At 74.0% G+C, this 50,332-nt stretch carries 38 protein-coding genes; 15 read left to right on the top strand and 23 right to left on the bottom strand.

Going from position 1 to position 50,332, the window contains the following annotated elements; all coding sequences use genetic code 11:
- Positions 1 to 182: 182 nt before the first annotated feature.
- From ACIG3E_RS38090 to ACIG3E_RS38075, 4 genes are all read right to left on the bottom strand, one after another.
- Complete coding sequence (locus ACIG3E_RS38090; RefSeq protein WP_399625190.1) at positions 183 to 1,181, bottom strand: DUF2510 domain-containing protein; 999 nt, start codon at positions 1,179 to 1,181, stop codon at positions 183 to 185.
- A 231-nt stretch (positions 1,182 to 1,412) separates the two neighbouring features.
- Entirely contained in the window at positions 1,413 to 2,597 is a 1,185-nt protein-coding gene (locus ACIG3E_RS38085) for an anhydro-N-acetylmuramic acid kinase (protein ID WP_399625188.1), read from the bottom strand.
- Between the two features lie 353 nt (positions 2,598 to 2,950).
- Positions 2,951 to 3,949, bottom strand: coding sequence for an acyl-CoA dehydrogenase family protein (locus ACIG3E_RS38080; RefSeq protein ID WP_399625185.1), 999 nt, complete (start codon positions 3,947 to 3,949; stop codon positions 2,951 to 2,953).
- Positions 3,949 to 5,151: an acyl-CoA dehydrogenase family protein gene (locus tag ACIG3E_RS38075; RefSeq protein WP_399625183.1), complete on the bottom strand. Its 1,203-nt coding sequence runs from the start codon at positions 5,149 to 5,151 to the stop codon at positions 3,949 to 3,951. The genes ACIG3E_RS38080 and ACIG3E_RS38075 overlap by 1 nt, the downstream gene beginning before the upstream one ends.
- Positions 5,152 to 5,258: 107 nt before the next feature.
- On the opposite strand from ACIG3E_RS38075, the gene ACIG3E_RS38070 reads away from it, so the two are divergent.
- The 4 genes from ACIG3E_RS38070 to ACIG3E_RS38055 all read left to right on the top strand — a co-directional run bounded on the left by ACIG3E_RS38070 (position 5,259) and on the right by ACIG3E_RS38055 (position 10,756).
- Positions 5,259 to 6,041, top strand: a complete 783-nt coding sequence (locus tag ACIG3E_RS38070) for an SDR family oxidoreductase (RefSeq protein WP_399625181.1) — start codon at positions 5,259 to 5,261, stop codon at positions 6,039 to 6,041.
- Positions 6,042 to 6,101: 60 nt separating this feature from the next.
- Positions 6,102 to 6,716, top strand: a complete 615-nt coding sequence (locus ACIG3E_RS38065) for a TetR/AcrR family transcriptional regulator (RefSeq protein WP_399625205.1) — start codon at positions 6,102 to 6,104, stop codon at positions 6,714 to 6,716.
- A 45-nt stretch (positions 6,717 to 6,761) separates the two neighbouring features.
- The gene (locus ACIG3E_RS38060; RefSeq protein ID WP_399625179.1) at positions 6,762 to 7,919 is read left to right on the top strand and encodes an acetyl-CoA C-acetyltransferase; all 1,158 of its coding nucleotides are present in this window, start codon (positions 6,762 to 6,764) and stop codon (positions 7,917 to 7,919) included.
- Positions 7,920 to 8,110: 191 nt separating this feature from the next.
- Positions 8,111 to 10,756, top strand: coding sequence for an ATP-binding protein (locus ACIG3E_RS38055; RefSeq protein WP_399625176.1), 2,646 nt, complete (start codon positions 8,111 to 8,113; stop codon positions 10,754 to 10,756).
- Positions 10,757 to 10,891: 135 nt separating this feature from the next.
- Here ACIG3E_RS38055 and ACIG3E_RS38050 read toward each other — a convergent pair whose 3' ends face one another.
- Genes ACIG3E_RS38050 through ACIG3E_RS38035 form a run of 4 tightly spaced genes read right to left on the bottom strand, consistent with a single transcriptional unit; the run spans position 10,892 to position 14,461 of the window.
- Positions 10,892 to 11,956 (bottom strand): NAD(P)H-dependent flavin oxidoreductase, encoded by a 1,065-nt coding sequence (locus ACIG3E_RS38050; RefSeq protein ID WP_399625173.1) that lies wholly within the window; start codon positions 11,954 to 11,956, stop codon positions 10,892 to 10,894.
- Positions 11,953 to 12,720 carry a CoA-transferase subunit beta gene (locus tag ACIG3E_RS38045; protein ID WP_399625171.1) on the bottom strand — a complete coding sequence of 256 codons (768 nt, stop codon included), beginning with the start codon at positions 12,718 to 12,720 and terminating at the stop codon, positions 11,953 to 11,955. Before ACIG3E_RS38045 ends, ACIG3E_RS38050 begins: the two co-directional genes overlap by 4 nt.
- Positions 12,717 to 13,679 (bottom strand): CoA transferase subunit A, encoded by a 963-nt coding sequence (locus ACIG3E_RS38040; RefSeq protein WP_399625169.1) that lies wholly within the window; start codon positions 13,677 to 13,679, stop codon positions 12,717 to 12,719. Before ACIG3E_RS38040 ends, ACIG3E_RS38045 begins: the two co-directional genes overlap by 4 nt.
- Complete coding sequence (locus ACIG3E_RS38035) at positions 13,676 to 14,461, bottom strand: enoyl-CoA hydratase family protein (protein WP_399625167.1); 786 nt, start codon at positions 14,459 to 14,461, stop codon at positions 13,676 to 13,678. The genes ACIG3E_RS38040 and ACIG3E_RS38035 overlap by 4 nt, the downstream gene beginning before the upstream one ends.
- 71 nt (positions 14,462 to 14,532) lie before the next feature.
- On the opposite strand from ACIG3E_RS38035, the gene ACIG3E_RS38030 reads away from it, so the two are divergent.
- Both ACIG3E_RS38030 and ACIG3E_RS38025 read left to right on the top strand, forming a co-directional pair.
- Positions 14,533 to 15,297: an SDR family oxidoreductase gene (locus ACIG3E_RS38030; RefSeq protein WP_399625165.1), complete on the top strand. Its 765-nt coding sequence runs from the start codon at positions 14,533 to 14,535 to the stop codon at positions 15,295 to 15,297.
- A gap of 55 nt (positions 15,298 to 15,352) precedes the next feature.
- Positions 15,353 to 16,279 carry an SDR family oxidoreductase gene (locus ACIG3E_RS38025; protein ID WP_399625162.1) on the top strand — a complete coding sequence of 309 codons (927 nt, stop codon included), beginning with the start codon at positions 15,353 to 15,355 and terminating at the stop codon, positions 16,277 to 16,279.
- A 28-nt stretch (positions 16,280 to 16,307) separates the two neighbouring features.
- Here the strand turns inward: ACIG3E_RS38025 and pcaG are convergent, their stop codons facing one another.
- Genes pcaG through ACIG3E_RS38005 form a run of 4 tightly spaced genes read right to left on the bottom strand, consistent with a single transcriptional unit; the run spans position 16,308 to position 19,063 of the window.
- Positions 16,308 to 16,874 carry a protocatechuate 3,4-dioxygenase subunit alpha gene (gene pcaG, locus ACIG3E_RS38020; RefSeq protein ID WP_399625159.1) on the bottom strand — a complete coding sequence of 189 codons (567 nt, stop codon included), beginning with the start codon at positions 16,872 to 16,874 and terminating at the stop codon, positions 16,308 to 16,310.
- The gene (pcaH, locus tag ACIG3E_RS38015; RefSeq protein ID WP_399625157.1) at positions 16,871 to 17,629 is read right to left on the bottom strand and encodes a protocatechuate 3,4-dioxygenase subunit beta; all 759 of its coding nucleotides are present in this window, start codon (positions 17,627 to 17,629) and stop codon (positions 16,871 to 16,873) included. The genes pcaG and pcaH overlap by 4 nt, the downstream gene beginning before the upstream one ends.
- 40 nt (positions 17,630 to 17,669) lie before the next feature.
- Positions 17,670 to 18,308, bottom strand: a complete 639-nt coding sequence (locus ACIG3E_RS38010) for a 3-oxoacid CoA-transferase subunit B (RefSeq protein WP_399625155.1) — start codon at positions 18,306 to 18,308, stop codon at positions 17,670 to 17,672.
- Positions 18,308 to 19,063, bottom strand: coding sequence for a CoA transferase subunit A (locus ACIG3E_RS38005; protein ID WP_399625152.1), 756 nt, complete (start codon positions 19,061 to 19,063; stop codon positions 18,308 to 18,310). Before ACIG3E_RS38005 ends, ACIG3E_RS38010 begins: the two co-directional genes overlap by 1 nt.
- A gap of 162 nt (positions 19,064 to 19,225) precedes the next feature.
- On the opposite strand from ACIG3E_RS38005, the gene ACIG3E_RS38000 reads away from it, so the two are divergent.
- Complete coding sequence (locus ACIG3E_RS38000; RefSeq protein WP_399625150.1) at positions 19,226 to 19,690, top strand: MarR family winged helix-turn-helix transcriptional regulator; 465 nt, start codon at positions 19,226 to 19,228, stop codon at positions 19,688 to 19,690.
- Here ACIG3E_RS38000 and ACIG3E_RS37995 read toward each other — a convergent pair.
- The 3 genes from ACIG3E_RS37995 to ACIG3E_RS37985 form a co-directional block, all read right to left on the bottom strand.
- A complete protein-coding gene (locus ACIG3E_RS37995) occupies positions 19,677 to 20,642 on the bottom strand; it encodes a DUF3048 domain-containing protein (RefSeq protein ID WP_399625147.1) in 966 nt (321 codons plus the stop codon). The two genes, ACIG3E_RS38000 and ACIG3E_RS37995, sit on opposite strands and share 14 nt — an antisense overlap.
- A 29-nt stretch (positions 20,643 to 20,671) precedes the next feature.
- On the bottom strand, positions 20,672 to 22,456 hold the full coding sequence (locus tag ACIG3E_RS37990; protein ID WP_399625145.1) for an FAD-dependent oxidoreductase: 1,785 nt from the start codon (positions 22,454 to 22,456) through the stop codon (positions 20,672 to 20,674).
- A gap of 165 nt (positions 22,457 to 22,621) precedes the next feature.
- Positions 22,622 to 23,695, bottom strand: coding sequence for an ATP-dependent DNA ligase (locus ACIG3E_RS37985; protein WP_399625143.1), 1,074 nt, complete (start codon positions 23,693 to 23,695; stop codon positions 22,622 to 22,624).
- A 75-nt stretch (positions 23,696 to 23,770) separates the two neighbouring features.
- On the opposite strand from ACIG3E_RS37985, the gene ligD reads away from it, so the two are divergent.
- Complete coding sequence (gene ligD, locus ACIG3E_RS37980) at positions 23,771 to 24,793, top strand: non-homologous end-joining DNA ligase (protein ID WP_399625142.1); 1,023 nt, start codon at positions 23,771 to 23,773, stop codon at positions 24,791 to 24,793.
- Positions 24,794 to 24,815: 22 nt separating this feature from the next.
- On the opposite strand, the gene ACIG3E_RS37975 is transcribed toward ligD, so the two are convergent.
- Together ACIG3E_RS37975 and ACIG3E_RS37970 are read right to left on the bottom strand one after the other, a co-directional pair.
- Positions 24,816 to 27,044, bottom strand: a complete 2,229-nt coding sequence (locus tag ACIG3E_RS37975) for an OmpL47-type beta-barrel domain-containing protein (RefSeq protein WP_399625140.1) — start codon at positions 27,042 to 27,044, stop codon at positions 24,816 to 24,818.
- Entirely contained in the window at positions 27,041 to 29,497 is a 2,457-nt protein-coding gene (locus ACIG3E_RS37970) for a ThuA domain-containing protein (RefSeq protein ID WP_399625137.1), read from the bottom strand. Before ACIG3E_RS37970 ends, ACIG3E_RS37975 begins: the two co-directional genes overlap by 4 nt.
- A 324-nt stretch (positions 29,498 to 29,821) precedes the next feature.
- Here ACIG3E_RS37970 and ACIG3E_RS37965 point away from each other — a divergent pair, with 324 nt between their 5' ends.
- Positions 29,822 to 30,817, top strand: coding sequence for a multicopper oxidase domain-containing protein (locus ACIG3E_RS37965; protein WP_399625135.1), 996 nt, complete (start codon positions 29,822 to 29,824; stop codon positions 30,815 to 30,817).
- A gap of 361 nt (positions 30,818 to 31,178) precedes the next feature.
- On the opposite strand, the gene ACIG3E_RS37960 is transcribed toward ACIG3E_RS37965, so the two are convergent.
- Entirely contained in the window at positions 31,179 to 31,517 is a 339-nt protein-coding gene (locus ACIG3E_RS37960) for an ANTAR domain-containing protein (RefSeq protein WP_399625133.1), read from the bottom strand.
- Positions 31,518 to 31,747: 230 nt separating this feature from the next.
- Between ACIG3E_RS37960 and ACIG3E_RS37955 the strand changes: the two genes are divergently transcribed.
- From ACIG3E_RS37955 to ACIG3E_RS37940, 4 genes are all read left to right on the top strand, one after another.
- Positions 31,748 to 32,824 (top strand): LacI family DNA-binding transcriptional regulator, encoded by a 1,077-nt coding sequence (locus ACIG3E_RS37955; protein WP_399625131.1) that lies wholly within the window; start codon positions 31,748 to 31,750, stop codon positions 32,822 to 32,824.
- A 200-nt stretch (positions 32,825 to 33,024) separates the two neighbouring features.
- Positions 33,025 to 33,786 carry an SDR family oxidoreductase gene (locus ACIG3E_RS37950; RefSeq protein WP_399625129.1) on the top strand — a complete coding sequence of 254 codons (762 nt, stop codon included), beginning with the start codon at positions 33,025 to 33,027 and terminating at the stop codon, positions 33,784 to 33,786.
- A 253-nt stretch (positions 33,787 to 34,039) separates the two neighbouring features.
- Positions 34,040 to 35,191 carry an acyltransferase family protein gene (locus ACIG3E_RS37945; RefSeq protein WP_399625127.1) on the top strand — a complete coding sequence of 384 codons (1,152 nt, stop codon included), beginning with the start codon at positions 34,040 to 34,042 and terminating at the stop codon, positions 35,189 to 35,191.
- A 164-nt stretch (positions 35,192 to 35,355) separates the two neighbouring features.
- Positions 35,356 to 35,616: a WhiB family transcriptional regulator gene (locus ACIG3E_RS37940; RefSeq protein ID WP_030668194.1), complete on the top strand. Its 261-nt coding sequence runs from the start codon at positions 35,356 to 35,358 to the stop codon at positions 35,614 to 35,616.
- Between the two features lie 39 nt (positions 35,617 to 35,655).
- Here ACIG3E_RS37940 and ACIG3E_RS37935 read toward each other — a convergent pair whose 3' ends face one another.
- Positions 35,656 to 38,127, bottom strand: coding sequence for a hypothetical protein (locus ACIG3E_RS37935; RefSeq protein ID WP_399625125.1), 2,472 nt, complete (start codon positions 38,125 to 38,127; stop codon positions 35,656 to 35,658).
- A gap of 277 nt (positions 38,128 to 38,404) precedes the next feature.
- On the opposite strand from ACIG3E_RS37935, the gene ACIG3E_RS37930 reads away from it, so the two are divergent.
- Positions 38,405 to 41,827 (top strand): hypothetical protein, encoded by a 3,423-nt coding sequence (locus ACIG3E_RS37930; protein ID WP_399625122.1) that lies wholly within the window; start codon positions 38,405 to 38,407, stop codon positions 41,825 to 41,827.
- Positions 41,828 to 42,467: 640 nt separating this feature from the next.
- On the opposite strand, the gene ACIG3E_RS37925 is transcribed toward ACIG3E_RS37930, so the two are convergent.
- Both ACIG3E_RS37925 and ACIG3E_RS37920 read right to left on the bottom strand, forming a co-directional pair.
- Positions 42,468 to 43,454: an acyl-ACP desaturase gene (locus tag ACIG3E_RS37925; protein ID WP_399625120.1), complete on the bottom strand. Its 987-nt coding sequence runs from the start codon at positions 43,452 to 43,454 to the stop codon at positions 42,468 to 42,470.
- A 128-nt stretch (positions 43,455 to 43,582) separates the two neighbouring features.
- Entirely contained in the window at positions 43,583 to 44,833 is a 1,251-nt protein-coding gene (locus ACIG3E_RS37920; protein ID WP_399625117.1) for a PucR family transcriptional regulator, read from the bottom strand.
- Between the two features lie 279 nt (positions 44,834 to 45,112).
- Between ACIG3E_RS37920 and ACIG3E_RS37915 the strand changes: the two genes are divergently transcribed.
- Positions 45,113 to 46,006, top strand: a complete 894-nt coding sequence (locus ACIG3E_RS37915; protein ID WP_399625115.1) for a DUF4394 domain-containing protein — start codon at positions 45,113 to 45,115, stop codon at positions 46,004 to 46,006.
- 42 nt (positions 46,007 to 46,048) lie between these two features.
- On the opposite strand, the gene ACIG3E_RS37910 is transcribed toward ACIG3E_RS37915, so the two are convergent.
- Both ACIG3E_RS37910 and ACIG3E_RS37905 read right to left on the bottom strand, forming a co-directional pair.
- Positions 46,049 to 48,337, bottom strand: a complete 2,289-nt coding sequence (locus tag ACIG3E_RS37910) for an ATP-binding cassette domain-containing protein (protein WP_399625112.1) — start codon at positions 48,335 to 48,337, stop codon at positions 46,049 to 46,051.
- A gap of 10 nt (positions 48,338 to 48,347) precedes the next feature.
- Complete coding sequence (locus ACIG3E_RS37905; protein WP_399625110.1) at positions 48,348 to 50,012, bottom strand: ABC-F family ATP-binding cassette domain-containing protein; 1,665 nt, start codon at positions 50,010 to 50,012, stop codon at positions 48,348 to 48,350.
- Positions 50,013 to 50,332: the final 320 nt, after the last annotated feature.

Below are 50,332 nucleotides of genomic sequence, written 5' to 3'. Positions count from 1 at the left end.
CGTGCGGAAGTAGCCCCTTTACGGGAGCAACGGGACCGCTGCGAGGCGGTCGGGGGGGGGGGGGGGGGGGCCCCCCCCCCCCCCCCGGGCGGGGGCCCCCCCCCCCCCCCCCCCCCCCCGGCGGTGGTTCTGGCCACCCGGCGCGAGGGCTTTCGCCGTCGGCCCGCCCGGCGGGTCGGCTGCTACCGCTCCCGGCCGCTCGTGGGGGCGTGGACCTGCTGTCCGTCGCCGCCGCCCCCGCCGCGGGCCTTCTTGATGCCCTTGGTGATCTCGTCCATGGACGACAGGGGCGGTGCGTCGTCGTGGACGTCGATGCCGAAGCGGACGAGGACCATCGTCATCCCGTCGGCCGGGGACTTGAACGCGAGCGACTGGACGTAGCCGTCGGGGCCCTTGCGCGCGTCGACCTTCCAACGGACCAGATAGCCCTTCTGCCCGGCCACCGTGACCGCCTTCGAGGCGAGCTGGTCGTGCGACTTCGGGGCGCCGCCGTAGATCGCGCCGCCGTAGGACTCCGCCGCGTTCTTCTTGATGTCGGCCTTGGCCGCGGCCTCCGGCGTCGACGCGGTGACCTTCAGCCGGACCGCGGGCGCGGAGAAGGCGCCGCCGCGCACGCACTGCTTGGCGGAGTCGCCGGGGCAGGGGTACTTGCCGGTCGTCACGCCCGCGCCGACGCCGCTCGACTGGCCCTCCCAGCCGTCGGGGACGGGCATGCTGATGCCGCTCGCGCCGTCGGTGGCGTACCCCTCCTCGGTCCGGGGGCCCTCGGACGGCCCGGACGGTCCTGGCGACGGCGAGCCCTCGGGCCCCTTGCCCTTGCCGTCGTCCTCCGGGCCGGGCTTCGAGGACGCCGACGGGGCCGGGGATTTGGCGCCGTCCTTGTCGTCGTCGCCGTCGGCGGTCAGCGCGTAGACCCCGCCGCCGATGCCCGCGAGCACCGCGAGGGCGATGACCACGCCTATCGCCGTGCGTATGCGGCGCCGCGGCGGGCCCTGCGGCTGCTGGGGGTAGCCGGGGGCCGGGGGGCCGGGGGCGGAGTAGCCGGGGGTGGGGAAGCCGCCCCCGCCCGGCGCACGGACGTGATCCGTCCACGTGTTCCCGTCCCACCACCGCTCGGACGGCGGGGCGCCAGGGGTCTGCCCGGGGTCCGGATACCAGCCGGGAGGAGTCGCGTGCGTCATGGGCGTCAGCGTATGGGCCCCGCCTGAAAGCCCGATGAGAGGGGTCCGCCGGATCAGGCCAACTCCGGCCGGGCGACGGGGTTTCGCCCCTGTCGCGCGGGTTTGCCCGGGCCGGGCGGGCTCCCTCGGGCTCAAGCCGGGGTTCCCGGGATGGGCGTACGAGCGGCCGCCGCGGGTGTCCGGCTGCCGCCGGGCCCGCGCCCTGCCTCTGTGTTCAGGGCGCGGGCCCGGTCAGTGCGCGTGTCCGTTCACCACGAGCCGGGTCGGTGCGCCCGCCTGCGTGGGGGTCGGCAGGCGGAAGCCCGCGCGGCCCGGGGTGAGGGAGCCGAGCACGCTCGGGTGCCGGGCTCCGGTGCTCGTCGCCACCGTGCCGGGCAGGCCGTGGGCCGTCAGGAAACCCAGGACGGCGAAGGCGTACGCCTCCTTGGCCGCCGACGGGAGGCCCAGGTCGTCGGAGCCGCGGACCGGCACGGCCGTGCCCAGCTCGGACCGCAGCATCGCCATGAGCGTGGGGTTGCGGACCCCGCCGCCGGAGGCGATGACCTCCGTGGCCCCGGTCGTGCGCACCGCGTCGGCGACCGTCACGGCCGTGAGCCGCGTCAGCGTCGCCACCACGTCCTCGGCGCCCAGCGGCCCGAGGCCCGCCAGGGCCTCGCGCAGATACGCCGGGTGGAACAGCTCCTTGCCGGTCGTCTTGGGCGCGGGCAGCGCGTAGTACGGCTCGGCGAGGAGCCGGGCGAGGAGGCCCTCGTGCACGGTGCCGCGCGCGGCGAGCTCCCCGTCCCTGTCGAACGGCAGATGGGCCGCGCGGCCCTGCGGCGTGAGCTCGCGCACCGCCGCGTCGATCAGCGCGTTGGCCGGGCCCGTGTCGAAGGCGGTGCCGTCGGGGGCGGTGATGTTGGCGATGCCGCCCAGGTTCAGCGCCACGGGCGTGCCCGGCCTGCCGCGCAGCCACATCTGGTCGACCAGGCTCACCAGGGGGGCGCCCTGGCCGCCCGCGGCCACGTCGCGCGAGCGGAAGTCCGCGACCACGCAGAGCCCCGTGGCCTCGGCGATCCATGCGGGCTGCCCGATCTGCAGGGTGCCGCGCACCTGGCCGTCCGCCACCCAGTGGTAGACGGTCTGGCCGTGCGAGGCCACCAACTCGGCGCGGCCGTCGCACAGCTCCCGGTCCGCCTCCACGGCCGCCGCGGCGAAGGCCTGCCCGATGAGCGTGTCGAGGCGGCAGACGTCGGCCAGGCTGGTGCTCGCCGGGGGCAGGGCGGTGGCCAGGGCCGAGCGGAGCGCGTCGTCGTAGCCGCGGCTGATGAGGCCCAGGGGGGTCATGACGAGGCGGTCGCCGTCGAGGGCGAGGTCGACGGCGCCGGCGTCGATGGCGTCGTAGGAGGTGCCGGACATCAGGCCGATCACACGCACGCGAAGTCTCCTCTTTCCGGTTCGGCCAGCCCGTGCGCCGGGCCCGGGTCCCTCCCACTATGCCCGCACCTCACCGGGCCCCATCGAGCTGTCCTGGCCCGCCAGGCTCAATTCCCCCCACTCACCCGCCCCTTCCGCCTGCCTCCGTGCCCGCGCACAACCTCAGGGCAGCCATGCCTTCCCTGACCGCCCGCCCGTTTCGCGGCGCCGCCGCGCCCGCCCCGCCGCGGTGCCACCGCGCTGGTCCCGCGTCGTCGGACCGGCTTGATTTCCCCCGCGCGTCCGGGACCGCCCCGCGCCGCCGCGTGCCCCCTTTCGCCGCGCCGGTGCGCCGGTCGGAAGCTGCGGGGGAGTCAGGGCGGCGGGGGCACGACCCGGGCGCGCCACTGGCTCGGGCCGCCCCAAGCCCCCCGCAGGGCGCGGGCCTTGAGGAGCCAGAGGGATATGTCGTACTCCGCGGTGTACCCGATGGCGCCGTGCAGTTGGAGCGCGGCCCGCGCCGAGCGGTACGCGGACTCGGCCGCGCAGACCTTGGCGGCGGCCACGTCCCCCCAGGTCTCCTCCGCGCCGAGCGACACCGCGGCGCCGAACACCAGGGGCCGCGCGAACTCGAGCCCCACGAGCACCTCCGCCAGGCGGTGCTTGACGGCCTGGAAGGACCCGACCGGCACCCCGAACTGCGTCCGCTGCCTCACCTGCGCCACCGTGCGGTCGAGCAGCGCGCACCCCACGCCGAGGCACTGCGCCGCGGTGGCGAGCGCCGCCCAGCGCAGGGCCCACCGCGCCGCCTCGTCCACCGCGGGCCCGGACGCGAGCACCTCCCCGCCGGGCAGCGGCCGCGCGAGCCGCCGCGCCGGGTCGAGGGAGGCCCGCACGCGCGCGTGGCCGGGGGCGAGCCGCAGCCGCCCGGCGTCGACGGCCAGGACGAGCCGGGCGGCGTCCGCGTCGAGGACGTACGGCCCGGTGTCGGCGAGGGCGAGGGTCGCCCGCGCCCCGCCCGTCACCAGGGACGGCAGGAATCGCTTCGCGGGCCCCGGCACTCCGAGTTCGGCGAGGCGGGAAAGGAGCGCGGCCGCGGCCACCGTCTCGACCAGCGGCCCGGGGACGGCGTGCCGCCCCAGCTCCACGAAGGCCACGGCCGTGTCGACGGGCAACTGCCCCACGCCCTCGAACTCCTCGGCCGCCGCGAGGGCGAACACCCCGGCGTCCGCGAGGCGTCGCCACACCGCGGCCCCGGGCGCGTGGTCCCCGGCGGCCCAGGCCCGCGCCACCGCGGGCGTGTCCGCGGCCCGCAGCGCGCCGTCGAGCGTCCGGGCGAACGCCCGCTGCTCGTCGTCCAGAAGGAACCTCATCAGCGCCGCCCCTTGGGGAGGCCGAGCAGGCGCTCGGCGATGATGTCGCGCTGGATCTCGTTCGTCCCCGCGTAGATGGGACCGGCGAGGGAGAAGATGTACCCCTCCGTCCAGGGCGCGGGGTCCGGGGCGGCGGGGTCGGGGGCGGCAGGGCCGGGGGCGGGGTGCTCGCCGGGGTCCGTCAACTCGCCGTCCGCGCCCAGGAGGTCGAGGGCGGCCTCGTGCACCGCGATGTCGTACTCCGACCAGAAGACCTTGTTCAGGCTGGAGCGGGCGCCCAACTTCTCGCCCGCTTCCGCCCGCGAGGCGTGGGCCCAGGTGAAGAGCTGGTACGCGCGGGCGCCGATCACCGCGTCCGCCACCCGGTCGCGCAGCGCCGTGTCGGTGGGGTCGCCGTGGGCGTGCCAGAGCCGGACGAGGCGGTCGGCGGTGGCGAGGAAGCGACCGGGGGAGCGCAGGGTCAGGCCGCGCTCGTCGCCGGTGGCCGCCATGGCGATGCGCCAGCCGTCGCCGGGGGCGCCTATCACGTCCTCGTCGGGGATGAACACGTCGTCCAGGAAGACCTCGGCGAAGGCGGGCTTGCCGTCGAGGCGGCCGATGGGGCGGATGGTGACGCCGGGCGCGTCGAGCGGGAACATGACGTACGTGAGCCCCTGGTGCGGCCGCTCCGCGCGCGGGTCGCTGCGGAACAGGCCGAAGGCGCGGTCGGCGAACGCCGCCCGCGACGACCAGGTCTTCTGCCCGCTGAGGCGCCAGCCGCCGTCCGCGGGCCGGGCCGTGGAGCGCAGCGCCGCGAGGTCGGACCCGGCCTCCGGCTCCGACCAGGCCTGGGCCCAGATGACCTCGCCGCGCGCCATCGGCGGAAGGACCCGGGCGCGCTGCTCAGGGGTGCCGTGGTCGAAGAGGGTGGGGGCGAGGAGGCTGATGCCGTTCTGCGAGACGCGGCCGGGGGCGCCCGCCGCGTAGTACTCCTCCTCGAAGAGGAGCCACTTGACGAGGTCGGCCCCCTGTCCGCCGAACTCCTCGGGCCAGGACACCACCGACCAGCGGTCCGCCGCCAGTGTGCCCTCCCAGGCGCGATGGGCGGCGAAGCCCTCCGCGGTCTCCAGGGAGGGCAGCGGAGCGCGCGGGACGTGCGCGGCGAGCCAGGCGCGGGCCCGCAGTCTGAACTCCTCTTCCTCCGGGGTGAAGTCGAGGTCCATCGCCCTGCTCCCGTCTCTGGCCCGCCCGTCCACTCTTCCCTAACAAGTGTTTGGTAGATTATCGTGGGAGCGGTCAGCCGTCGAGCACTCGATCGGGGGAATCGCCCATGGCAGCGCCGCCGTACGTGCCGGGGCACGGTCTGCTCACCGGCCGCGCCGCCGTCGTCACCGCCGCGGCCGGGGCGGGCATCGGCGCGGCCACCGCCCGCCGCTTCCTGGAGGAGGGGGCCCGCGTCGTCATCGGCGACGCGCACGCCCGCCGCACCGAGGAGGCGGTGGCCGCGCTCGCGGGCGAGTTCGGCCCCGACCGCGTCGACGGCGTCCGCTGCGACGTGACCGACGAGTCCGACGTGACCGCCCTCCTCGACCTCGCCGAGCGGCGCCACGGAGCCCTGGACATCGTGGTGAACAACGCGGGCCTGGGAGGCACCGCAGCCCTCACGGACATGACCGACGACCTGTGGCACAAGGTCGTCGACACCACCCTGACCGGCACGTTCCGCTGCACCCGCGCCGCCCTGCGCCGCCTGCGCGCCACCGCCACGGGCGGCGTCGTGGTGAACAACGCCTCGGTGCTCGGCTGGCGCGCCCAGGAGGGCCAGGCGCACTACGCCGCGGCCAAGGCGGGCGTCATGGCCCTCACCCGCTGCGCGGCCCTGGAAGCCGCCCCGCACGGCATCCGGGTCAACGCGGTCGCGCCGAGCCTCGCCCTGCACCCCCACCTCGCCAAGGTCACCACCCCCGACGTGCTCGACGAGCTCACCGCGCGCGAGGCCTTCGGACGGCCCGCCGAGCCCTGGGAGATAGCCAACGTGATCGTCTTCCTCGCCAGCGGCTACTCCTCGTACATGACGGGCGAGACGGTCTCCGTCAGCAGCCAGCACCCCTAGGCGGAGAATGAGCCCGTGCCGACCCAGAAACAGCCGACCCAGAGCCCCACCACGCCCCCAGTGGCCCGGAAGCAGAAGAAGCCCCCGGCGCCGCCCTCGCCCGAGCGCCGCGCCGAACTCCTCGGCATCGCCGCGGAGGTCTTCGCCGAGCAGGGGTACAACGCCACGACCGTCCGCAAGATCGCGGACGCCGCGGGCATGCTCGCGGGCAGCCTCTACTACCACTTCGACTCCAAGGAGTCGATGCTCGAAGAGATCCTGCGGACGTTCCTGACGGAGCTGTGGGACGGGTACGACGCGGTCCTCGCCGCGCCGCTCGGCCCGCGCGAGACCCTGGAGGCCCTCGTCACCGAGTCCTTCCGGGAGATCGACCGGCACCGCGCGGCCGTCGCGATCTACCAGAAGGAGTCCCGCCACCTGGTCACCCAGACCCGCTTCGAGTACCTCCTCCAGTCCCAGCGGCGCTTCGAGAAGACCTGGCTCACCACGCTCGAACGGGGCGTCGCCGACGGCGCCTTCCGCGCCGACCTGGACGTCCGCCTCACCTACCGGTTCGTGCGCGACACCGTCTGGGTCGCCGCGTCCTGGTACCGGCCGGGCGGCGGCCACAGCCCCGAGGAGATCGCCCGCCAGTACCTGTCGATGGTCCTGGACGGCATCGCCGTCCGCGCCTAGCCCCGCGCCGCCGCGCGGCGCCCGTCACGCGAGGAGTACGCAGCCATGGCCGAGGCCTTCATCGTCGAGGCGGTCCGCACGCCCGTCGGCAAGCGCGGCGGCGGCCTCGCCGCCGCGCACCCCGCCGACCTCGGGGCCCACGTGCTCACCGCGCTCATGGAGCGCGGCGGCGTCGACCCCGCCGCCGTCGACGACGTCGTCTTCGGCTGTCTCGACGCGGTCGGGCCGCAGGCCGGGGACATCGCCCGCACCAGCTGGCTCGCGGCCGGGCTCCCCGAGGAGGTGCCCGGAGTGACCGTCGACCGGCAGTGCGGATCGTCCCAGCAGGCCCTGCACTTCGCCGCGCAGGCCGTCCTCTCCGGCACCCAGGACCTCGTCGTCGCGGGCGGCACGCAGAACATGTCGATGATCCCCATCGCCTTCGCGTCCCGGCGGGCGGCCGAGCCCCTCGGGCTCACCGAGGGCCCCTTCGCGGGCAGCGAGGGCTGGCGCGCCCGCTACGGCGACCGGCCCGTCAACCAGTTCCACGGCGCCCAGCTGATCGCCGACAAGTGGGGCATATCCCGACAGGACATGGAGGAGTTCGCGCTCCGCTCCCACCAGCGCGCCCTGCGCGCCCTCGACGAAGGCCGCTTCGACCGCGAGACCGTGGCCTATGCGGACGTCGTCGCCGACGAGGGCCCGCGCCGCGACACGACCCTGGAGAAGATGGCGTCCCTCGCCCCCGTCGTGGACGGCGGCAGCATCACCGCCGCCTGCTCCTCCCAGGTCTCCGACGGCGCCGCCGCCCTGCTCATCGCCGGTGAACGGGCGGTGCGCGACCATGGATTGACCCCCCGCGCCCGCGTCCACCACCTCTCCGTGCGGGGCGAGGACCCGATCCGCATGCTCTCCGCCCCCATACCGGCCACCGCGCACGCCCTGAAGAAGACCGGCATGACGCTCGACGCCATCGATCTCGTCGAGATCAACGAAGCGTTCGCGCCCGTCGTGCTCGCCTGGCTGCGGGAGACCGGCGCCGACCCGGAAAGGGTCAACGTCAACGGCGGTGCCCTCGCCCTGGGTCACCCCCTCGGTGCCACCGGTGCCCGGCTGATGACGACGCTCCTGCACGAACTGGAGCGCACCGGCGGCCGGTTCGGCCTCCAGACGATGTGCGAAGGAGGTGGCCAGGCCAACGTCACCGTCATCGAACGGCTCTGACCGCGTGGCCCGCCGACGCACGCCGTCCCGGGTGCCGCCCGGCGCGCCGCACCCGTACCCCGCAGGTGGCCTGGCATATGACCGTCTGTCACCCGTGCGGGAGGAGCTGTCCGGACCTCGCTCCGCGGCGGCCCCGGCCCGGCTAGTCTCAAGTCCTGTACGTCGATTGAGCGACCCCGGGAGGTAGCGCGATGACGCAGGGACGGCCCGGAGGTGGCACCTGGGCCCCGCTGTGGGAGCGCGACGAGGAAATCGGCGCGGCCGAGCGGGCCGTGTCCGGACTGTGCTCGGACATGACGACCGAGGGCGGCCTGCTCGTCTTCAGCGGTGACGCCGGACTCGGCAAGACCGCGCTCATGGCCGAAGTGCGTCGCATCGCCCACGGCCGGGCCACCGTATGGGCGGCACGCGGCGGGCCCACCCTCAAAACCGTGCCCTTCAATGTCGTACGACAGCTCCTCCAGCCCGCCCTCGTGGCCCTCACCCCCGACGAGACCCGTGAGTACCTCGGCGACTGGTACGACATCGCGGGCCCCGCCCTCGGCATAGCCGAGCCCGGTGGCGGCAGGCCCGAGCCGCAGGCCGTGTCCGACGGCCTGATCGCGGTGGTCTCCCGCCTCGCCCACGTCCACTGGCCGCTGGTGCTGCTCGTCGACGACGCGCACTGGGCGGACCAGGAGACGCTGCACTGGCTCGCCGCGTTCGTCGAGCGCCTGGACGACCTGCCGGTGCTCGTCGTGGTCGCCTACCGCCCCGACGGGGCCGAGGGCGACAGCGCCCGTCACCTCGCGCGCATCGGCGCCGCTGCCCGTCCGGCGACCCGGCTGCGCAAGCTCACCCCGGACGCCACCGCCGGGCTCACCCGCGCCACGCTCGGCGAGCACGCGGACGGCGCGTTCTGCCGCGAGGTCTGGGCCGTCACCGACGGCAACCCGTACGAATCCGTGGAGCTCCTCGCCAAGGTGCAGGACTGCGAGCTCGAACCGGTGGAGGGCTCCGCCGCCGAACTGCGCGCCCTGAACCGCTCCGCCCGCGGCCGCGGCCTCGTCGCCCGCCTCGAAGAGCTCGGCACCGACGCCACCCGCTTCGCCTGGGCCGCCGCGATCCTCGGCTCCGCGATCTCCGTCGACCTCGCCGCGTCCCTCGCCGGACTGCGCAGGGACGCGGCCGAGCGGTGCGCCGAGCGGCTGCGCGCCGCCCGGATCGTGACCGGCGGCGAAGAGGGCCTGGAGTTCGTGCACCCGCTGATCGCCCACGCCGTGTACCACTCCATCCCGCCCGCCACCCGCACCGCGATGCACGGCCAGGCCGCCTGGGCGGTCACCCGCTCCGGGCGCGGCGCCGCCGCGGCCTCCCGGCACCTGCTCCAAGTCATCCCGGACGACGATCCCGAACTCGTCGAGCAGCTGCGCGAGGCCGCCACCGAACACCTCGCGGTCGGCGCGCCCGAGGCCGCCCGGCGCTGCCTGGAGCGGGCCCTGAGCGAGCCGCCCCGGCCCGACGTGCACGCCCGCGTGCTCTACGAACTCGGCTGCGCCACCCTGCTCACCTCGCCCGTCACCACCATCGGGCATCTGCGCGAGGCCCTGTCGATGAGCGGCCTGAGCCAGGAGCTGCGCGTCGACGCCGTGTGCTGCCTCTCCCAGGCCCTCGTGCACAACGACCAGCTCACCGAGGGCCTGCGCGCCATCACCGAGGAGGCGGCCCGGCTGCCCGCGGGCCCGGACCGGCTCCGCCTCCAGGCCGTGCACTTCATGTGGGAGGGCATCCACGCGGGCGAGGAGGACGCACCGGGGCGCTCGCGCAGGCTCGCCGCCCTCGCCGGACCCCTCGCCGGGCGTGACAACGCCGAGCGCGCCCTGCTCATCCTGCGCGCCTTCGACGCGATGACCCGCGGTGAGAACGCCGAAGAGGTCGTCGAGCTCTGCGACCGCGCCCTCGTCAACGGCCGCCTCGCACCCGGGCTCGGCTGGACCGACGCCGAGTGGAGCTTCGAACTGCGCCTGATGCTCGGCGGTTCGTACGCCTTCGCGGACCGGCTCGACCGCGCCGAGAGCCTGTTCACCGAGGCCGTCAAGGCGTACGAGACGGCGGGCTGGAGCGGCGGCCACCTCGCCCTCGCGCACGCCTTCCTCGGCTATGTGTACCGCAGGCGCGGGCGGCTCAGGGACGCCGAGAAGTCGCTGCGCGAGAGCCTGCGGCTCGCCGACCGCGTGGGCCAGGGCGGGCTGCCGATGCACTGGGAGGCGGCCAGCATGCTCATCGACACGCTGCTCGCCCGCGGCCACGCCGAGCAGGCCAGCGCCGTCGCCGACCGCTACGGCTTCGCGCCGCCCAACGCCTCCACGATCTACGTCCCCGACGCGATGTCCGTCCGCGGCAGGCTCCTGCTCGCCCTCGGCCGCCGGGAGGAGGGCCTCAACGAACTGGAGGCCACCGCCAAGGCGTTGACCGCGCGCGGCCAGTACAACACGGTGCTCGCGCCGTGGGCGTACGACCTGGCGCGGGCCCTCGCCGACGAGGATCCGCGGCGCGCCGCCGACGTGGTCACCGACGCGCGCGTGCAGGCCGAGCGGTTCGGCACGGACACGGCGATCGGCGAGGCCCTCCGGTGCGAGGCCGCGCTCGCCTCGGGACCGCGCTCCGTGGCGCTCTACGCGAAGGCCGTCGCGTATCTGGAGGCTTCGCCCTGCGCGTACGAACACGCGGTCGCGCGCGTAGAGTACGGGGTTGCCTCGGGCAGCGTGGCGGAGCTTGAGCGCGGGCTTGCGCTGGCGCGCAGCTGTGGGGCCGATGGGCTGGCCGGTCGGGCCGAGCGGTTCCTTGCGGGGGTCTAGCGTTTCGCCGGGGCCGGGGCCGGGGCCGGGGTTGATCGGCCTCCGGCCTCGTCCTCAAACGCCGGACGGGCTCGAAATCCCACCGTTCGTACGCGCGGAACAGTCCGCCGGGGTGCGCTTCGATCACCGCGCCGGTCAGGACCCCTCCAGGCGCTTCAGGGTCTCCTCGGCCTCCCGCATGATTCTGCCGATCAGCTCCTCGCAGGTCGGGACGTCGTCCAGGACACCTGCCACCTGGCCCGCGGCCATGATGCCGCGGGCCGGATCGCCGTCCACCATGGCCGACTTGAGGAGCATGGGAGTGTTCGCCGCCAGCAGGGCCTGGGGCCAGCTGAGCTGCTTGGCGCGCTTCAGGGCCCGCCCGTCGCGAGCCAGGGCGGACCAGCTCAGGCCCGACATCCGGCGGAACGCCGCCGCGTGGCGCAGCGCGCGCAGGAGGGTCGCGACGCGGCCCGAGCGCTCCAGGGACGCCACCAGGTCCGTGCGGAGCATCCGGTGCGGGAGGCCGTCCACGCGCGAGGTCAGCGTGACGTCCTTGACCGTGGCCGCCAGATAGCGGGCCTTCACCGCGTCCGGGACGGGGGACTCCGCCGTGAGGAGGAAGCGGGTGCCCATGGCCACGCCCGCCGCGCCGAAGGCCAGGGCGGCGACCAGGCCCCGGCCGTCGTGGAAGCCGCCCGCCGCCACGACGGGGATGTCGACGGCATCCACGACCTGCGGCAGGAGCACCGTCGTGGCCACGTCACCGGTGTGGCCGCCGCCCTCGCCGCCCTGGACGACGACCGCGTCCGCGCCCCACGCCGCCACCTTCTCGGCGTGTCTGCGGGCGCCCACGGACGGCATCACGACGACTCCGGCGGCCTTCAGCTCCCCGATGAGGGCCTCGGACGGGGCCAGGGCGAAGGACGCGACCCGGACGCCCTCGGCGACGAGGAGCCGGACGCGGTCGCGCGCGTCGGCCGCGTCCGCGCGGAGGTTCACCCCGAACGGGGCGGGCGTGCGGGTCCTCACCTCCCGTATCGCGGAGCGCAGTTGGTCCAGGGACATCGTGGCGGAGGCCAGGATGCCGAGCGCGCCCGCCTCCGCGGCCGCCGCGACCAGACGGGGGCCCGCGACCCAGCCCATGCCGGTCTGCACGATCGGGCACCGGACGCCGACGAGCCGCGTCAGCGCTGTCTCCGCGAGCGGCGCCGCCGTCATGGGCCGACCTCGCGCTCGCGCAGCCCCGTGGGGTCCAGGACGGCGCGGATCAGCCGCAGTTCGGCCGCCGTGGGCTCGCGGGTGCGGGGCGGCTCGTCGGGGACGGCGAGCGCGAAGGACGTCGCCTCGCGGATCTCCGCCGCGGGCACGCCCGGATGCGCGGACACCAGGCGCATCGACCGGTCCGGTGTGGCGAAGTCGAACACGCCCAGGTTCGACACGACGCGGCGCAGGTCGTGGTAGCGGGTCGCGGAAGGGCCCGCCGCGGCGGCGCTGTCGTGGCCGACGCCGCTGACCATGTCGACCTTCTCGACGAACACGCGCCGCGCGTGCCGGGGTATCCAGTAACTGACCGGGTTGTTCAGGGTGTTCACCGGGGCTCCGCGGACTCCGAGGAGCTGCCGGGTGGGGTGGTGCCAGTCGCCGACGCAGGAGATGTTCTGGTTGCCGAAGCGGTCGATCTGGCTCGCGCCCATCATCACGTGCCGCCGCCCGCCCATCACCATCGTCAGATGGCGGCGGAAGGGCAGCCAGCCCTCCGTCACCGCCGAGCGCTCCCCGAGCGCGGGCACGTCCCCGATGAGCAGGGCCTCGCCGTCCGTGAGCAGCAGGTCCGGGGCGAACGTCAGCTTCGCGAGCCGGGCCGCGAGCGTGGGGACGGTGCCCATGGGGGCGGCCAGGACTTCGCCGTCGCCGCGCCACGCCTCGGCACAGGCGATCACGCAGTACTCGGCGCGGGTGACGGTGGCCGTGGTGCGCGTCATCGCTGCTCCTTGTGCCAGGTCCGGACGGCCTGTCGGTAGTCCTCCTCGTCGCCGGACAGGAAGCGGTCGTGGAACTCCGCCCAGGTGTCCGGGGCGGCCGCCGCGGTGGCGTACGCCTTCTGGAAGGGCTCGTCGCGGCCGTAGTCCGGCGCGCACGACGTGAAGTGGGCGCCCCCTGGGGTCTCGGTCACGCCCGTGACGCTGTGCCGCGAGACGAGCAGGGTCTGGGGCGCCGCCTGCTGGGTCGGCCCGGGGGAGGCAGGGGAGGCAGGGGAGGCGGTGGAGGCGGCCGGAGCGGCGCTGTCCGCGGGGGCGCCGAAGTCGACCAGGCGCTCGCACGACACGTACGCCGCGTCGGCCGCCTCGCAGAACAAGTCGTCGACGTACGGGTCGGGGCCCAGATACTGGCCGTTGCCCTGGCGGTCCGCGCGGTTCAGGTGCACCAGGGCCGCGTCCAGGCGCAGGGCCGGGACGGCGACGAGCTCCTCCCCGTCCTCGTACGGCGACGTGACCGTCCGCAGCAGGGGGTTGACCCGCAGGACGTCCGAGCCGAGGCCCGCGCGCACGGGCAGGAACGGCAGGCGCTGGGCGGCGGCGGTGAGCCCTTGCAGGAACATCGCCTCGTCCAGCTCGACGAGGTCGAGGCCGCCCCGCTCGCGGGCCGCCCGGAAGTGCGGCTCCAGGGGGATCGAGTCGAGCGTCACGAAGGCCGTGACCAGCTTGCGGATCCTCCCGGCGGCGAGGAGCAGGCCGACGTCAGGCCCGCCGTACGCCACGACGGTCAGGTCGGTGACGTCCGAGCGCAGCAGGGCCCGCACCAGGGCCATCGGCTTGCGGCGCGAGCCCCAGCCGCCGATGCCGAGCGTCATCCCGCTCTCCAGGCGCCCCACGACGTCCTCGGGAGCCATGGTCTTGTCCCGGCCGCCCCGGGCCTGACGGATGTCCGCTGGATCGCTCATGCCGTGTCCTCCCCGGCCGGTACGGAGCTGTCGGGTGGCGCGGCGGGCGCGCCGAAGCCGTCGCGGACGCGGGCGGCCACGCCGCTCAGGCTCGCCTCGAAGGTGAAGCCCTGCTCGAAGCGGTAGCTGCGGCGCACGTCCACCGGGTCGATGCCGTTGAGGGCGGCCTTGGCCAGGCGCAGCAGCGTGCCGTCCTTGCGGGCGATCTCGCGCGCGAGGGCGAGGGCGGCCGCGCGCAGGTCCGCGCGCGGCACGACCCGCCACACCGAGCCGTGCGCGTGCAGCTCGGCCGCGGTGGCCGTGCGCGAGGTGTAGAACAGCGCGCGCATCAGGTGCTGGGGGACCAGGCGGGCCAGGTGCGTGGCGGCGCCGAGCGCGCCGCGGTCCAGCTCCGGGAGGCCGAAGGTGGCGTCGTCGCTCGCCACGATCGCGTCCGCGTTGCCCACGAGGCCGATGCCGCCGCCCAGGCAGAAGCCCTGGACGGCCGCGACGACCGGGACCGCGCAGTCGTACACCGCCGCGAAGGCCTCCGCGCAGCCGCGGTTGACGCCGAGGAGCGCGCCGTGGCCGGGGTCGCGGCGCAGCTCCTTGACGTCCACGCCCGCGTTGAACCCCCGGCCCTCGGCGGCGAGCAGCACGCAGCGCACCTCGGGGTCGCGGCCCGCGGCGCGCACCGCGTCTGCCAGGGCGAACCACCCGTGCACCGGAAGGGCGTTGACCGGTGCGTAGTCGACGGTGACGACGGCCACGCCCTCCTCGGGGGGCGAAGTGGAGACAGGCATCAGAGGATCCGCTACCTTTCAACCAGCGCCTTCAACCAAACATTTGTTAGTTGCTCAGGAAGGTAGCAGCGATGACTGACAATCGACAGGTGGTCGTGGTCACCGGCGGCACCCGCGGCGTCGGGGCCGGGATCGCCCGCGGCTTCCTGGCCACCGGCGCGCACGTCGTCATCTGCGCCCGCAAGCCGCCCGAGCGGCCGGTGGAAGTCCCCGGCGCCACCGCGGAGTTCCGCCCGGCGGACCTGCGGGACGCCGAGGCGGCGCACGCCCTGATCACCGGGGTCGCCGCCGACCACGGACGGCTCGACGTCCTGGTGAACAACGCGGGCGGCACGCCCTTCGGCCTCCTCGCCGAGGCCACCGCCGCCCGCCAGACGAAGATCGTCCAGCTGAATCTGCTGGTACCGCTGTACGCCTCCCTCGCCGCCCACGAGGTGATGAGTCGTCAGGAGGCGGGCGGCGCCGTCATCATGATCGGCAGCGTCAGCGGCACCCGCCCCTCGCCCGGCTCGGGGGCCTACGGCGCCGCCAAGGCGGGCCTGGCGAACCTGGCCCGCACCATGGCCGTCGAATGGGCCCCGCACGTGCGCGTGAACACCGTGGTCCTCGGCCTGGTCCGCACCGAGAGCACCCATCTGCACTACGGCGACGAGGAAGGGGTCGCCGCGGTGGCCCGCACGATCCCGCTCGGCCGCCTCGCCGACCCCGCGGACGCCGCCGACGCCTGCGTGTTCCTCGCCTCCGCCGCCGCGCGGTACATCAGCGGCGCGGCCCTCCAGGTGGACGGCGGCGGCGAGCGGCCCGCGTTCCTGGACGCCGCGACCGTGAACCACTGACCCCCGCGCCCCCGGCCCTGTGCGCCGAACACCCGCCCGTACGAAGGAGTTCCGCATGACCGCAGCCGTCGATTCCGGGATCTGCGCGGGCCGCGTCGTGATCGTCACGGGCGCGGGCCGGGGCCTCGGCCGGGCGCACGCGCGCGCGTACGCGGCCGAGGGCGCGCGGGTCGTCGTCAACGACCTCGGGGCGGCCCTCGACGGCTCCGGCGTCTCCCAAGGCCCCGCGCAGGACGTCGTCGAGGAGATCCGCGCGGCGGGCGGCGACGCCGTCGCGCACTGCGGCGACATCGCGACACCCGAGGGCGCCGCATCGCTCGTCCAGGCCGCCCTGGAGACGTACGGCCGCCTGGACACCCTCGTGAACAACGCGGGCTTCCTGCGCGACCGCATGCTGGTCAACCTCGACGAGGACGACTGGGACGCCGTCCTTCGCGTGCACCTCAAGGGCCACTTCCTGCCCCTGAAGCACGCGGCCGCGCACTGGCGGGCCGCCGCCAAGGCCGGGCGCGCCCCGCACGCGTGCGTGGTCAACACCAGCTCCGGAGCGGGCCTTTCGGGCAGCGTGGGGCAGGGCAACTACAGCGCGGCCAAGGCGGGCATCCTCGGCCTCACGCTGGTCGCCGCCGCCGAACTCGCTGCCTACGGAGTGCGCGTGAACGCCCTGGCGCCCGCCGCCCGCACCCGCATGACCGAGCAGACCTTCGCCGACACCATGGCCGCCCCCCAGGAGGACGCCTTCGACGCGATGGCTCCGGAGAACGTGTCCCCGCTGGTCGTCTGGCTCGGCTCCACCGCGTCGGCCGGGGTCACGGGCCGCGTCTTCGAGGCCGAGGGCGGCCGCATCACGGTCATGGAGGGCTGGCGCCCCGGACCCAGCGCCGACAAGGGCGCCCGCTGGCGCCCGGCCGAGGCGGGCGCGGCGGCCCTGGAGCTGCTCTCCCGTGCCGAGCCGCCGCAGCCGGTGTACGGGGCGCGCTGACCGCGCGCCCGCCGCACGGCCACCGGAGTCACCTGAACGCCAGGAACACCGTCTCGTCGTCCCCTTGGAGGTGGATGTCGAACCGGTACGCGCCGTGCGGACCCGGGCGCGCGAGCAGCGTCGCGCGCCGCTCGGGGGCCAGCGAGCGGAGCAGGGCGTCGTCCGGGTCGTTCGTCAGGTACGCGCGCGTGTACAGATGGTTCAGGAGCCCGCGCGCGAACACCGCGAGGCAGACGTACGGCACGCCGCCCGGCCTGAGGGTGCGGACCGCCCAGTGCCCGTCCGGGTCCGTCGGCACCCGCCCGAAGCCCGTGAACGTCACTCCGTCGCGCCCCCGCGGCACCCCGCTGACCGCGTCCTGGCGCAGCGACCCGGGCGCGCCCGCGCGCGAGCCGTCCGGCGCGGCCTGCCACGTCTCCACGAGGCCGTCGTCCACAGGCACGCCCTTGCCGTCGTACACGTACCCGTGGAGCGTGACGGCGTCCGGATGGCCCACGGGCGCGATCTCGCCGCCGCGCGGGAACGGCAGCGCGTAGCCGTGGTAGGGGCCGATGGTCTGCGAGGGCGTCGGCGCGTGCGGCGGCACCGGGCTCATGCGGCACCGTCCTCGAAGCGGGTGGCGCAGGGGCCGTCCAGGACGATGTCCCAGCGGTAGCCCAGCGCCCACTCCGGCACCGTCAGACCGTGGTCGTACGCGGCCACCAGACGGGCCCGTGCCGCCTCGTCGGGGATCGACAGGAAGACGGGGTCGTAGGCGAGCAGCGGATCGGCCGGGAAGTACATCTGGGTCACCAGGCGCTGCGCGAACGCCCTGCCGAACAGCGAGAAGTGCAGATGGGCGGGGCGCCAGGCGTTGTCGTGGTTGCGCCAGGGGTAGGCGCCGGGCCGGATCGTGGTGAAGGAGTACGCGCCGTCGTCGTCGGTCAGACAGCGGCCGAAGCCGGTGAAGTTCGGGTCGAGCGGCGCCGCGTGCCCATCGCGCCGGTGCACGTACCTGCCGGACGCGTTGGCCTGCCACATCTCGATCAACTGGCCGCGCAGCGGCCGGCCGCTGCGGTCGGTCAGGCGTCCCGAGACGGTGATGCGCTCGCCGAGGGGCTCGCCCGGGTGCTGGCGGGTGAGATCGCGCTCGAAGTCGGTGACGTCCGCGACGCCGAAGACCGGCCCGGTCAGCTCCACGGCCTCCGGGTCGCGGACGGGCACGGCGGAGTGGCGGGGGTGGCGCAGCAGGGCCCCGCGGTAGGGCGGGACGCCGTGGGGCGTGCCCAGCTGCGCGGCCGGGCCCGGTGCGGGCCGCCCGGCGCCCCTGCGGCGCGCGGTCAGGTCCTCGTACGGGGGATGGGGGGTCATTGCGGCTGCCGCTCCCTTCCGGACCGGTCGGGGCCGGTCCTCACGCGTCGGGGACGCGCACCGGCGCCGCCGTGCGCGCGACGATCTCGGTGACGCCGACCCCCGGCGCGCACTCGGTCAACTGAAGTCCGTCCTCGGTGACGTCGAAGACGCCGAGGTCCGTGATGACGCGGTGCACGCACCGCCTGCCGGTGAGCGGCAGGTCGCACTCCCGCACGAGCTTGGGCGAGCCGTCCTTCGCGGTGTGGGCCATCGTCACGATCACCCGGCGGGCCCCGTGCACCAGGTCCATCGCCCCGCCGATCCCCGTCACGAGCCGCCCGGGGACCGCCCAGTTGGCGAGGTCCCCGCGCGCGGAGACCTGCATCGCGCCCAGGACCGCCACGTCCAGGTGGCCGCCGCGGATCATCCCGAACGACAGCGCCGAGTCGAAGTACGCCGCCCCGGGCAGGGCCGTCACCGCCTCCTTGCCCGCGTTGATCAGGTCCGGGTCGACCGCGTCCGCAGCGGGGTAGGGGCCGACGCCCAGGACGCCGTTCTCGGACTGGACGACGACCTCCACGCCCGGCGGCAGGAAGCCCGGGATCAGCGTCGGCAGGCCGATGCCCAGATTGACGTACTGGCCGTCCCGCAGCTCGCCCGCCGCCCGGGCCGCCACCTGCTCGCGGGTCCACGCCATCAGCCGCTCACCGTCCGCTTCTCGACGCGCTTGGCGGCGGCCTCGCCCGGGCCGAGGGCGACGACGCGGTGCACGAAGACGCCCGGCAGGTGCACCGCGTCCGGGTCGATGGCGCCGGGCTCCACCAGCTCCTCCACCTCCGCGACGGTGACCCGTCCCGCCATCGCGGCCAGCGGGTTGAAGTTGCGGCTGGCCTTGGCGAACACCAGGTTGCCGTGCCGGTCGCCGCGCGCCGCCCGCACCAGGGCGAAGTCGGTGCGGATGCCGTGCTCCAGGACGTGCGGCACGCCGTCGAACTCCCGCGTCTCCTTGGGCGGCGAGGCCACGGCGACCCCGCCCGCCCCGTCGTACCGCCAGGGGATCCCGCCGTCGGCGACCTGCGTGCCCACTCCGGCCGGGGTGTAGAAGGCGGGGATGCCGCAGCCCCCGGCGCGCAGGCGCTCCGCGAGGGTGCCCTGCGGGATCAGCTCCACCTCCAGCTCGCCCGCCAGGTACTGGCGTGCGAACTCCTCGTTGCCGCCGAGGTACGAGGCCGTCACGCGCGCGATGCGGTGCGCGGCGAGCAGCGTGGCCAGGCCCGTGCTGAGCGCGCCGCAGTTGTTCGACACCACGCGCAGGTCCGTGGTCCCGCGCCGGTGCAGCGCCTCGATCAGGACGTTCGGCACGCCGCTGAGCCCGAAGCCGCCGACCGCGAGGGACGCGCCGTCCCCCACGTCGGCCACCGCCGCCGCGGCCGTGGCGACCACCTTGTCCATCCGGGCAGCCTCATCTCCGTACAGTCGTCAGCACACTGACTATTGCCTTCTGCCGTCCTGTGACCTCACGTTCACGCTGCCACCGCTCTGATGGGCCGTCAAGGCTGCCTCAGGTCGGCTATCGTTCAGTGCACGAACTTTTCTGCCAGGGAGGGGACCGCCATGGCCGCGGTGGATCTGACCAGCCATCCGGGGCACCTCGCCCGCCGCCTCCAGCAGGCCCACCACCTCCTGTGGACCACGATGGTCTCGGAGGAGACCACGTCCCCCCAGTTCGCGGTCCTCAACAGCCTGGTCGCCGAGCCCGGCCTCGATCAGCGCGGCGTCGGCGAGCGCGTGGGCCTGGACCGGTCGACCGTCGCCGAGGTCATCAGCAGGCTCAGCCGCCGCGGCCTCGTCGACAAGGTCCGCGACCCGCAGGACGGCCGCCGCGCCCTGCTGCGGCTCACCGCCGAAGGGCGGCGCGTCCACCGCAAGCTGACGGTGCGCACGGCCCGGATGAACCAGGTCTTCCTCGCCCCGCTGACCGACGAGGAGCGCGGGCTGTTCCTCGGCCTGGCCCAGCGGGTCGCGGACGCCGCCGAGCAGCTGCGCGACCCGCGCCCCGCGCCCCTCACGCCTTCGTGAACACCACCCACACCGGCCCCTTCGCGAACGCGAGCGGCTTGCCGTCGCGGGTCGTGAACGTGGTGCCGTCCCGCGGTGTGTCGCGCCGCCACCGCGCCTCGTACGCGCGCCCGTCGCGCAGCACCCGCGCGCTGCCCGAGCCCACCGTGCGGCTGAACGGCGACGCGCTGCCCGAGCGGTCGTGCAAGCGCGAGTCGCGGATGTCGACGCGCTGCTCGACCACCGTGGCGGCGCCGAGCGCGGCCCCCGACGCGGTGCGGGCGGGCGTGCCGTCCATCGCGATGTGCCAGCGCCCCTCGTACTCGACCCAGGTGAAGGCGAAGCGCGCGGAGGGGAAGCGCAGCGTGAGCCGCGTCGTGGGCGTGCCGCCCGCCGGGCGCGGCCCGAACCGGAACCCCGTGCTCTCCAGGCCGTCGGCCGACACCCGCGCCCCCAGCGCGTCCGGGCGGACGTAGAGGTTGTGCGGCGCGGGCTTCGCGCCGCCCCGGTAGTAGGCCCTGCCGGGCGCCCCGTCCGGGGGCAGGGCGCGCAGCGGGGCCGCGTCGATCAGCGGAAGGAGCTTCGACTGCGCCCCGGAGAACGCGAGCGCCGGGTCGTCGAACTGGCGAAGGAGCTCCAGATCCGTCTCCCGGGCGCTGCGCACCGGCCCCACCACGGGCGGCAGCCGACGGGCGTAGACGGCCATCAGACGGCTGAGCCCGGCCTCCACCCGCTCCACGTACACGACGTCCGCCGCCTCCAGGCCGGTCTGCGGGCGCGCGGGACCCACGTTGTCGACCTTCACGGCGAGCACCCGGCCGCCCTCGTCCCGGCCCGGCGGCCGCCCGTCCGTGTCCGCCCTGTCGAGGGTGCAGGCGGGCGCGAGTGCGGCGAGGGCCAGCGCCACGGCCGCCGCACGCCACCCCCGCGCTCCTCGCGCCGTCGTGTGCCCCACGCGTGTTCGCCGTTCCATGCCGGGGACGTACCCGCAACGGGCCGTGGTCAGCCGAGGTCGAAGGCGTTCCGCAGACCGAGGCGGTAGCGGGTGCGGTCGGCGCGCTTGAGTCCCTCAAGCTCCGGAGGGCGGTAGCGGGACGTCACCGTGCACCGCCGCGCGCTCGAACCCACCCGGTCCAGAAGGGCGTTGACCGCCTGGCGTGCGGCCGCGTTGGCGCCCTCCATGGTGGCCAGGTCGATGTCCACGGCCACGTAGTCGCCCGCCAGGAAGAAGTTGGGGATCTTCGTGGCGGCTGACGGGCGGTTGTGCAGCGTGCCCACCGGGTGGATCAGGAGCTCGTCGTCGTTGCGCGGGTTCGGGCCGCCGGTGCCGTCGACACCCGGGTCCAGGTGCCAGGAGTGCAGCTTGCCGTCGGTCAGGACCTGCTTGCCGGTGTCGTTGAGATGGGCCTTCAGCTGGGCCCACACCTCGCGCGCGATCTCCTCGCGCGTGCAGTTCTTCGCCGTCTTGCCGTAGAGGATCCCCGGCTTGTCCCACTCGGAGATGTCCACCGACAGACAGTCCACCGCGAGGCCGTCGCCGTACTCGGCGGGGAAGTCGCGTCCCTTCCAGTGCGCGGCCTGGGCGATGCCCGTGAGCGACCAGGGCGAGTCAATGCAGTTGAAGTGCCCGTCGACGACCTTGGGGCGCTCGGTCAGATAGAACTGGATGCCCGTCATCCAGTCCGTCCGCAGCTTGTCGCAGCGCGCCAGCTGCGGATCCGCCGCCCGCAGCGCCGGGCCCCACGTCCTGCGGGCGTGCTCCACCGGCATGGCCTGCACGTAGTGGTCGGCGGTGACGTCCCGCCGCGCGCCCCCGGCGTCCTCGATCACCGCCTTGGTCACCCGGCCGTCGCCGTACGCGATCTCGCGCACGGTCCAGCCGACGCGGAACTCCACGCCGAGGGACTTCAGATGCGCCACCCACGGGTCGATCCACGCCTCGTTGGTCGGCGCGTTCAGGATGCGGTCGGGCGGGCCGTCCGCACCCCGGCCCAGCGCGTTGAACACGAAGGCCTCGCCGAGCGTCCCGACGGTACGGGTGCTGGCCACCTCCGCCTTCGTCGCGACGATGTTGCGCGTCACGCCGATCGCGAGGATGCGCTGGTAGTCGTACGACATGTCCTTGGCGCGCACGAAGTCCCACCAGGGCTTGGCCTCCCACTGGTCGTCGCGGCGCTCGTCGCAGCTGGTGAGGAAGACCAGGGCGCGGTTCACGAAGTACGCGATCTCGTGCGCGGGGATGTGGAACGCGGTGTCGAGGAACGCGGTGAGCGCGCGGGCGATGTCGTCGGGCGTCAGGTCGGCGGGCTCGCCGTCGCGGCCGGGGATCGGCAGGCGGATGTCCTCGCGGCCGCCCGCGCGGGTGAAGCTCATCTCCGGCGGCGCGATCAGGTTGTCCCAGACGCCGCCCGGGTTCCCGGGGAAGGGGATGCGGCGCAGCGTGTCCGGCAGGTTGTGGTAGATGCCCGGGATGAAGCGGAAGCCGTGCTCGCCCGGGAGCGGCTTGCGGGTGCCCTTCGCGCTGTCCGGCACGTCGAAGCTGCGGGCCTTGCCGCCCAGGGCGCGGCGCTCGTAGACCGTGACGGCGAAGCCGCGCTCGGCGAGTTCGTGGGCGGCGGTGAGGCCTGCGACGCCGCCGCCCAGCACGGCGACGGACCTCCCGGCCGAGGGTGCGGCATGGGCGCCCTGCGGCAGGGCCCCGAGCCCCAGTGCGGCGGCGCCGCCGACCGTTGCCGCTCGCGTCACGAAGGTTCTGCGGGTGCTTCCCGGTGCCTGCGGCTGCCCCATGCGGCCCTCCCCTTACCATAGGTAACGCCTGTGTCAGGCGCGGAGCCTACGGCCGTGTTCCTGGGGGTGGAAGTGGGTGGGGTGGGCTTGGCGGGAAATCGTCTGCGGGTGGCGCGGCTCCCGCTGCCGCCCGACCGTCCAGGGCCGGGCCCCGCCCCGCAGGGGCTACACCGGCGCCGAGCCCAGCACCTCCGCCAGGTCGTACCCCGCCGGTTCCTCCAGCTGGGCGTACGTGCACGACTCCGGGTCCCGGTCGGGGCGCCAGGTGCGGAACTGGGCCGTGTGGCGGAAGCGGGCCCCGTTCTCCATGTGGTCGTAGGCCACCTCGCACACCCGCTCGGGGCGCAACGGCACCCAGGTCAGGTCCTTCTTGCCCGACCACCGGTTCACCGCCCCGGGCAGCCGCGCGCTCTCGTGGGCCGCCTCGTCCGCCCAGGCCGCCCACGGATGCCCCGCGACGGAGTCCATCCGCAGCGGCGCGAGCTCCTCCATGAGCTCCTCGCGCCGCCTCATGGAGAAGGCGGCGCACACCCCGACGTGCTGGAGCGCGCCCGTGTCGTCGTACAGGCCGAGCAGGAGCGAGCCCACGACGGGCCCGCTCTTGTGCGGGCGCAGGCCCGCGACCACGCAGTCCGCCGTCCGCTCGTGCTTGATCTTGTACATGAGGCGTTCGTTCTGGCGGTACCTGAGGTCGAGGGGCTTGGCGATCACCCCGTCGAGCCCCGCCCCCTCGTACCGCTCGAACCACTCCCGCGCCACCTCCTCGTCGAGGGTCGCGGGCGCCAGGTGCACCGGCGCCGTGACGTCTTCGAGCGCCTTGGCGAGCAGCCGGCGCCGGTCGCGCAGCGGGAGGTCCCCCACGGGCTCGTCGAACAGCGCGAGCACGTCGAAGGCGACGTACGACGCCGGGGTCCGCTCGGCGAGCAGCCGCACCCGCGAGTCCGCCGGGTGGATCCGCTCGGTGAGGGCGTCGAAGTCCAGGCGTCCGCCGCGCGCGACGACGATCTCGCCGTCCAGGACGCAGCGCTGCGGCAGCCGCTCCTTGAGGGCCTCGACCAGCTCGGGGAAGTAGCGGGTCAGGGACTTCGTGCCCCGGCTGCCGATCTCCACCTCGGGGCCGTCCCGGAAGACGATCGCGCGGAAGCCGTCCCACTTGGCCTCGTACTGCATGCCCGGCGGGATCTTCGCCACGGACTTGGCGAGCATGGGCTTCACGGGGGGCATCACCGGCAGGTCCATGATCCTGATTCTGCTCCGGGGCAGGGGAAATCGCCCGATATGCGGGGTTGCGCGCGGGCGTCTAGCGTGGCTCGCATGGGTGGCGCGGGCGCGGCGGTGGAGCTGACGGCGGGAGAGCGGACGGTACGGCTCTCCAGCCCGGACCGGGTGCTGTTCCCCGAGCGCGGCTTCACCAAGCGGGACCTCGCCACGTACTTCATCGCCGTCGGCGACGGGATCCTGCGGGCCCTGCGCGACCGGCCCACCACCCTGGAGCGCTACCCCGAAGGCGTCGGCGGCGAGTCCTTCTACCAGAAGCGGGCGCCCAAGAACCTGCCCGACTGGATCCCGACCGCCACCATCACCTTCCCCAGTGGCCGCACCGCCGACGAGATCTGCCCGACCGAGGTCGCGGCCGTCGTCTGGGCCGCCCAGTACGGCACGCTCACGTTCCACCCCTGGCCGGTGCGGAGCGCCGCGCCCGACCACCCCGACGAGCTGCGCCTTGACCTCGACCCGCAGCCCGGCACCGACTACGCCGACGCCGTCCGCGCGGCCCACGAACTGCGCGCGGTGCTCGACGGGTTCGGCCTGCGCGGCTGGCCCAAGACCTCCGGCGGGCGCGGCCTGCACGTCTTCGTGCCCATCGAGCCGCGCTGGACCTTCGTCCAGGTGCGGCGGGCCGCCATCGCCTGCGGACGCGAGCTGGAGCGGCGCATGCCGGACGCCGTGACGACCGCCTGGTGGAAGGAGGAGCGCGGCGAGCGGATCTTCGTGGACTTCAACCAGACCGCCCGCGACCGCACCATCGCCTGTGCCTACTCGGTGCGCGCCCGCCCGCACGCGCCCGTCTCCGCGCCCCTGCGCTGGGAGGAGCTGGACGACGCGGTGCCCCGCGACTTCGACCTCGGCACCATGCCCGGGCGCTTCGCGGAGGTCGGCGACGTGCACCGGGACATGGACGAGCACGCCTTCTCGCTTGAGGGCCTGCTCGAACAGGCGGACCGCGACGAGCGCGACCACGGCCTGGGCGACCTGCCGTATCCGCCCGAGTACCCGAAGATGCCGGGCGAGCCGAAGCGGGTCCAGCCGAGCCGCGCGAAGCACGACGACGGCTGAACCCGCCTCGGGGGCAGGGCGCCTACAGCTCCTTGATCCGGATGTCCCGGTACGACACCACGTCGGTGACCCCGTGGACCTGGAGGCCCACGTAGCCGGACGCGAAGCGCCGCCCGTCCGTGCCCGGGTCGTCGCCGCGCGGCGGCTCGAAGACCTGGCCGCCGGTGTTGTCGAACTCGTTGATCAGGACGCCGTTGCGGTAGACCGCGTAGTGCTGGTCGACCACGCGGATCTCGTAGTCGTTCCAGGTGCCCTTGGGCGTCACGCCCGCGCCCGCGAGGCCGACCCGGTCGAAGCCGTACACCGACCCGGTCTTGTACATGTCGCCGTCGGGCCGGTCGAGGACCTGGACCTCATGGCCGTACTTGATGGCCACCCACTCCGGGCGCGACTCCTCCGGATGGTCGTACACCTGCGGGAAGCGCACGAAGACACCGGAGTTGGCGTTGCCGGAGCCGGGCGCGTCGTCCCGCCACTGGAGCTTCAGCGAGAAGTCGCCGTACTTGCGCTCGGGGAACCACAGCATGCCGAGCCCGTTCTTCGTGGTGCCCGAGGTCATCGAGCCGTCGGCGTTCAGGCCGAACGAACCGCCGCCCACCTGGCTCCACTTGGCGAAGGACTTCTGCGTGCCGTCGAAGAGGGGGCGGTAGCCCTCGGTCTGGCCGGGCTCGCCGATGCCGGACTCCTGCGCCGCCTCGTTGATCTTGTTGTACTCGCGCGGATCGATCTCGCCCGCCCGCTTCAGCCGGTCCGTGACCGTCTTGACGTGCTTCAGGAACAGCGCGTGCGACGACCAGTCCTTCTCGTCCTCGATCAGCTCGCCGATGCGGCAGCGGTTGTTGGTGACCCGGTTCGGGATGCCCGTGTCGACCGTGCCCACGAACACCGTCAACCGCTCGTCGTACTCGGGGCAGTTGGGTCCGGGGACCCCGCCGCCCTCGTCGACGGTGAACGACACCGACTTCGCGGGCGCGGTGTTGCCCGCCTTGTCGCTCGCCCGGTAGGCCACGGTGTGCCGCCCGACGCGGTCGGCCACCACGGGCCCGGCGTAGGTCACGTAGGGGCCGCCGTCGAGGGAGTACTCGACCTTGTCGACGCCCGAGCCCGCGTCCGTCGCGGTCACCGTGACCTTCGCCCGGCCGATGTAGGCGCCGTCGGAATTCTTGTCGCCCTCGACCTTTGCCGAGGTCTCGGGCGGGGTCCTGTCCTCCTGCGGCGGCGCGACCACCGTGAACTCGACCGCCTTCTCGGCGGCCACGTTCCCGGCCTTGTCGGACGCGCGGTAGCGCACCTTGTGCGCGCCGACCGCGTGCACCATGACCGGCGCGGTGTACGTCGTCCAGGCGCCGTCGCCGAGCGCGTACTCCACCTTGTTCAGGCCCGAGCCCGCGTCGGACGCCGTGACGGTGACCGTCGCCATGCCCAGGTACTGGCCCTGGCCGTTCTGCTCGCCGCTGACCGTCGCCGAGGTCTCGGGTGGCGTCTTGTCGTCGGTCGGCGGCGCCACGACCCGGAAGTCGACGGCCTTCTCGGCGGCCACGTTGCCCGCCCTGTCGGAGGCCCGGTAGCGGATCTTGTGGGTGCCGACCGTGTTCACCACCACCGGCGCGGTGTACGGCTGCCAGGCGCCGCCCGCCCCGACGGCGTACTCGACCTTGTCGACGCCCGTCCCTTCGTCGGTGGCGGTCACCGTGACCGTCGCCGAACCGACGTACGCGCCCTCGGAGTTCGTGGCTCCGTCGACCGTGGCCTTGGTCTCCGGGGCTGTCGTGTCACCGCCCCCGCCGTCGGTCACGACGAGGATGCCCTGCATCGCCCCGTGCCCGGGGATCGTGCAGTAGTAGCGGTAGCGGCCGGGCTTGAGGGTCACCTCGGCGGTCCACTTGCCGCCCTTCTCGTCGTTCGGATTGGCGAGGAGGTTCAGCGGGACGTCGTTGTTGTACTCCGGGTCCGAGACGTCGAAGGTCAGCGTGTGCGGCATGCCGGTGGTGTTGCCGGTCGCCACGCTGTTCTCGAAGACGATCGTGGCCTTGCCCGCGACCGCCGTCGTCGGCGCCGAGGTGTACTTGCTGATGTCGTTGTCCGCGGTCCAGGTCAGGGTCTGCTGCTGCGGGCCCGGTCCGTCAGGGCGTGCCGCTGCCGCCGAGGTCAGGCCGAGCACCAGGGCGAACGCCGCGAGCAGCGCCGCCCAGGCGCTCGCGGGCCGCGCCCGTCTGCGAGCGGGCCTTCTCGCCCCGCCGTCCGCTCTCATCGTCCCGCCTTCCGTGCCAGGTCACCCGCGGCCGGGGTGGCCCCGCCGCCGGTGTAGGTCACGCGCCACAGCGCGGACTTGGCGTCCGAGGTGAAGAAGCCGCGCCCGTAGTCGAGGACGTACAGCGAGCCGTCGGGGGCGAACTTCCAGTCCATGAGGTTCTTGATGCGGTCGTTGCCCACCGGAACGATCTTGCGGAGGGACTCGGCGTGCACCGGCAGACCGCCCTTGGCGACCGTCCTGGGGTCGGTGAGCACCGCGTGCCGCGGCTGGTCGCCGTCGTAGAAGTCCCCGACGAACCACTTGCCGTCCCAGTACGCGGGCCACTTGTCCGCGCTGGTGCTCGCCGGGTCGTAGCGGTAGACCGGGCCGTTCATCGTCGCCTGGCCGCCGCCCTTGAGCCACGGCAGGAGCTGCTTCTGCTCCTCCGTCTTGTAGCTCGGGACGCCGTTCGCGTCGCGCGGGTAGTCGATGCCGCCGCCCTGCGGGGAGTACCAGATGGTGTTGGGCTCGGCGGGCGGGATCTTCACCAGGCCGTTGTTGTTCGGCGACTCGTTGCGCAGGTTCTCGCAGTCGTACCAGCCCAGTGGCTTGCTCGGGTCGGGCACGTTCCGGTCGCGGTAGGGCTGGTTGTTGCCCATGCAGTACGGCCAGCCCCGGTTGGAGGCGTGGGTGATCGCGGCGAACGTGTCGTACTTCGCCGGGCCCCACGTGGTCGACGGCTGTGCCGCGTCGGGGCCGACCCAGCCCGCGTACAGCGTGTCGGTCTTCTTGTCGACGGAGATGCGGGCCGGGTTCCTGACGCCCATCACATAGATCTCGCCACGCGTCTTGCCGCCGCCCTCGTCCGGCTCCTTGCCGGTGAAGAGGTTGCCCTCGGGGAGGGTGTACGTGCCGTCCGGCTCGGGGTGGATGCGCAGGATCTTGCCGTTGAGGTTGTTGGTGTTGCCCGCCGTGCGCCGGGCGTCGGCGAAGGAGACGCCCTTGAAGTTCGGCTGCGGGTTGTTGCCGGAGTAGCCGTCGCTGGAGCCGGACGAGTTGTTGTCACCCGTCGCGATGTACAGGTTGCCCTTGGAGTCCCACGCCATCCCGCCGCCCGCGTGACAGCAACTGTGGATCTGCACGGGCCACTTGAGGAGCACCTTCTCGCTGTCCATGGCGAGCTTTCCGGACGCCTTGTCGTAGGTGAAGCGGGAGACGTAGCGCTCGCCCATGTGCGTCTCGCGGTTGATCCTGGCGTGCGGGGTGTAGTGCAGATACACCCATCCGTTGGACTCGAACCGCGGGTCGAGCTCGATGCCGAGCAGGCCCTCCTCGTTCTTGGTCAGCTCACCGCCGCCGCCCTTGTTGCCGAAGACGCTCACGGCGCCCGCGAGCGTCACCTGCTTCGTCTTCGGGTCGTAGACGTGGATCTCGCCGCGGCCCTTGCCGACGTCCGGGTTGTTCCAGTCGGTGACGACGGGCTGCGAGGAGTCGGCGCCGCCGCGGCCGATATAGAAGGCCGTGCCGTCGGGGGCGGTCACCAGGCCGTGCGGCTCGCCGATCTGGTCGTTCTGGCCCGGCTTGTTGGGCTGCGTCAGACGCTCGGCCTTGTAATTGTCGGTGATGGCCGCCTTGCAGTCGGCGCGCGCCAGACGGGTCGTCCACAGCAGGGCCCCGCGCAGATGCGCCCGGAAGTCCGTCTCGTCGTACGCGTCGGCCGTGCCGCCCATGCCGGTGTAGAAGGAGCGGCCGCCGTCGTAGTCACGGCACCAGGAGACCGGGTGGTCCCAGCCGTTCGCGCCCGCGCCCGGCTGGTACGTGCTCTCGCGCACCCGCGCCACGGTGTGGACGGCGCCCGAGGGGTTGGTCTCCCAGTTGAGCCACCTGTCGGGGCGCTTCCACTCCAGAGGCAGGTCCTTGGTGGCCGGGCTGACCCGGTCGCCGACCTCGACGGTCGCGCGCTGCACGGCCGCGGGGCTCTCGTCCTTGGGACGGGCCCCGACCAGGCCCGTGAACCAGCTGGAGTACGGCTCGGCGCGGGCCGCGTCGTGCAGGCCGAGGAAGCCGCCGCCCGCCTCCATATAGGCCTCCAGGCCCGCCTCCTGCTCGGGGTCGAGCACGTCGCCCCCGCCGGTGACGAACGCGACCGCGTTGAACGTGCCGAGCCGTCCCGCGTCGGTGAACACCGACGCGTCGTCGGTCGCCGTCACGGTGAACCGCTGGGCGGTGGGGCCCGACTGGCCGATCCTCTCGATCGCGGCGATGGCGGCGTCGACGACCGGTGACTCGTCCCCGGGGGCCGCGGATCCATAGAAGGCGAGGACCCGCACGTTCGCGCCACCGGGGGGCGCGGGCAGGGCCCGTGACATCGTTGTCTTCATCGCCTCGGCGTCGCTGGGCGGTTCGGGGAAGGGGCGCGCGGACGCGGCGGGCCCGGAGAGGACCCCGGCCGCGAGCGCTCCCGCGGCCATGGCCGCCGCCCAGGAGCGACGGGTGGCTCTGTGCCTGGATCTGCCGAACTCTCGTGCGAGTAAGGGTTGTTGGCGCGGTGTGAGCCGCATGAGAACACCGACCCCTCGTTGGTCACGACTGCGGCGACTACAACAACAGCGCGGTTGAAGCTAGCCCTCTTTCGACGGCTAGCCAAGAGCTATGACGGCACTTCACTCGAACTTTGTCCTGCCTGTGGAGAAACGGGTGCGCTGCCGCTAGCGTGTGGCCGAATCCGGTGCCTCGCGCGCCACGACCGTGCCTGATGCAGTGTCAGTTTCCGTTCCGCAGTGGGGGAGTTCGGCATGGACAGACGGAGCTTCAACCGACGGATGCTGGTGGGCGGAGCGGTCGCGGCGACCGGGGTGACATCGATGTCGGCCCTGGCGCCCGAGGCGGTACCGGCCGAGAAGCCGCCCAGGAGGGCCCCGGCGGGCGGCGAGGTGCGCCGCATCACGATGTACGCCGAGAAGCTTCCCGACGGGCAGCTGGGCTACGGCCTGGAGCGCGGCAAGGCCTCCGTGCCCGGCCCGCTGATCGAGCTCAACGAGGGCGACACGCTGCACGTCGACTTCGAGAACACCACGGACGTCGCCGTCAGCCTGCACGTCCACGGCATGGACTACGAGATCTCCAGCGACGGCACCAAGCACACCAGGTCAGACGTGGCGCCGGGCAAGAGGCGCACGTACACCTGGCGCACGCACGTGCCCGGGCGCCGCACGGACGGCACCTGGCGCCCCGGCACCGCCGGGTACTGGCACTACCACGACCACGTGGTCGGCACCGACCACGGCACCGGCGGCCTGCGCAAGGGCCTCTACGGGGCGGTGATCGTGCGCCGCGAGGGCGACGTCCTGCCCGACCGGACCTGCGTGATCGTCTTCAACGACATGATGATCAACAACAAACCCGCGCACTCGGGCCCGGACTTCGAGGCCACCGTGGGCGACCGGGTCGAGTTCGTGTCGATCACGCACGGCGAGTACTACCACACCTTCCACCTCCACGGTCACCGCTGGGCGGACAACCGCACGGGCCTGCTGACCGGGCCCGACGACCCCAGCCAGATCCTCGACGACAAGATCACCGGACCGGGGGACTCCTTCGGCTTCCAGGTGATCGCGGGAGAGGGGGTCGGCGCGGGGGCGTGGATGTACCACTGCCACGTGCAGAGCCACTCCGACATGGGGATGGTGGGGCTGTTCCTGGTGAAGAAGCCGGACGGCACGATTCCGGACTATGTGCCGCACCATGCCCGTGCGGGGGCCGAGGCGGAGTCGGGCGGGGCCCATCACTAGGTGGATTCGTTGAGATCGGCCGCTCGCTGGCCCGGGTGCCGTGGGCCGACGTCACGGGCTGGGTACGTCGGGTGCATCAGGGCTGCCCGGTGCCTTGGCGGGTTCCCCGGAAAGGGGCCTTCCTCTTCACGGGTTCTGCGCAACTCTGTGAGGGAGGACCGTTCCGCGTGGAATGGGCACCGCGTCGGGGCGGGCAGGCTGCCGCGGTGTCTGCACGCCTGCGCGGGCCCCACCTCGGGGTGCTCCCTCCCTCTGCGGCGGGGCCCGTTCCTCGATCAAGCACCGGGGGAGTACGCGGGAGGACTCCCTTGGCGGGGTGCTTGAGAGGCTCACAAGATGAGTTCCCCGCGGTGCGGCGCGGCTACCACGCCCCGCTGGACGTTCTCGCGGCGGCGGCCTTGCGCAGGGCCAGCTGGCGTTCCAGTTCGACGCGCAGGACCGCGGGCAGGTCGCCGGTCCGGGGCCAGGCCAGCACGTGCTGGGCCACGGTGCGCAGCTTGGTGTTGGTGCGCATGGAGACCTCGCGCAGGACGTCCCAGGCTTCCTCGGGTGTCATCCGTCCGACGGTGAGGACGACCCCGATGGCCTGGTCGATGACCGCGTGCGAGCGCACGGCCTGTTGGAGCTGCTCCACGCGGTCCTGGAGCTCCCGGACCTGGTCGGGGACGGGCGCGGGCGCGTGGGGAGTGGTGACAAGCACGGCGGGCCTCCGATCAGCGAGTGGGACTGCCGGGTTCTGAGGTTCTCTTGCCCTGCGCGAGCTACGTCATCCCCGCCTGCCCCGCCCAGACGCGAGCCCTGCGCTGGGGCACGGCACCGCGCGGCACCCTCGCCGAAACGGGGGACGGCGGGGGGCGTGAACCGGCCTGAGGGCCCGTTCCGGCGCGCTCCGGGCGCAGCCGCCGCGGCTATTCTGATCGGCAACCGCCGATGAGGAGTTCCGAGGTGAGCGAGGCAGGGGCGCGTCCCACCCTGGAGGCAGTGGCCGCGCGGGCCGGCGTTTCGCGCGCGACGGTGTCCCGGGTCGTGAACGGCGAGGCAGGGGTGCGGGAAGTCCTCGCCGTGAAGGTCAGACGAGCCGTGGACGAACTCGGCTACGTACCCAACCGCGCCGCCCGCAGCCTCGTCACCCGGCGCTACGACGCCGTCGCCGTGGTCATAGCCGAGCCGGAGACCCGGGTCTTCGCCGATCCGTTCTTCGCGCTCCAACTGCGGGGCATCAGCAAGGAACTGACGGCCCATGACGTCCAGCTCGTGCTGCTCCTCACCGAGGGCCGCGCCGACCACGCGCGCGTGGGCCGCTATCTGTCCGGCGGCCACGTCGACGGGGCCCTGGTCTTCTCGCTGCACCTGGACGACCCGCTGCCGGTCATCATCAACGGCGCGGGCGTGCCCACGGTGTTCGGCGGGCGCCCCGGCTGGACGGGCGGCGAGGACAGCGTGCGCTACGTCGACTGCGACAACCGCGGCGGCGCGCGCACGGCCGTGCGCCACCTCGCCGGGCTCGGCCGCACCCGCATCGCGCACATCACCGGGGCCCTCGACCAGACGTCGGCGGCCGACCGCCTCGACGGCTTCCGGGACGTGCTTCCCGCCGGGTCCGCGCGGCTCGTCGCCGAGGGCGACTTCACGCCCGCGGGCGGCGAGCGCGCCATGCGGCACCTGCTCGACCGGTGCCCGGACGTCGACGCCGTGTTCGCCGCGAACGACCTGTCGGCCGCCGGTGCGCTGCGGGTCCTGCGCGCGGCCGGGCGGCGCGTACCGGACGACGTGGCGGTCGTCGGCTTCGACGACATGCTGCCCGTGGCCGAGCAGGCCGACCCGCCCCTGACCACGGTGCGCCAGGACATCGAGGAGATGGGCCGCCTGATGGCGGCCATGCTGCTGCGCGGGCAGGACCGGTGCCCCGTCCCCGACGAGAGCCGCGCACGCCCGCGGGGCGCCGACGTCGGACACGCGGCGAGCGTCGTCCTGCCGACGGAACTGGTGCGACGGGAGTCGGCGTAGCCGCAGGGGCGCGGGCGCGGCGGATCGGCGTGATCAAGGGACGGCGGTGACGCCGGAGGGAGGGAGTCCCGCGGGTCTCGCCGAAAGATTTCCGCGCACCCGGTCACACTTCTCTCCCGCCAGGGGTCATAGCGATAGCTCCGCCGATGCGGCGGCAGCGCCCGGGAACCCCTCCCGGACCCCACGAGCGAGGAGTAGTCATGGCGGAATCGATCCTGGTCACGGGTGGTACGGGCACGCTCGGGCGGCTCGTCGTGCCGCTCCTGCGGACGGCCGGGCACGAGGTGCGGGTGCTCAGCAGGCACGCCCACGCGCCGGGTGACGGCATCACGTACGTCGCCGGTGACCTGGTCAAGGGCGAGGGCGTGGCGGAGGCCGTGGCCGGGGTCGACACCGTGCTGCACCTGGCGGGCGGCCCCAAGGGCGACGCCGAGGCGGCCGGGCACCTGGTGCGGGCGGCCCGGGCGGCGGGGGTGCGCCACCTGGTGTACATCTCGGTCATCGGGGCGGACCGGGTGCCGCTCGGGTGGTTCCGCTCGAAGCTGGCGGCCGAGCGGGCCGTGGCGGAGTCGGGCATTCCGTGGACCACGCTGCGCGCCGCCCAGTTCCACGACCTCGTGCTCACCATGGCCGAGAAGATGGCGAAGCTGCCGGTGCTCCCCGTCCCCGGCGGACTGCGCTTCCAGCCGGTCGACGCCCGGGAGGTGGCCGCGCGGCTCGCCGAGTTGACGCTCGGCGAACCGGCGGGCCTGGTGGCCGACCTGGCCGGGCCGAAGGTGTACGGCATGGGCGAGCTGAACCGCGGCTATCTGAAGGCGCGCGGCAAGCACCGCCTCCTGATGCCGGTCCGCATGCCTGGCAAGGCGGGTCGCGCCTACCGCGCGGGCGAGAACCTCACGCTCGACGGCGCGTCGGTCGGCGAGCGCACCTGGGAGGAATTCCTCGCCGAACGCGTGCGGTAGCCGGGCTCGGCCCGCGCTTGTGCCCCTCCGTACTGTCGGCGGTACACGGGTCAGGAAATCGGTGGGGCCGGTCAGCGAAAAGGCCCGGAAATCTTGCGGCGGGGATCTTCAACCGTCAGCCTCTATGGACGACTTGAGGATCTCGGGTGACCTGCTCGGCAGGGGTGCTCGCGGTTCGGCACGCGCGGGCCCGGCGGGCCCGCCACGGGCACGTGGTGCCCGCGACGGGGCAGCAGCAACCGGAGGATTTCCCATGGCCACAGACACCGTACGTCCAAAACTGTCCAGACTTCCGTCCCTGAGCGGGATGCGATTCATCGCGGCACTGCCGGTTTTCGCATTCCACGGGACCTCGGGGATGAATTTCCTGCGCGGTGACGCCGGTGAGTTCTTCACCGACCTCTTCAAGGACGCGGGCACGCCGAGCGTGAGTTTCTTCTTCGTGCTGAGCGGTTTCATCCTGACCTGGTCGGCACGGCCGCGCGACACGGTGCCGGGCTTCTGGCGGCGCCGGATGGTCAAGGTCTACCCGAACCATCTGCTCGCCTTCGCGGCCACCGTCGTGATCATGCTGCTCGCGTCCGACCCGTTCGAGGCGAAGAAGTTCTTCACCAGCCTCTTCCTCGTCCAGTCCTGGGTGCCGGAGCTGCCGGTCCTCACCGGTATGAACCCGGTGGCCTGGTCGCTGTCGTGCGAGGTCCTCTTCTATCTGAGCTTCCCGTTCCTGCTTCCGCTGGTGCGGCGCCTCTCGGTGCGCGGCCTGTGGGTGGCGGCCGGGGTGCTCGTCGCCGTCCCCTGGCTCGCGGTGCTCTTCGCCCAGCACGTCATCGACGGCACCCCGCTGGTGCCGGGCCAGCCCCTCACCCACGAGCAGCTGTGGTTCGTGTACTTCTTCCCGGTGACCCGCATGGCCGAGTTCGTCCTCGGCATCGTGGTGGCGCGCCTCGTCCTCGGCGGGTCCGTGCCGCGCGTCGGCCTTGTCCCGGCCGCGCTGTTCGCGCTCGGCGGCTACCTCCTCAACGCGCAGGTGCCGTACCTCTACAGCGTCGGCGGCACGGCGGCCTTCTGGGTCGCGCCGCTCGTCGTCGCCGGTGCGACGGCCGATGTGCGCGGGACCCGCTCGGTGATGCGCGGGCGCGTGATGGTCAAGCTCGGCGAGCTGTCGTTCGCCTTCTACCTGGTGCATGTGATGTTCCTGGTGTCGGCCCAGCGCTGGCTGGTCCAGGACATGTCGGACGGCGCCGCCTTCGCCACGTTCATCGGCTGCTTCGCGGGGAGCCTCGCCGTGGCCTACGCCCTGTTCACCTGGGTGGAATCCCCCTTGGTCCGCACGTTCGGCAGCGCTCCACGCCCGAAGCCGACCCCGGCCCCCACCACGGAACCCCTCACGGCCGCGCAGGACTAGGCGACACGCGACGCGCCCGGTGCGCGCAAAGGTGCGACGGCGCCTTGCGCGGGCCCGTACGGTGGGTCATGCCGAACGGTCGGTCGCCCCGTGCCCCGGGGGCCCGTGCGCCTCGTTGATCGAACGTTGATCGGTTGTTTCGCGCTGTCGGCCACGATCGTCACATGCACATTGACACCACGGTGACCGAAGCCGAACTGGCCTGGCAGGAGCAGGCGCTGTGCGCGCAGACCGGACCCGACTTCTTCTTCCCCGACCCCGGCAGCTCGGTGCGTGAGGCGAAGCGCATCTGCCGCCTGTGCGACATGCGCTCCGCCTGCCTCGCGTACGCGCTGGACAACGACGAGCGGTTCGGCGTCTGGGGCGGGCTCTCCGAGAAGGAACGGCAGAGCCTGCGGCGTGAGAGGGTCTCGCGCACCGCTTGAGCGCCCGGCCGCGGCCCGCCCCGCCGCGGCCGCGGCTCGTCAGCCGTACGTGACCGTGAACCGCTCCGTGCCCGCGGGCACGTGCACGTCGTCGCCCGCGACCGGCAGGGCGCGCCCGTCCGCCGTGGCCGCCCGCACCGGGCCGAACCGGCACGGATAGACGTACCGCACGCCCTCCGGCGCGTCGGTGACGTCCACGGTCACCGTGCGCTCGCCCGCGTCGTGCGCGAGCCGGTAGCCGAAGGGGGCGCCGAACAGCGTCGGCGCCGCCCCGACCGCCACCGCCGCGCCGTCCGGCACCCAGTGCGGGCGCACACCCGGCGCCACGTACACATGCGGGTCGCGGTCCTCGTCCGCCTCGAAGAAGAGGATGTCGCGGACGAGGAGCAGATACTCCGCCGCCGCCCAGCCGTGCGGGATGTCGCCCATGTACCAGTGGCGGTACGGCACCTCGCCGTAGTCGGAGGCGATGGGGAAGGCGTGCTGCTCGTTCCAGGCGCCGAGCGCCACCGCCCGGCCCTCGGCGCGCGGCGAGGCGGCGGCCACGGTCCAGCCGAGCAGCGCGTCCATCCGCGCTGGATCCCCGGCGAGCAGATACGCGTGCGCCAGCTGCGTCGTCAGATACGGCCCGTACGCGTTCCACGCCGCCTCGTGCCGGAAGCCGCCGGTGACGAAGCGCGCGTACATCGTGTCGAGCGTCCAGCGCGCCGCCCGGTCGACGTCGCCGCCCAGCTTCTCGCCCATGTGCAGCCGCAGCGGATGGAAGTACGCCGCCGCGCCGATCATCGTCGAGTCGCGCCGCCCCACGTCACCCGGCCCGGTCGGGATGTACGTCTCCCAGTCGCCGCGCCGCCGCTGCTCGGCCAGGACCCAGCGGATCGAGGCCGCCGTGGCCCGCTTCAGGTCGTCGAAGGCCGCCCAGAGTTCGGCCACCTCGGGAGTGCCGAGGCGCTCGGCGAGCCGGGCCGCCTCGTAGAGGCCCGCCAGAGCCCACAGGTCGTCCCAGTAGTGCGGCTTGTCCCGCTCGCCGAGGTGCTCCGCGCTCCAGCCGCTGTGCAGCAGGCCGTACGGGTCCCGGTTGTCGCGCAGCCAGCGCGCGGCGTCCACGACGTACGGCGCGTACAGCTTCGCGCCGAACGCGGCGTCGCGGCCGCGCGTGCGGTCGAAGCGGCCGATCGCCCACAGCGCCTGGCCGTTGCTGTCCCACTCGCGGTCGTCCTTCTCGTGCGGGCCGCCGTAGAAGCCGTACTCGGCGCACGGCCCGATCCGGCCCGTGCCGCGGTTGAACCGCAGCGGGTAGTGCGTGCCCAGCTGGTGCTCCGCGAGGGCCGTGTCGCCCACCAGCGAGCACGCCGTGGCCTCCACCGACGAGTCGCGGATCCAGAACGAGTCGTACACCGTCGGGCCGGGGTGGATCTCCCCGTGGTCGGACAGTACGAGCAGCTGCGCCCGGCACTGCCGGAACCGGTCCGCCAGGTGCGCCACGGGCTCCGGCAGCTCGGGCCGCACGCCCTGGCCGAGGAGCTTCGCCGTCCAGAACGCCCGGTTCGCCTCCTCCAGGTCCGCGGCGGGCGTCGCGCGCAGCTCCGCCAGGTCGTCCGCGCCGCTGTACAGGTCGACCGGAAGCCGCACGTCCAGAGTGAACACCTCGTCGCCCGCGACCCGGAACGGCCACGCGAACGCCGCGCTGCACAACCCCGCCACCTGGTCCTGCGCCTGGAGCGCCGCGTTGAGCTCGCCGCCGGTGACCAGGTCGTGGAAGGGGCTGCGGACCAGATACGCCCCGGGGTCGGTCGTGAAGTCCGGGTTGCCGTACACGCCGTAGTGCTCCGGCGGGGTGTCGAACACCGGGCCCCAGCCGCTGTTGGTCTCCACCCGCGCCTCGTCCGGGAGGTACCGCAGGAACGTCAGGCGCCGGTCGGTGAGCTGCTCGCCGCGCCGGTCGTGCCGCTGGAAGCCGCTCGGCCCCGCGGGCAGCACCGCCGCGCACAGCCAGCCCTCGCGGGGGCGCCCGTCCGGGCTGCGCACCGCGAGCCGGGTCACCGCCAGGTCCCGCTGCCGCGCACCGACCGCGGTGGCGAACGTCCGCTGCTCGTACGCGACGCCGTCCGCCGAGCGGAACGCCGTCACCACGACGGGCAGGTGCGGTGCCTCGACGCGCTGCTCCACCGTGCCGCCCTCGGCCAGCTGCGGAAGCCGCACGGTGCCCGCCGCCGGGTCGTACAGGAAGAAGGCCAGACAGTACTTGTCGTAGACCGGCTCGATCTCGCCCGCCTGGCCGACCAGGGACTCCTGGCGGTGGTCCTTCACCCCCACCATGTGCCAGTAGCGGTACAGGGCGTTGGAGGCGAAGGCGGCCTCCTTCGACGCGTACGTGCCCTGGTCGAAGTCGTCGCTCCAGCGCCGGAACGCGGCCTGCGCCCACCACGGCACGGGGTGGGGCACCCGTGCCCGGTCCGCCCACCCGCGCCACATGACCTCGTAGAACATCCACTCGTGTGTCTGCGCCACGCCTTTTCACCCCCAGGGGCCGACTTCTGTGCCCGAGCGCTCCGCCGGGGGCACCGCGATGGGCCCCGGGCCGTCTCTCGCCCGCGGGTCCGTCGTGGCTGGTCGCGCCCACGCGGCGGAGCCGCATATGGACACAGCCCCGCGCCCCTTCGGGGCGCTGCCGAACCGCATCGCACTTCCCAGGGCCGCCGCTCAGGGTCTGTCCGCCCAACATGGCACTGCTTCCGTGGGTCGTAAATCGGTACGTTCGGCCGGGTGCGGCGGGCAGAATCGGCGCATGGCTCGCCCTGATCCGGCCGCCGAGGCCGCCCGTCTGCTCGCCGACCTCGACCCGCTGCCCTATCCGGAACGGATGCGGCACCTGGCCCGCGTCGGGCAGGCGCGCCGTGGCGAGGTGCGGGAGTGGCTCCCGGCCCTTGAGGGCGGCGCGGCCGCGCCCGGGTCCGGCCGCCGCTGGGGCCGCGCCCGGCGGGGACGCGACAGCACGGGCCCGTTCGTGCCCGGCCGCGCCCACGAACGCGGCGTCGCGGTGCTGCTCGCCGCCATCACCGGGGACACCGCGTGGATCGCGGCCCGCCTCGCCGACCCCGACGCGTTCGTCCGCGGCCACGCCCTGCGCGCCGCCGACGCCGTGGGCGTGCCCGACACGGCCTTCGAGGCCGCGCTCGCCGACGCGCCCCAGGCCGTGCGCCGCCAACTGCTGCGCGCGCTCGCCGCCGGGCACCGCACCGCCCTCGCCGACCGGCTCGTCGACGGCGTCCGGCGGGACTGGGGCGACGCCGAGGCGGCCCGTCTCCTCCCCGGCTGCTCCGCCGACGTGGTGGTCCGCCTGCTGCCCGAAGTCCTGTACGCCGTACGCTCCTTGAGCGCCCTTGCCAAGCGGCACCACGGCGTCCTGCTCGACGTCGTCACGCGCGAGCTCGCCGCCGCGCCCGACGCCCTGCGCGACGCCTGCTGGGAGCGGTGCGGGGCGGCCGTGGCGGCGGGAGCGGCACACGATGCGCCGCGCGCGCTCGACCTCCTGGAGCGGTACGCGCCGACCCGCTTCCCCGGCCAACTCGCGGCGCACATAGGGGTGTTCGCCGCTGTCGCCCCCGACCGGGTGCTACGGCTCCTCACCGGCGAGTGGGGCGCGGCACTCCGCCGCAGCGGCCGACTGACCCGGTCCGTGCTGCGCCGCCTCGCCCGGCACGGCGGCCCCGGCCTCACCGCCTACGCCCGCTCCATCGCCGACGACTCCGCCGCCCTCACCCTGCTGCTCGCCGCGCACCCGCCCGCCGCCCGGCCCGCGCTGTACGCGGCTGCCGTCGAGGGCCGCGGGCCCGGGACCGCCACCGTCGACAGCGCCCTGTGGGACGTCCTGCCGCGCCACGCCGCCGCCGAGGCGGCCCGCCGCGTCGCCGCCCGGGCCCGCGCGGAGGGCGCCTACTGGACCACCGTGCTCGCCGCCGAGTCCCATCTGCCGTGCGCGGAGGTCCGCGAGCGCCTCGTCGCCGCGACCCGCCGCCCCGTCGCCGACGACCGCGCCGAGGCCTGGCCGTTCCTCGTCCGCAACGCGGCCCGCTCCCGCGACGCGGCCGAAGTCGCCCTCGTCGTACGGGACATGGCCGGGCGCCTCGCCAACGAACAGGACCCGGTGCGCTCCGAGGCCCTGTACGCCCTCTCCACCGTGCGGCCCGCGCTGCTCACCCCCGACGCCGTGCCGCATCTCGACCGGATCGCCGCCGACGCCGTGGCCGCGCGCGACTGCTCGTACGACACCAGGGACGCGCTCAGCTCCCTCGCGCTCGCCGTGCTGCGCGAGCACGCCGCCAACCCCCGCACCGAGCTGGTGGGTTGGGGCCTTCGCACCCTCACCCTCCTGACCGGAAGCACCGGGCGCGCCGACTTCGGGCGGCTCGACCGGGCGCTGCGGCGCGGTCAGGAACACGCGGTGTACGAGGCGCTGCGGGCCTGGATCGAGGCGGGCGCGGAGAAGGCGGACTACGGCCTGGCGTTCGCCCTCGCCCGCGCCGTCGGGCGCCGCGCGCGGGGCATGGCCGCGCTCCAGGACCTGCTGTGGCGGGCGATCCGGAGCGGCGACAACCCCACGGCGGCCACGGCGATCGGCCTGTGGCTCGATGCCGCCCCGACCTCGGCCGCGCGCGACGACCGCGTCGCGCGCGTCCTCGCCCGGGAGCCCTCGGCGGCCGCCCTCGACCCCGTGCGCACCGTGCTCACCCACCGCCGCACCGACCTGCTCGACCCGCTGCTCGGTACGCGGCCGCCGTACGGCCGCTTCCTCGTCGCGGGGTCCGCCTGGACGCTGCGCGCCGCGCCCTGGGCGGTGCGGCGCTGGACACCCCGGCAACAGCAGGCGTGGGTACGGCAGTTGGGGGCCGCCGTGGCCGACGAGGAGCTGCCGCTCGCGGAGCGCGCCGCCGCGCTCGCCCGCTGCGCGGCCGTGCCGGGCGCCGGGGCGGACCTCGCCCGGCTCTGGAGCGCGGCCGCCGACGTACGCCTCGCCGAGGCGGGCCTCGCCGCGCTCGCCCACACGGACCGGCCCGGCGACGCCGTGCCCGTGCTGCTCGCGCACGCGGGCGACGAGCGGGCGCGGGTCGCGGTGTACGCGGCGGGCCGGGCCTCCCGGTACGCGGCGCCCTCGCTCCTCGCCGGGCCGCTGCGCGAGGTCCTCACCGGGCCCGGGGCCAAGGTCACCAGCCGCAAGGAGGCCGCCCGGCTCGCGGCCACGCGCCTTCCCGCGGCGGTGGCGGCCGGGCTGCTGCGGGAGGCGTACCGGGTGCCGGGCGCCCACCCGGACGTGCGGGCCGCGTGCGTGGCGTCCTGCGGCGGGCTGCTCGGCGAGGCGCCCGTGGGGGAACTGCTCGCCGACGCCGTGCGGGGCGAGCCCGCGTCGCGGTTCGCCGTCCTGCGGATGGCGCCCCTGGACGTCGCGCCCGCGCACCGGGAGCGGTACGCGCGCCTCGTGTGCGACGTGGGCGCGGCCGACGCCTCCGAGACGGCGATCCTCGCCTTCGGCGCACTGCCCCGGTGGGCGCCGTGGTCGGCCGGGGCCGCGGAGGTGCTCGGCGCGGCCTGCGCGGATCTGGAGCGGGGCCGGGCCGTGTGGCAGGCGGCCGCGGACGGCCTGGTCGCGGCGGCGGTCACGGCCGTCGGCGGCGACGAGGCCCTGTGCCGGGCGCTCGCCTCGCTGGCCGCCGTGCCCGGGGACGCGGGGCTCGGCGCCCGGCGGCGGGTCGAGCACGTGGTCGCGCGGCTCGTGGCGCGGCAGGGGGTGGCGGGGCGGTCGGTGGCCCGGCGCGCGGGGGAACTCCTCGCCGCGTACGAGGACTTCAGGCCGCAGGCTGTGCGGTTGCTGGTGGCCGCGGTGGAGGTCGGCGGGGTGGGGGTGGGGGCTGCGCTGGAGCGGGTCGCTGAGCTGCACGAGGGGCGGCCCGTCCTTGCCGGGGCGACCGCGCGGGCCCTGGCGGAGCGCCTGGCCGGGGTGGACGCCTCCGTCGCCGGGGCTGCCCTGCTGCCCGTGGCCCGGGCCCTGGCCGCGGGCCCCGGCCCCGCCCGGCCCCTCTTCGCCGTCTCCCTCGCCCAGACCCTGGGCTCCCGCACGGGTTGGCCCCCGCCGTGGCGCGACCTCCTCACGGCTCTGCGCCGCCATGCCCTCCCCGACACCAGGGACGCGGCGCTGGCGGTGACCTTGCCGTAGCCGCGCCACGGGCCCGGCGGACCTGGGGCTGCGCCCTGGCTCCCCAGCACGGGACGGCACCTGGGGCTGCGCCCTGGCTCCCCAGCACGGGACGGCACCTGGGGCTGCGCCCCTGCCCTCCAGGCGGGGCGGCACTGGAGGCGGCCCCTGGCGCTGGGGCCCCTGCTTCAACGGTTGGTCGGCACCTGGGACTGTGCCCACCCGTCCCGCCCTGCGGGACGATTGCCCACAGCAGGGGGGGCACACGGTCCGGCCCACCCTGCCCCGGGCCAGCGCCGGGGCCACTTCCCACGGCCGGGGCGGTCCCGCCCACCGCCCGCCCGCCAGGGCACAGGCACGGCACCGCCCACGCGCCCGGGGTGGTCCCGCCCACCGCCCCCCCCGCCAGGGCACAGGCACGGCCCCACCCGCAGCGCGGAGCGTCGGGGCTGGGGCCCGCAGGGCTGGGGCGATACGGGTGGGAGGGTGGGAAGAACCCGCCGCGGTAGCGGCGGGGCCGTTCGCCCGGCGGCAGCGCGGCGCGTCGGGCCGGACGCAAGGCCGGGGCGGTACGGGTGGGTGGGCGGGGGAGAAGGCCCGGGGCGGTATGGGCGGGTGGGGAAGAAGGCCCGGCGCGGTGGCGGTGGGGCTGGGGCCGGGCTCAGGCCTGGGGCTTGGCTCCGGCCCTGGCCTCGATGCGTGCCTGGCGGGCAGCCAGCCGCTCGTCGAAGCGCCGCGCCTCCCCGTCGAGCCCGTCGAGGAAGAGCCCGAGCTCCTCCTGGGCCCGCACCCCCTCCGGGCCGAGCCCGGGAATGCTCATGACCTTGAGGAAGCGAAGGACGGGCTGCAGCACGTCGTCGTGGTGGATGCGGAGGTTGTACACCCCGCCGATGGCCATCTTCGCGGCGGCCCGCTCGAAGCCGGGAATGCCGTGCCCGGGCATGCGGAAGCCGACGACGACGTCCCGTACGGCCATCATCGTGGCGTCGGGCGCGAGCTCGAAGGCGGCCCTGAGGAGGTTGCGGTAGAAGACCATGTGCAGGTTCTCGTCGGTGGCGATGCGCGCCAGCATCCGGTCGCAGACCGGGTCGCCCGACTGGTGCCCGGTGTTGCGGTGGGAGATGCGGGTGGCCAGCTCCTGGAAGGCCACGTACGCGACGGAGTGGAGCATCGAGTGCCGGTTGTCCGACTCGAACCCCTCGCTCATGTGTGCCATGCGGAAGCGTTCCAGCTCGTCCGGGTCCACCGCGCGGGAGGCCAGGAGGTAGTCCCGCATCACGATGCCGTGGCGGCCCTCCTCGGCTGTCCAGCGGTGCACCCAGGTGCCCCAGGCCCCGTCGCGCCCGAAGAGCGTGGCGATCTCGTGATGGTAGCTCGGAAGGTTGTCCTCGGTGAGGAGGTTGACGACGAGGGCGATGCGCCCGACGTCGGTGACGGGCGACTGCCCGAGCGCCCAGGCCTCGCCGTCCTCGAACTGGCCGGGGAAGTTCCGCGCGTCGGAGAACGGCACGTACTCGTGCGGCATCCAGTCCTTGGCGACCTTCAGATGGCGGTTGAGCTCCTGCTCGACCACTTCCTCCAGCGCGTACAGCAACCGGGCGTCGGTCCAGGTGTCCGGGCTGGCGAGGTGGGGAGAGGTGAGCGTCACGGGTGCTCCAGGGGGGAGGGGGAGGGGGACGGAAGGGGGCGGCACGGGGGTGCCGCGAGCGAGGTTACCTACGGAATCGTAGGTTACGTTCCCGTAGGTTAAGCCCGCGGTAAAGAGTGACGGTGGTCTCAGCGCACCGCCAGGCGTCGGGTGACGGCCGCGCTGAGGACCCGTACGCCCCGCGTGGAGCCCGGCGCGAGACCGGTGAGGTCCCGTACCCGGCGAAGGCGGTAGTCGAGGGTGCGGGGGTGCACGTTGAGGGCGGCCGCCGTGGCCCCCCGGTCCATGTCGTGGTGGTAGTAGGCGTCGAGAGTGAGGACGAGGTCCGGTCCGGGTTCGAGGTGCCGGGCCACTGTAGCGAGCCAGGAGTCCACGAACGGCACGTCCACGACGGCGAGTTCGACGAACACGTCCGCCGCGGTGTGCGGCCGCAGCCGGGCGGTCGCCCGGCGCAGAGGGGCTGCCCGACTGATGCGCCGGGCCCCTTCCAGGGCGTCGGCGAGCTCCGCGACCGGCGCGGTGGCGGTGCCCGCGGCGCAGGGGCGGCCGACGGCTCCGGCGAAGTCCCGCACGAGGTCGAGGGCGAGGTCGGGCACGGGGTCGAACGCGAGCCCGGGGAGGTGATCGGGTGCGCGGCCGGTCACACCGCGTGCACCCGAGTCCGCGTCAGTGTCGGTGTCGGGGACCAGCGCGATCAGCTCGCCGCCCCCGTCGCCCGCCGGGCACCACACCATCGGCACCCGGTGGGTCTTCACCAGCGCCTCGACCTCGCGCTCCGGGCCGTGGTGGCCCCCGGCCCCGTGCGGCACCCGGATCACCGTCACCGCGAAGGATCCGGGCAGCTCCATGTCCACGGCCGCGGCGAGCTCCGCCGCCATGGGGTCGTCGGCGAGGAGCGTCCTGGCGAGCAGGGCGACCTGCTCGACGTACGGCAGGCGGCGGCTCAGGGCGGTCACGAACCCCTGGCAGTAGGCGGCGATGCCGCGCTCACCCTGCGGGGCGAACCAGCTCATCATCCGCAGGAGCTCCTCGGCGCCGCCGCCGCGCTGCGCTTCGACGGCCTCGTTGATCTCGCGCAGCATCAGCGCGGTGTGCAGGCGCAGGACCCGCTGCCGTGACTCCAGGGACATCCCCGAGCCGCCCCGCAGCTCACCCATCGAGGCGATGTCGGCCAGGTCGCCCGCCGTCAACGCGGTGTTGCCCGGGGACAGTTCGAGCGTCCGGCGGCGCAGCCACACCGCGTACTCCAGCGTCTCGGCCCGCGCGCGCGTGTCGGCGTCCAGGGAGGCGAACTCCGGGATCTCGCGCGTGTACGCCTCTACCTCCCGGCGCGCGCTGTTCGCCGCTTGCCGGGCCAGCTCGGCGAAGAGGCTCCCCATGGCCGCGAGCATGCCACCGCGCGCGCAGGGCCCGACAGGGGGAATCCGGTCGGCGTTCACACCTCGCACACATTCCGGCCGGGGAGGAGGGCGGCCGTTTGTCACCCCGCGCAAAGTTCCGCGAACGGGGCGCCCTTGTCCCGGCAAGCGCTTGTCGACCCCCGGTGACCTGGGCTTAATGGGAACCGCGCACCCACCCGTGGGGGAAGCACCGTGGCGATCGGAACACCTCGCATGTGCCCCATGACGTATTCCGGCAACAACGGGAGGGAACCACCGATGAAGATACGCAGCAGAACGCACGGCAGAAGGAGACTCGCGGCGGCCGTCGCACTCCTCACCGCGTCGACCGCGCTCGTGATGAGCGCGCCCGGCACCGGCTCGGCGGCGCCCGCCGCCACCCCCAGCCTGCAGGCGTACGGGATCAGTAGCGACGGCCTCTCGATGGCCGCGTTCAAGACCGACAATCCGCAGCGCCTTGACTGGGTGCGGGACATCACCGGCCTCAAGGGCGACCAGAAGGTGGTCGGCATCGACTTCCGCGTCCAGGACGGCCAGCTGTACGGGGTCGGCGACAAGGGCGGGATCTACACGTTCAAGTGGCCGCCCGAGGTCCCGGAGCCGACCGCCACCAAGGTCTCCCAGCTCCAGTTCGACCTGTACGGCACCCACTTCGGTGTCGACTTCAACCCGGCGGCCGACCGGCTCCGCGTGATCAGCGACAACGGCCAGAACCTGCGGCACAACCTGAATGACCACACCACGGTCGAGGACGCGGTCCTCACCACCCCGCCCGCAACCGGGTGGACGCGGGGTGTCAGCGCGGCCGCGTACACGAACAACGACCTGAACGGGGCCACCGGCACCCTCCTGTTCGACATCGACACCAAGCTGGACCAGCTGGTCGTCCAGGCCCCGGCCAACAACGGCACCCTGTCGCCGGTCGGCTCCCTCGGCGTCGACGCGGGGCCCAACGCGGGCCTCGACGTCTACAGCACCCTCTCGGGCGGCAAGACGGTCGCGAACGCGGGCTTCGCCATCCTCGGCCCGCCGTCCGGCACGGTGAAGTCCAGCCTCTACAACGTCAACCTGTTCACCGGCGAGACCGAGCTCATCGGCCGGTTCCCCGCCGTGGACATCACGGACCTGGCCATCTCCCTCACCGGCAAGTGAGCCCGCGCCGCGGCCCGGCGGCCACCGGGCCGCGGTGACGGCCTACGCGGCCACCGCCCGCCGCAGGTGCTCCGCGGTGAACGACCCCTCGGCGGCGAGCAGTTCGCGCGGCGTCCCCTCGAAGACCACGCGGCCGCCGTGCTTGCCGCCGTCGGGGCCGAGGTCGATGACCCAGTCCGCGTGCCGGACGACGTCCAGGTTGTGCTCGACGACCAGGACGGTGTTCCCGGCGTCGACGAGCCGGTCGAGCAGGGCGAGGAGCCCGTCGACGTCCGCCATGTGCAGACCGGTCGTCGGCTCGTCCAGGACGTACGTCGCCCCGGTGCGGTGCAGCTGGGTGGCCAGCTTGATGCGCTGGCGCTCGCCGCCCGAGAGGGTGCTCAGCGGCTGCCCCAGGGTGAGATAGGTGAGCCCGACGTCCCGCAGGGCGCCGAGGCGGCGGCGCACCGCCGGGTCGGGGAAGTCCGCCAGGAAGTCGAGGGCCTGCTCGGCGGTCATGTCCAGGACGTCCGCGATCGAGCGGCCGCCCACGGTCAGCCGGAGCACCTCCTGCTTGAACCGCCGCCCGGCGCACTCCTCGCAGGTCGTCGTCACCGGGTCCATGAACGCCAGGTCGCTGTAGCTGACGCCACGGCCCTGGCACCGCTCGCACGCGCCGCTGGAGTTGAAGCTGAACAGGCCCGGCTCCGTGCCCGTGTGCCGGGCGAACAGGGTCCGTACGCGGTCCATGACCCCCAGATAGGTCGCCGGGGTCGACCGGCCCGAGATGCCGATGGCCGACTGGTCCACGACCACGGCGTCCGGGTGCTGCGCGGTGAACACCCCGGCGACGAGCGTGCTCTTGCCCGAGCCCGCGACGCCGGTGACCACGGTGAGCACGCCGAGGGGCACGCGGACGCTGACGTCCTGGAGGTTGTGCAGGTCCGCGCCCTTGATCCAGGCGCCGCCGACGGGCTCGCGCGGCTGCTCCTGCACGCCCCCGGGGCGCCGCAGGGCGCGGCCGGTCGGGGTGTCGGCGGCGCGCAGCTCGTCCGGGGTGCCCTCGAAGACGACCCGGCCGCCGTGGGTGCCCGCGCCCGGGCCCATGTCGACGACGTGGTCGGCGATCGCGATGACGTCCGGGTCGTGCTCGACGACCAGGACGGTGTTGCCCTTGTCGCGCAGGCGCAGCAGCAGATCGCCCAGGCGCCCCACGTCCCGCGGGTGCAGGCCGACGCTCGGCTCGTCGAAGATGTACGTCATCCCGGTGAGGCTGGAGCCGAGGTGCCGGACCATCTTCAGGCGCTGGCCCTCGCCGCCGGAGAGCGTGGACGTCTCGCGGTCGAGGCTGAGGTAGCCGAGGCCGATCGCCTCGACGCGTTCGAGCGCGGCGACGGCGGCCCGGGCGACGGGGCCCGCGACCGGGCCCTCGACGCGGCCGAGCTCCGCGATGAGGTCGGTGACCTCCATGCGGGCGCAGTCGGCGATGTTCAGGCCGTTGATGCGGCTGGCCAGCGCCGCCGGGTTGAGCCGCGCGCCCGCGCAGGCGGGGCAGCGGTCCTCGACGAGGAAGCCCTGCACCAGGTCGCGGGTCTTCTGCGACAGGGCCGACAGGTCGCGGTGGAGGTAGAGGCGTTCGAAGCGGTCGGCGAGGCCCTCGAAGCCGATGGCGCGGGCGCCGCCGGTGTTGTCGACGCTGACCTTCCTGCTGTCCGGATGCCCGCGCAGCAGGAAGTGCCGCTCCTCGGCGGTGAAGTCGCCGAGCGGCTTGTGCGGGTCGAGGTCGGGGGAGTTGGTGTACGTCTGGCCCTGCCAGGTCCCGGCGGCGAACGGCGGGAACAGGACCGCGCCGTCCGCCAGGGACCTGGCCGGGTCCAGGATGCGGTCGTAGTCGGGCCGCACGGTGCGGCCGAGCCCGGCGCACTCCGGGCACATGCCGCTCGGGTCGTTGAAGGAGTACGCGGTGGCCGGGCCCGCGCTCGGGCTGCCGTGCCGCGAGAACAGGACCCGCATCACCGAGTAGATGTCTGTCATCGTGCCGACGGTGGACCGGGAATGGCCGCCGATCGGCTTCTGGTCGACGACGATCGCGGGCGCCAGGTCCTCGATGGCGTCCGCCTGCGGCCGCTCGTACTTCGGCAGGCGGTTGCGGACGAACCAGGTGAACGTCTCGTTGAGCTGGCGCTGCGACTCGACGGCGACGGTGTCGAAGACGACCGACGACTTGCCCGAGCCGGACACGCCGGTGAAGACGGTGAGCCTGCCCTTCGGGATGCGCAGGCTCACCTCCTTCAGGTTGTTCTCGCGGGCGCCGGTGAGGGTGATGTGGCCATGCTCGGTAGCTGCGTGCATACCTCCGAAGCTATTCGGGATACCCGACAGCTTCTGTCTGGATTTCCAGATTCTCCCGGTGGTTTCCCGTGATCTCCTTGATCTCGCCGTCGAGCAGCAGCCAGCGCGTGATGCCGATCGACTCCAGGAACGGCACGTCGTGGCTGGCCACGATCAGCGCGCCCTCGTACGCCTCCAGGGCCGAGGACAGCTGCCGTACGCTCGCCATGTCGAGGTTGTTCGTCGGCTCGTCGAGCAGGAGCAGCTGGGGCGCGGGCTCGGCCAGCATCAGCGCCGCGAGCGCCGCCCGGAACCGCTCGCCGCCCGACAGGGTCGCCGCCCGCTGGTCGGCCTTGGCGCCCCGGAACAGGAAGCGGGCGAGGCGGGCCCGGACCCGGTTGTTGGTCGCGTCCGGGGCCTGGAGCGCCACGTTCTCGGCGACGGTCAGGTCGTCGTCGAGAACGTCGAGCCGCTGCGGCAAAAAGCGCATCGGCACGTGGGCGAGCGCCTCGCCGCCGACCGGCGCGAGGCCGCCGCCGATGGTCCGCAGGAGCGTGGTCTTGCCCGCGCCGTTGCGGCCCACGAGCGCGACCCGCTCCGGGCCCCGCAGCTCGAACTCGCCCTGTACGCGCGCTCCGTAACGCAGTGTCAGATTGCTGAGGGTGAGGACGGTGCGGCCCGGCGGCACCGCCGTGTGGGGCAGGTCGACGCGGATGTCGTCGTCGTCCCGCACGGCCTCGACCGCGTCGTCGAGGCGCTCCTTGGCCTCGGCGAGCTTCTCCTCGTGCAGGACGCGGTGCTTGCCCGCGGACTCCTGGGCGGCCCGCTTGCGGTTGCCCATGACGATCTTCGGCTCGCGCTTCTGGTCCCACATCTTCTGGCCGTACCGCTTGCGCCTGGCCAGCTTGACCTGGGCGTCGGCCAGTTCGCGCTTCTGCTTGCGCAGATCGGCCTCGGCGACGCGCACCATGCGCTCCGCCGCCTCCTGCTCGACGGCCAGCGCCTGTTCGTACGCGGAGAAGTTCCCGCCGTACCAGGTGACCTCGCCCTCGCGCAGATCGGCGATCTGGTCGACGCGGTCCAGGAGTTCGCGGTCGTGGCTGACCACCACGAGCACGCCGGACCAGGCGTCGACGGCCGCGTACAGGCGGCGCCGGGCGTACAGGTCCAGGTTGTTGGTGGGCTCGTCGAGCAGCAGGACGCCGGGCCCGCGCAGCAGCAGCGCGGCCAGGCGCAGGAGCACCGACTCGCCGCCGGACACCTCGCCCGTGGTGCGGTCGAGGCCGATGTGGCCGAGCCCGAGCTGGTCGAGCGTCGCCAGGGCGCGCTCCTCGACGTCCCAGTCGTCGCCGACGGCGGTGAAGTGCTCCTCGCGCACGTCGCCCGCCTCGATGGCGTGCAGGGCGGCGCGCGTCCCGGCGATGCCGAGGACCTCGTCGACGCGCGCCGCGGTGTCGAGGGTGACGTTCTGCGGCAGGTAGCCCACGTCGTCGGCGGTGCGTACGGTGCCCTCGGCCGGGGCGAGTTCGCCCGCCACGAGCTTGAGGAGCGTGGACTTGCCGGAGCCGTTGCGGCCGATGAGCCCGGTCCTGCCGGGGCCGAACGCGGCCTGGAGGCCCTCGAAGACGGAGGTGCCGTCGGGCCAGGCGAAGGACAGCGACGTCACGGTGATGGAAGGGGTGGGGGCGGTAGACATACGGCCTCGCGGTTGCTCGGTGGTGTGAACGGGGGCAACGCGTGTGAGACACCGCGGGGGGCCGGACGTGCCGGGCCGGAAGGGGCCGGACACGGAAGGAGGGCCCTGTGCCGGGGCGGGACGGCTCGTACGCCGAGGTCGCACGCGACGCACACAGCGGTGGAACGGCTGTGTGACGCGGTGTCTCAGGACCTCAGACGAGCAACGTCCTTCTCCAATCGGCGGCAACAGAAGCGGTATCACCGTAAGAAGCGCAGGGAAGCGCTGTCAACGCGATTTTCCTCCGCCCCGGGTGCGGGCGCGGGTGCGGCGTCCTCGAC

This window comes from Streptomyces sp. NPDC053474 (assembly GCF_044544845.1).
In the GTDB taxonomy this organism is placed as follows: domain Bacteria; phylum Actinomycetota; class Actinomycetes; order Streptomycetales; family Streptomycetaceae; genus Streptomyces.
Note: the sequence above shows the minus strand (reverse complement) of the source record. Positions and strands in the feature narration are given on the sequence as shown.

What these genes read in the sequence shown, in the direction of transcription:
- ACIG3E_RS38050 (WP_399625173.1), bottom strand. Translation starts at nt 11,956, where the DNA reads ATGACGGCGGCGCCGCTCGCGGAGACAGCGCTGACGCGGCTCGTCGGC.
- pcaG (WP_399625159.1), bottom strand. Translation starts at nt 16,874, where the DNA reads ATGAGCCCGGTGCCGCCGCACGCGCCGACGCCCTCGCAGACCATCGGC.
- ACIG3E_RS38010 (WP_399625155.1), bottom strand. Translation starts at nt 18,308, where the DNA reads ATGGCGTGGACCCGCGAGCAGGTGGCGGCCCGGGCGGCGGGCGAGCTG.
- ACIG3E_RS38000 (WP_399625150.1), top strand. Translation starts at nt 19,226, where the DNA reads ATGGCCGCGGTGGATCTGACCAGCCATCCGGGGCACCTCGCCCGCCGC.
- ACIG3E_RS37970 (WP_399625137.1), bottom strand. Translation starts at nt 29,497, where the DNA reads ATGGCCGCGGGAGCGCTCGCGGCCGGGGTCCTCTCCGGGCCCGCCGCG.
- ACIG3E_RS37985 (WP_399625143.1), bottom strand. Translation starts at nt 23,695, where the DNA reads ATGGACCTGCCGGTGATGCCCCCCGTGAAGCCCATGCTCGCCAAGTCC.
- ACIG3E_RS38025 (WP_399625162.1), top strand. Translation starts at nt 15,353, where the DNA reads ATGACCGCAGCCGTCGATTCCGGGATCTGCGCGGGCCGCGTCGTGATC.
- ACIG3E_RS37955 (WP_399625131.1), top strand. Translation starts at nt 31,748, where the DNA reads ATGAGGAGTTCCGAGGTGAGCGAGGCAGGGGCGCGTCCCACCCTGGAG.
- ACIG3E_RS37965 (WP_399625135.1), top strand. Translation starts at nt 29,822, where the DNA reads ATGGACAGACGGAGCTTCAACCGACGGATGCTGGTGGGCGGAGCGGTC.
- ACIG3E_RS38080 (WP_399625185.1), bottom strand. Translation starts at nt 3,949, where the DNA reads ATGAGGTTCCTTCTGGACGACGAGCAGCGGGCGTTCGCCCGGACGCTC.
- ACIG3E_RS37915 (WP_399625115.1), top strand. Translation starts at nt 45,113, where the DNA reads ATGAAGATACGCAGCAGAACGCACGGCAGAAGGAGACTCGCGGCGGCC.
- ACIG3E_RS37990 (WP_399625145.1), bottom strand. Translation starts at nt 22,456, where the DNA reads ATGGGGCAGCCGCAGGCACCGGGAAGCACCCGCAGAACCTTCGTGACG.
- ACIG3E_RS38055 (WP_399625176.1), top strand. Translation starts at nt 8,111, where the DNA reads ATGACGCAGGGACGGCCCGGAGGTGGCACCTGGGCCCCGCTGTGGGAG.
- ACIG3E_RS37940 (WP_030668194.1), top strand. Translation starts at nt 35,356, where the DNA reads ATGCACATTGACACCACGGTGACCGAAGCCGAACTGGCCTGGCAGGAG.
- ACIG3E_RS38045 (WP_399625171.1), bottom strand. Translation starts at nt 12,720, where the DNA reads ATGACGCGCACCACGGCCACCGTCACCCGCGCCGAGTACTGCGTGATC.
- ACIG3E_RS38075 (WP_399625183.1), bottom strand. Translation starts at nt 5,151, where the DNA reads ATGGACCTCGACTTCACCCCGGAGGAAGAGGAGTTCAGACTGCGGGCC.
- ACIG3E_RS38040 (WP_399625169.1), bottom strand. Translation starts at nt 13,679, where the DNA reads ATGAGCGATCCAGCGGACATCCGTCAGGCCCGGGGCGGCCGGGACAAG.
- ACIG3E_RS37945 (WP_399625127.1), top strand. Translation starts at nt 34,040, where the DNA reads ATGGCCACAGACACCGTACGTCCAAAACTGTCCAGACTTCCGTCCCTG.
- ACIG3E_RS38030 (WP_399625165.1), top strand. Translation starts at nt 14,533, where the DNA reads ATGACTGACAATCGACAGGTGGTCGTGGTCACCGGCGGCACCCGCGGC.
- ACIG3E_RS37975 (WP_399625140.1), bottom strand. Translation starts at nt 27,044, where the DNA reads ATGAGAGCGGACGGCGGGGCGAGAAGGCCCGCTCGCAGACGGGCGCGG.
- ACIG3E_RS37995 (WP_399625147.1), bottom strand. Translation starts at nt 20,642, where the DNA reads ATGGAACGGCGAACACGCGTGGGGCACACGACGGCGCGAGGAGCGCGG.
- ACIG3E_RS37920 (WP_399625117.1), bottom strand. Translation starts at nt 44,833, where the DNA reads ATGGGGAGCCTCTTCGCCGAGCTGGCCCGGCAAGCGGCGAACAGCGCG.
- ACIG3E_RS37950 (WP_399625129.1), top strand. Translation starts at nt 33,025, where the DNA reads ATGGCGGAATCGATCCTGGTCACGGGTGGTACGGGCACGCTCGGGCGG.
- ACIG3E_RS37930 (WP_399625122.1), top strand. Translation starts at nt 38,405, where the DNA reads ATGGCTCGCCCTGATCCGGCCGCCGAGGCCGCCCGTCTGCTCGCCGAC.
- ACIG3E_RS38090 (WP_399625190.1), bottom strand. Translation starts at nt 1,181, where the DNA reads ATGACGCACGCGACTCCTCCCGGCTGGTATCCGGACCCCGGGCAGACC.
- ligD (WP_399625142.1), top strand. Translation starts at nt 23,771, where the DNA reads ATGGGTGGCGCGGGCGCGGCGGTGGAGCTGACGGCGGGAGAGCGGACG.
- ACIG3E_RS38060 (WP_399625179.1), top strand. Translation starts at nt 6,762, where the DNA reads ATGGCCGAGGCCTTCATCGTCGAGGCGGTCCGCACGCCCGTCGGCAAG.
- ACIG3E_RS38035 (WP_399625167.1), bottom strand. Translation starts at nt 14,461, where the DNA reads ATGCCTGTCTCCACTTCGCCCCCCGAGGAGGGCGTGGCCGTCGTCACC.
- ACIG3E_RS37910 (WP_399625112.1), bottom strand. Translation starts at nt 48,337, where the DNA reads ATGCACGCAGCTACCGAGCATGGCCACATCACCCTCACCGGCGCCCGC.
- ACIG3E_RS37905 (WP_399625110.1), bottom strand. Translation starts at nt 50,012, where the DNA reads ATGTCTACCGCCCCCACCCCTTCCATCACCGTGACGTCGCTGTCCTTC.
- pcaH (WP_399625157.1), bottom strand. Translation starts at nt 17,629, where the DNA reads ATGACCCCCCATCCCCCGTACGAGGACCTGACCGCGCGCCGCAGGGGC.
- ACIG3E_RS38005 (WP_399625152.1), bottom strand. Translation starts at nt 19,063, where the DNA reads ATGGACAAGGTGGTCGCCACGGCCGCGGCGGCGGTGGCCGACGTGGGG.
- ACIG3E_RS38070 (WP_399625181.1), top strand. Translation starts at nt 5,259, where the DNA reads ATGGCAGCGCCGCCGTACGTGCCGGGGCACGGTCTGCTCACCGGCCGC.